The sequence below is a fragment of the uncultured Brachybacterium sp. genome, assembly GCF_947500705.1.
Taxonomy (GTDB): Bacteria; Actinomycetota; Actinomycetes; order Actinomycetales; family Dermabacteraceae; genus Brachybacterium.
In genome coordinates, this window is record NZ_CANMSY010000011.1 from 56,959 (window position 1) to 113,343 (window position 56,385).

The following is a 56,385-nucleotide window of genomic DNA, read 5'->3' on the forward strand; positions in this document are numbered from 1 at the left end:
CTCGTGCGCGGCGCGCTGTGGCCAGCTCGGCTCGCGCAGCGCGGCACGACCCAGGGCGACGAAGTCCGCATCGCCCCGTTCGAGCACGGTCTGGGCCCCGATCGGCTCCGTGATCAGGCCCACGGCCGCCACCGGCATCGACACCGCATCGCGCAGGGTGCGGGCGAAGCCCACCTGATATTCCGGACCGACCGCGATGTCGGCGATCACCGCGCCGCCGGTGGAGACGTGCAGGGCGTCGACCCCCACGCCCTCGAGCTCACGGGCGAGCTCGAGGGACTGCTCGATGTCCCAGCCGCCGTCGATCCAGTCGGTCGCGCTGAGGCGCACGATCAGAGGTCGCCCGGCGGGCCACTGCTCGCGCACCGCGGAGGCGATCTCGAGGGCGAGCCGGCGCCGTCCCGGGCCGTCACCGCCGTACTCGTCATCGCGGGTGTTCACGAGCGGGGAGAGGAACTCATGGACCAGATATCCATGGGCGAAATGCAGCTCGACAGCGTCGAAGCCGGCCTGCTCCGCACGTCGGGTCGCGGCGACGAAGTCCTCGACCACCCCGGCGATGTCCTCGCGGCTCAGCGCATCCGGGGCGTCGAGCCCGGGAAAGGGATCCGAGGTGGGGCCGACGGCGCGCCAGCCGGAGGCGAACTCCGGCACCGTGCCGCGCCGCCTGCGGAAACGAGGCAGCGCCGGCCAGGTGGAGGCCTTGCGGCCGGCATGGGCGAGCTGGACCGCGATCTTCGCCCCCTGCCCCTGGCAGAAGCTGGTGATCCGCCGCCAGGCCGCGACCTGCTCGTCGTTCCACAGGCCGGTGTCCTGGGGGCTGATGCGCCCTTCGGGGCTGATCGCGGTGGCCTCGGTGATCAGCAGGCCGAAGCCGCCGCTCGCACGCGCTCCCAGATGCACCAGGTGCCAGTCCGTCGGGATGCCGTCCTCCGCCTCGACCATGTACTGGCACATGGGCGCCAGCCAGACGCGATTGCGGATCTCCAGGGAGCGCAGGCGGGCCGGGGCGAGGAGCGCCGGAGCTGCGGCGTCAGGATCGGGGACCATGGTCCCCTACGGTAGTCGCCTCGGCGGGGGCTCGGAGCCGAGCTCATCGCGGGCCGTCAGGTCTCGTGGTCCTTCGGCGTGCGGCGGGCGCATCCTGCTCGAGGAGCGTGGCCGGCGCGCGTGACGTGGGTCTCCTGCGATACGGTGTCCGCGTCCATCCGCCCCGGTGACCCGGGGCCCGTGTAGCAGGAGCGCTGATGTCCGACGACGCCACCACCGGGATCGAGAACCTCTCCCAGGAGACTCGCACCTTCTCCCCGCCCACCGAGTTCGTCCAGAATGCGGTCGCCCGACCCTCGCTCTACAAAGAGGCCGAGCGTGACAACCTGGCGTTCTGGCGCTCGCGAGCCAGCCTGCTGAGCTGGGAGACCCCCTTCACCGAGACCCTCGACTGGTCCAATCCGCCGTTCGCCCGCTGGTTCGCCGACGGCACGCTGAACGTCGCCTACAACTGCGTGGACCGCCACGTCGAGTCCGGGCACGGCTCCCAGGTCGCGCTGCTGGCCGAGTACGAGGACGGCTCCGACGCCTCCTTCACCTATGCGGACGTCAAGGACGAGATCTCCAGGATGGCCAACGTCCTGGCCGATCTCGGGGTGAAGACGGGCGACCGGGTCGCGATCTACCTGCCGATGATCCCGGAGGCGGTGTTCGCGATGCTCGCCTGTGCCCGCATCGGTGCACCCCATTCCGTGGTCTTCGGCGGCTTCAGCGCCGACGCCCTGCGCTCCCGCATCGAAGACGCCGAGGCCCGCGTGGTCATCACCGCCGACGGCCAGAACCGTCGCGGCAAGCAGCTTCCGCTCAAGCCCGCCGTCGACGCGGCGCTCGCCGGAGGCGGCGCCAGCGTCGAGCACGTCCTGGTGGTGCGCCGCACCGGTGGCGACGTCGAGTGGACCGAGGGGCGCGACGTGTGGTGGCACGAGGCGCGCGAGAGCGCCTCGACCGAGCATGCGCCGGTCGCGGTGGAGGCGGAGCACCCGCTGTTCATCCTCTACACCTCCGGCACGACGGGGAAGCCCAAGGGCATCATCCACACCACCGGCGGCTATCTCACCCAGGCCGCGTACACCCATCGCAACGTCTTCGACATCAAGCCGTCCTCGGACGTCTACTGGTGCACCGCCGACGTCGGCTGGGTCACCGGCCACACCTATGTGGTCTACGGGCCGATGGCCAATCGCACCACGCAGGTCATCTACGAGGGCACCCCGGACACTCCGCACCAGGGCCGCTGGTGGGAGATCATCGAGAAGTACAAGGTCACCCAGTTCTACTCCTCGCCCACCGCGATCCGCACGGCCATGAAGTGGGGTGAGGACATCCCGGGCAAGTTCGACCTGTCCTCGCTGCGACTGCTGGGCAGCGTCGGCGAGGCCATCAACCCCGAGGCATGGATGTGGTATCGCCGGGTCATCGGCGGCGACCGCTGCCCGATCGTGGACACCTGGTGGCAGACCGAGACCGGCGGCATCATGATCTCGCCGCTGCCGGGCGTGACCGCGACCAAGCCGGGCTCCGCACAGCAGCCCCTGCCCGGCATCAGCGCCGACGTGCGCAACGACGCCGGAGAGCCCGTCGCGAACGGGGAGAGCGGCTATCTGGTCCTGGACCAGCCCTGGCCGGGCATGCTGCGAGGCATCTGGGGCGATCCCGAGCGCTTCAAGGAGACGTACTGGTCCCGCTTCGAGGGCCTCTACTTCGCCGGTGACGGTGCCAAGCGTGACGAGGACGGCGATATCTGGCTGCTGGGTCGGGTGGACGACGTCATGAACGTCTCGGGACACCGCCTGTCCACCATGGAGATCGAGTCCGCTCTGGTCAGCCATGAATGGGTGGCTGAGGCCGCGGTGGTCGGCGCGACCGACGAGACCACCGGGCAGGTGCCCGTCGCCTTCGTGATCCTGCGCTCGGGCAACGATGAGGCCATCGCCGCGGCCGGCGGCGAGGACGCCGTGCCGGAGATGCTGCGCGCCCACGTGGGCAAGGAGATCGGCCCGATCGCGAAGCCGAAGAAGGTGCTGCTCGTCTCCGAGCTGCCCAAGACCCGCTCCGGCAAGATCATGCGGCGCCTGCTGCGGGATGTCGCCGAGAACCGCCAGGTGGGGGACACCCAGACCCTCGCCGATGCGTCGGTGATGGACCTCATCCAGCAGGGTCTGAGCAGCAAGGGCTGAGCCTGCGGCCCGGCATCCGCCGAGCCCAGGACGATGAAGGACGGGCTCCTGGTCATGGACCGGGAGCCCGTCCTTCATCGTCCGATGGTGATCTCGCCGACGTCAGAGGTCACGGCGAGGGTGCCGGCCCCGGTGTCAGATCCGGCGGCCACCCCCGGATCCACCTGGACGCTTCCGAGGTCCGAGACGGCGTCGATCTGCCAGCGGGTGGTGCCGGGGGCCGTGACGATCACATCGCCCAGCTCCGTGGTGATGCTGATGCTGCCGCCGGAATCGGTGGGCAGCTGCAGATCGACGTATCCCACCACTGCGGTGATCTCGGTCTCGGCGGGAGCCGGGGACTCGAGCGCGATGTCCACATCGCCCACCTCGGAGGACACTGACAGCGAGTCGCTGACGCCGAGGGGCCCCAGCACGACATCGCCCACATCGGTGCGCACGTCCAACGCGCTGAACTCGCCGTCGACCAGGACGTCGCCGACACCAGCATCGATCACGAGGGACAGTTCGAGGCCGAAGGGCACCAGCAGCAGCACGTCCCGGGTGCGGTCCGTCCACGGCCACCCCAGATGACTCTGCGGCTGATGCACGCTCACCGTGGCACCCGCCGCGTCGGTCTCGTGGGTGAGGCGAGCAGGAGTGGTGTCCTGCGGCGAGGGGAGACCCGTGGTGCCCGGTTCCACCAGGGCGAGGGTGACCTCGTCGACATCATCCGAGGGGAGCACCTGGAGGGTGCCCAGCGCACTGGCCAGGCTCAGCGAGGCAGGGGTCCCGAGTCCGGTGGTCGCGGCGATCTCGGTATAGCCGCGGCCCGCAGCCCAGTTCGCGGCGGAGGCCACGGCGAGGCCGCCCACCATCAGCAGCACCACCGAGGCGCCCAGCAGCACCGTCAGCACCCGCCAGGGGCGGTCCCGGGTCGGGGAGGGGGTCAGCCGCTCCCCAGGGAGCAGGAGGTGTTCCTGAGGTGGCGCCGGCGGCCGTTGCAGGGCGGACGAGAGCGGCGTGGCGGGGCCGGGTTGGGTCTGTGAGCTGGACGGCGCAGCCGGGCGAGGCGGGAGTGACGGGTCGGTGGTGGGCATCAGCGTTCCTCGGATTCCAGAAAGCGCAGGACCGCCATGACGCGGCGGTTCTCGCCGTCGACAGGCGGGAGGTCGAGCTTGCCCAGCAGTGAGGAGATGTGCTTCTCGACGCTCCCGGTGGAGACGAACAGGGCGTCGGCGATCGCCTGGTTGGAGCGGCCCTGGGCCATCAGCGAGAGCACCTCGCGCTCACGCGGGGTCATGCCCTCGAGGGTGCGCCGCCGCCGGGAGCGGATGAAGATCTGCTGCACCACCTCGGGGTCGAGCCAGGTCCCGCCGGAGCCGACGTCCGCGACCACGCCCAGGAAGTCCTCGACATCCGCGACCCGGTCCTTGAGCACATAGCCCAGTCCGTGCGGGGAGTCGGCGATCAGCTCGGAGGCATAGCGCTCCTCGACGTACTGCGAGAGCACCAGCAGCGACACCTCCGGATCCTGGCGCCGGATCAGCACGGCGGCCCGGACCCCTTCATCGGTGAAGGTGGGAGGCATCCGCACATCGATCACCGCGAGGTCGGGACGATGCTGGGAGATGGCGCTGAGCAGCGCGTTGCCGTCGCCGACCGCGGCGACCACCTCATGTCCGGCCTCGGTGAGCAGGCGCTCGAGCCCCGCGCGCAGCAGCACGGCGTCATCGGCGATCACGATCCTCATCGGAGGTCCTCCTGGGTGGTGGGGTGGGAGAGCTCAGGCACGGGGGCGGCGCGGCCTGCGAGCGGGATCACGGCGATCAGCGTCGTCCCTCCGCCGGGTGGGCTCGCGATCTCGAGCAGGCCGCCGGTGGCACGGACTCGGTCCGTGAGCCCGGCCAAGCCGGTGGAGAGGCCGTCTCGGCGCACCTGCGCGCCGCCTCGGCCATCGTCCTGGATGCGCACCCGCAGTGCGGAGCCGTTCCGGTTCACCGTGATCTCCGCCGCTGTCGCCTCGGCGTGTTTGGCGATGTTCGTCAGTGCCTCGGCGACCACGAAGTAGGCCACGGCCTCGAGCTCCCGGTCCAGGGCGGGCTCGGTGTCGGCGCCGAGTTCGACCTGCAGCGTGACCGGGACCAGGGAGCGGGCCGCGAGTGCAGACAGGGCGGCGTCCAGCCCGCGGTCGGTGAGCACGGCCGGGTGGATGCCGCGCGCGAGCTGGCGCAGGTCGGTCATCACGGCTTTGGCTTCTGCATGCGCCTCACCGACCAGCTGCTCGGCCCGATCGGGGTCGGTGCGGACCGTGCGCTTCGCGATGCCCAGGGTCAGGGCGAGGTTCACGAGGCGCGGCTGCACCCCGTCATGGAGATCACGCTCGATGCGCAGGCGCTCCTGCGCCGCGGCGTCGACCGCTCCCTGTCGGCGTTCGGCCAGTTCCGCGACCTGCTCGCGCAGGTCGTCCTCGGAGCCGGAGATCAGGCCCCGGGCGAGCCCCCGGTCGGCGAGGGCACCGAGTCCCAGCATGACCAGCGCCAGCGCGACCCCTGCGGTGCCGATTCCTCCGAGTGACCAGCGGGAGAGCTCGAACCCGCCCAGCTCCACGCTGCCGAGGGCGAGGGCTGCCTCCCATCCCGTCCAGCCGAGCCAGAGGAAGGCCGCGAAAGCGGTGAAGAAGGCGCCGGCGACCAGGATCGCGAGGTGGTGGTGGAGCACTCCCCGCCAGAACGCCCAGGTGCCGAGCTCGAACCAGCGGTTGCTGAGCCAGCCGGCGGTGCCGGCGCGGCGGGAGCGCCGGCGCGGGGGAAGGATCACGGGAATGCCGTGGATGGCGACCGCGCGGCGACGTTCGACCCGCACCGCCAGCTGCATCACCAGCAGCCAGGGGATCAGCAGCAGCAGGCCGGTGCCGAGGGCGGGCAAGGAGGCGAGCCCGCCGATCAGCAGGGTGAGGCTCACCCAGAACCAGCTGTAGAACAGCAGCCCGCCCACGACCACGGAGGCGAGGGGGGAGGGGGCGAGCCGGGAGCGCGAGTGCACTGCGCCTCTGGCAGAGGAGTCATCCATGCCCTGACACTATGCGCGGCGAGGGGGCGCGGCCCACGGTGCTCACCCGCCGTCCCACCGGGGGAAAACCCCCGGTCCGACAGGCCCGTGCGGCCCCTGTCGCGCGGACTGTCCCGGATCGTGCCCCCGAATGCGGTTCAATGGGTCCATGAGCAGTGACGCCACTTCCTCCGACGAGACCATCGACCCCGCTTCCGACGCCGGGTCACCCGCTACCGATGACGGCTCCACCGGGCAGGTGATCGAGAACGTCGAGCGGACCGCCGCCGAGCTCGAGGCCGACGACCAGGACCGCGGCACCCTCCACGACGTCGCGAACTCGCTGGGCATCTCCAGTGCGGTCGCGCTGCGCGCGCTGCGCGAGTCCGATGAGATCAAGCCGCAGCTGATCCGCCGGGTCCGCGAGGCGGCCGAACGGCTGAACTTCCCGCTCGCGGAGCTCAGCGAGGAGACCGAGCATCGTGGTGTGGTCGCGGTGCTCGTGAACACCATGCGCAACACCTGGATCTCCGATCTGGTGCGGGCGATCCGCATCGAACTGGCCGCGACCGGGCGCACGGCCGTGGTGGTTCCCACCCGTCGCCGGATGCCCGAGTACCCGGTCGCCGCGGATACCGATGCGATCGAGAACCTGGTCCATCTCGGCGTCGACGGCTTCCTGATGATCTCCGACCTGGCGGACATGGACAGCGTGCTCGAGGCCACCGGCAACCGACCGTTCGTCGGGATCGGCTGCTCGCAGGAGTTCGTCGGCCGCTTCGACACCGTCCGCATCGACGACGAGGTCGGGCAGGGGCTGCTGGTGGACCATCTGGTCGGGCTGGGGCACCGCGAGATCGCGCACGTCGGAGGTGTCGGTGCGGCGGTGGCCCGCGAACGGGCGGATGCCTTCCGCAAGGCGATGGACCGTCACGGTCTGGGCGATGTCGCGCGGGTCGAGCCCGGTGACTTCACCGAGCAGGTCGGTCAGACCGCCGGATCGATGCTGCTGCGAGGAAGCAGCGTCCCCACGGCGGTCACCTGCGCCAACGACGTCACCGCAGTCGGTGTGCTCTCCGCGGCACGGGACGCCGGCTTCGCGGTGCCCGAGGGGCTGGCGGTGGCCGGATATGGCAACACCTCCCTCGCGTCCTCCGGGGTGTCGCAGCTGACCAGCGTGGATCCCAACTCGGATCGACTCGGCGCACTCGCCGCCCAGTTCCTCGTCGAGCGGGTCTCCGGCCATGAGGGTCCGGCCCGTGACGTGGCAGTCGCGCCGTCGATCGTGGTGCGGCGCACGACCTCCGCGGGTCCGCGGGTAGAGACCACCAAGCGCAAGCGGATCTCGGTGGACTGATCCTCGGATCCCCGTCCTGCCGACTTCGAACGACCTGCCCCCTGCGATAGGCTCAGACCATGATCAACACCACGAACGACCCGAGCACGCCGCCCACCCAGCGGTCCATCGGCGAGCTCGTCCAGTCCATCCGTGACGAGCTCCTCGGTGTCGTGCACCATGAGATCGACATCGCGAAGAAGGAGTTTACCGCCCTCGCGATCAAGGTCGGCATCATCGCCGCCTGCGCGGCGGTGCTGCTCTTCCTGTTGCTCTCCGCCTGGGTGATGCTGCTGTTCGCAGCGGTCACCGGGCTCCAGAACACAGGACTTCCCGACTGGGCGTCCTTCCTGATCGTCGCCGGCGTGTTCATCGTGATCGGTGCAGTCCTGGGTCTGGTCGCCTACCTGGTCTACAGGAAGCTCGAGGCCCCTGAGACCACCATCGAGACCGCTCAGGGTGTCGTGGGCGCCGTGCAGGGCAAGCGTCGCCAGAACGCGGTGTCCTATGACGACACCTTCGACGAGCTCTACGGCAAGCAGGTCAGCGCTCGCACGGACTGACCCGCACGAATTGACCCGCACCAACCGACCCGTCGGCCAGGGCGCCCGACCTTCGCGCGAGCCGCAGGCCGTGGGTCGCTCCTGAGGGCAGTACCCTTGGGGTCGTGAGCCTCCACCTGCATGACACCGCCACCCGTACCACCGCACCCTTCCTCCCGGTGCGAGCGGGGGCGGTGTCGTTGTATGTCTGCGGGCCGACGACGCAAGGTGCGCCGCACCTCGGTCATCTGCGCACCTTCGTCGCCTTCGACGTGCTGGTGCGCTGGCTCGAGCGCAGCGGCCTCGCCGTGACCCACATCCGCAATGTCACCGACATCGACGACAAGATCCTCGTGAAGTCCGCCGAGGCCGGCGCCGAGTGGTGGGCCTGGTCCCTGCGCTTCGAGCGCGAGTTCCAAGACGTGCTGGATGAGATCGGCAACCGTCGGCCCAGCTATGAGCCGCGCGCCACCGGGCATGTGCCCGAGATGATCGAGCTGATGCAGCTGCTCGTCGAGCGTGGCCATGCCTACGCCGATGGGAACGGCTCGGTCTACTTCGATGTGGCCTCCCACCCCTCCTACGGATCGCTGACCCGCCAGTCCCTCGAGGACATGCAGGATGCGGGGGAGGAGATGGAGCCCGGCAAGCGGGACCGTCGCGACTTCGCGCTGTGGAAGGCTGCGAAGCCCACCGAGCCGGGCACCGCAGCCTGGGACACGCCCTTCGGTCGGGGCCGCCCGGGCTGGCACCTCGAGTGCTCCGCCATGAGCCGCAAGTATCTGGGCGAGACCTTCGACATCCATGCCGGAGGCCTCGACCTGCGCTTCCCGCACCACGAGAACGAGCAGGCGCAGTCCCATGCCGCCGGCTACGGCTTCGCCCGCCGCTGGATGCATTCCGGCGTGCTCACCGTGGACGGTCTGAAGATGGGCAAGAGCCTCGACAACTTCGTCACCGCCGCCCGGGCGCTGGCGGAACACCCGACGCCGTCCGTGCGGCTCGCCCTGGTGAGCGGACATTACCGCGCCACCGTCGAGTACAACGCGACGGCGATGCGGGAGGCGGAGACCGTCTGGGAGCGTTTCAGCGCGACCGCGCGCCGAGCCGCCCAGCTGCTCGGGGACCATCCGCTGGCAGCACCCGAGGCGGAGCTGAACGCGCTCGAGCTGCCGGCGGACTTCGTGGCGGCGATGGACGACGACCTCGCGGTCCCCGAGGCGCTCGCCGTGATCCACCGTGAGCAGTCCGCCGTGAACTCCCTGCTCGCCGCCGGCGCCGCAGAGGCAGAGATCGCCTCCGGCCTGGGCCGGCTGCGCGCCATGCTGGACGTGCTGGGCCTGGATCCCCTCTCTGCCCGGTGGGGGAGCGGCACAGGGGCCGAGGGCGTCGAGCACGCGGCGCTGGATTCGCTGATCGGTGCCCAGCTCGCTGCCCGGGAGGCGGCACGCGCCGAGAAGGACTGGGCCCGCGCAGATGCGCTGCGCGACGCCCTGGTCGAGGCAGGCATTCGTATCGAGGACGGGCCCGAGGGTGCCCGTTGGACCCTCGACACCAAGAACTGAAGGACTGAGGAGATATCTGATGGCAGGGAACAGCACGCGACGCGGTGCGATGCGCAAGGGCAAGAAGGGCGCGACCGTCGGTTCAGGCGGCGTGCGCCGCCGGGCGCTCGAGGGCAAGGGGCCGACGCCCAAGGCGGAGGACCGCACCTATCACAAGGCCTACAAGGGCGGCTCTGCAGCGCCCGGGGGAGCGGGTGGGCGCCGCGGACCCGCGGGCAAGGGAGCGCGGAAGCTGCCGGGCAGCGACCAGGTCGCAGGTCGCAACGCCGTGCTCGAGGCGCTGCAGGAGAACGTCCCCGCCACGCAGCTGACCGTCATGGTCCGGATGGACAGCGACGAGCGGGTGGGCGAGATCATGCGTCTGGCCACCGCCCGCGGGCTGCCGATCGCGGAGGCTCCGCGCACCGATCTCGACCGGATCACGGACCATGCCGTGCACCAGGGCGTCGCGCTGACCATCCCGCCTTATCAGTACGCCGAGGTCGATGACCTGCTGAGCATCGCCGCGGACCGCTTCGAGCCGCCGCTGCTGGTCGCGCTCGACGGGATCACCGATCCGCGCAACCTGGGCGCGATCCTGCGCTCTGCTGATGCCTTCGGCGCGCACGGCGTGATCCTTCCCGAGCGTCGCAGCGTATCGATGACCGCGAGCGTCTGGAAGGTCGCGGCCGGTGCTGCGGGCCGGGTCCGCGTCGCCCAGGTCACGAACCTCAACCGCACCCTGACCGCGCTCAAGGAGGAGGGCGTCTTCGTGCTCGGTCTCGACGCGGACGGGGATGTGACCTCCCGCGAGCTCGAGCTCGGCACCCAGCCGACGGCACTGGTGGTCGGCGCGGAGGGCAAGGGGCTCTCACGCCTGACGCGCGAGCTCAGCGACCAGGTGGTGTCGATCCCGATGGGCGGGCGCGCGGAGTCGCTGAATGCCTCGGTGGCCGCTGCGATCGCGCTGTACGAGCTCTCCGGGGTGCGTACGCGTCAGGGACTGGGCTGATCAGGGACTGGGCTGAGGCGCCCGACTCTGCTGATCTGAGTCGGACCGCTCGCGGTCCGTCCGGACCCGCAGCGTCACGGACGGAAGAGTGAGCTGGATGATCGGGCCCAACCCGATCGCATAGACCACGGTGCCCGCCCCGAGCGGTCCTCCCAGCGCCCACCCGGTCGCCAGCACCAGGATCTCGAGCGCGATGCGCACCGGGCCGACGGGACGACGCAGCACGCGGCCGAGTCCCGTCATCAGCCCATCGCGCGGGCCCGCGCCGAGCTGGGCGCCGATGTAGACGGCGCCGCTGATCCCGTTGATGACCACGCCGGCGATCATCATCGCCACGGCGATCGGCAGCGTGCCCGCCTCCGGAAGCACCAGCATGCCCAGGTCGATGCTCACCCCGACCCAGATCGAGTTCGCCACGGTGCCGATCCCGATCCGTTCGCGCAGCGGGATCCACAGCAGCAGCACCACGAAGCTCACGGCGATGCTCACCGAACCGACGCTCAGCCCGATGCGGTCCGCGACGGCGGCGTGCAGCACGTCCCACGGAGCGCCGCCCAACCCGGACTCGAGCAGCATCGCCAGCGAGACGCCGAATCCCGTCAGGCCCACCATCATCTGGAGCAGACGCAGCGGAAGCCGGTCGACCTTCAGCTGCTCGCGCAGGGTCAGGTTGTCCAGGCGCGCCGGACCTCGGCGTTGATCACGACGCATGGGGCGACGTGGTCCTCTCCTCATTCGAAGATCGGCAACGCCGAAGTCTCGGTGGTCACCAGTGACTTCTCGTCAGGTCGGTGGATCAGGACGTTGAGGATGTAGTGCCGCACCGTGTCGTCCAGGCTCACATCCTGCCCGCCCTGCTCGGAGAGGAACCACTTGTGCTCGAGGATCTCGTGGAAGAACTCGGGGGGCTCGAGCTTGGCGCGCATCGACCGGGGGACCGCGCGGACCACCGGCTCGTACTGCTTCTTCAGCCACTCGTGAGCCACGAACTCCTCGTCCTCGAGCTGCTGCTCGGTATCGGCGCGGAACTGGTCGAGGTCGTTGAGCAGCCGCCGGGCCTGGTTCTCCTGGGCATCGATCCCGGTGAGCCTCATCAGACGGCGCGAGTGGTGGCCGGCGTCCACCACCTTGGGCATGATCGACAGCGTGGTGCCGTCGAGGTCGGTGGTGATCTCGAGCTCACCCACGTCGAATCCCAGGGCGTTGAGCTTCTCGATCCGGGCGGAGACCCGCCAGCGTTCGTCCGCGGAGAACCGTTCCCGGGAGGTCAGGGTCTCCCACAGGTCCTCATAGCGGGAGACCAGATCATCGCCCACCGCGACGGGGTCTGCGTCGGGGTCGAACATGTCCCCGGCCTGGAGGTCCATCAGCTCACCGATGATGTTGGTGCGGGCGAGGTCGAGGTCGTACTGGCGCTGTCCCACGGTGAGTCGCTCGTGGAGGGCGCCGGTCTCGACATCGACGAGATAGGCGGCGAAAGCCCCGGCGTCCCGCCGGAAGAGGGTGTTGGACAGGGAGACATCTCCCCAGTAGAAGCCCTCGAGGTGGAGGTGGACGAGCAGCACGGCCAGTGCGTCGAGCAGGCGGTGCGCCGTGTCCGGGCGGGACACCTGGCTGAACACTGCCCGGTAGGGCAGGGAGAACTGGAGATGGCGGGTGATCAGCATCGCGTCGAGCGGCTCGCCCGTCGGGGTGGTGCGACCGGAGATCACGGCGAAGGGCTCCACGCAGGGGATCCCGAGACGTCCCAGGATCCGCAGCATGTCGTACTCACGCTGGGCGAGGTCCTTGGAGATCTCCTTGAGAGCGAGGACCCGTCCCGAGACGCGCACGAAGCGCACGACGTGACGGGAGATGCCTCGCGGGAGGGCGGCGAGGATGTCCTCGGGCCATTGCTCCAGCGGGTGCTCCCATGGCAGGTCCAGCAGTGCAGGATCTGCACGGGACGCGGTGATCTCCAGAGGTGCCATTGCTCCATTCTCTCCCGAGCGGGGATGCTTCGACCACTCCCGGCATGATGTCACGTCATGTTGACGCGCAGCACCTTGTGAGGACATGCCGGGACAACGGCGACGGGCGCCCGGCAGCAGCCGGGCGCCCGTCGCTCACGACAGCTGGCGAGGTCAGTCGCCCAGGCGCTGTCCGCTCTTCGCATCGAAGAGGTGGATGTGACTCTCGCTGGGACGGAAGTAGACCGTCTCACCCTTGCTCGGAGGGCGACGGGCGTCGACGCGCGCGATGAACGGCTTGTCCGTCTCCTCGCTGCCTACACGGCGGCCGTAGATGAAGGCATCCGCGCCGAGCTCCTCGACGAGGTCGACCTCGACGGCGATGCCCTGGTTGTCCGGGGCGAGCTCGAGGTCCTCGGGGCGCACGCCCACGGTGACGTGGGACTCATCGGTGCCGGAAAGCGTGGAGCGGTCCACGGGGATCACGACGCCGCCGAACTCGACACCCTGATCCGTGAGCCTCGTGTCGAACAGGTTCATGGCGGGGGAACCGATGAAGCCGGCCACGAAGACGTTGTTCGGGTGGTCGTACATGCGGCGCGGGGTGTCCAGCTGCTGCAGGACGCCGAAGTTCAGCACGGCGACGCGGTCGCCCATGGTCATGGCCTCGGTCTGGTCGTGGGTGACGTAGACCGTGGTCACGCCGAGACGGCGCTGCAGCGACGCGATCTGGGTACGGGTCGCCACACGGAGCTTCGCATCGAGGTTCGACAGGGGCTCATCCATGAGGAACACCTGGGGCGAACGGACGATCGCGCGGCCCATGGCCACACGCTGGCGCTGACCACCGGAGAGCGCCTTCGGCTTGCGGTCGAGGTACTCGGTGAGGTCCAGGATCTCGGCGGCGTCCTCGACGCGCTTGCGGATCTCAGCCTTCGGGTTGCCGGCGATCTTCAGGGCGAAGCCCATGTTGTCAGCGACCGTCATGTGCGGGTACAGCGCGTAGTTCTGGAACACCATCGCGATGTCGCGGTCCTTCGGCGGGACGTCGGTGACGTCACGATCGCCGATCAGGATGCGGCCGGCGTCGATCTCCTCGAGGCCCGCGAGCATGCGCAGCGCGGTCGACTTGCCGGAGCCGGAAGGTCCGACCAGCACGAGGAACTCGCCATCTCCTACTTCGATGTTGAGGTTGTCGACCGCAGGGCGCTCCTGACCCGGGTAGACGCGCGAGGAATTGTCGAACGTGACTGTTGCCATGGTGGTTCTCCTTCACCGGCAGGTACGTGCCGGACGGTCCGTTGTGAAGTGATACGTGGCCGGGTGGCTGTCGCTCCCACGAGGGGTGCTCCATTGCACTGGCTCCGCAAAGTGTAGCCCAGCTCTCATCTGGTCGTGTGCATCGAGCGAGGCATGTCTCACGTCTCGGGACTGCGCTCTCCCCGTTCCCTCCCCCCAGGCCGCCCGTTCCCTCGCCGCGTGCCCCCGTTCTCTCCCCGCGAACCTGCCGGGTTGCACGTGGGGGAGCTGTCCGGGTTGCCCGCAGCGAGCGCTGCGGGATACTGGCGATGTGGACATCACTGAGCTGACTCGGAAGATCCTGGACCGCCGCGCGAACGAGAGCGACCCTCTGCGGATCGTGCAGGCAGGCCATCCCGCGCTGCGGAGGAAGGCCGTGAACGCCGCCGGGCGGATCGACGTCGGGCTGCTGAGCGAGCTCGCCGAGGCGATGACGATCACGATGCACAAGGCACCGGGCGTGGGGCTGGCCGCTCCTCAGATCGGCCTGCCGCTGCGGTTCTACGTGGTCGAGGACTCCTTCGCGGCGGAGGAGGGGGAGGACCCCGACGATGATCTGCTGGAGCGGCGACCGCTTCCGCTGCGGGCCCTGCTGGACCCTGTCGTCGAACCGCTCGGTGAGCAGCGGGTCTACGCCTTCGAGGGATGTCTCTCGGTGGACGGCTGGCAGTCGATCGTGCCGCGCTCCCGGCGGGTGCGGCTGCGGGCGACCGAGCTGCTGCAGGACGGCCGCCTGCGAGAGATCGATGAGGAGCATGTGGGGTGGACGGCACGCATCTTCCAGCACGAGACCGACCACCTGTCCGGGACTCTCTGTCATGACGTCTCCGTGCCCCGATCGTTCATCGAGGCCGGCTACACCGCGCACTACGCCGACCTCGGTGAGGCGGTGCGCCGGCTCGGACTGACCGGGGAGATCGCCGAGCTCGGCGACGGCGAGGTCATGACCGGCTGAACGGGCGCAGTCCGCAGAGCCTGCAGTCGGCAGAGCCTGCAGTCCGCAGCGTCGCAGAGTCACGTGCAGTCCACCGAGTCCTCAGACTGGTACTGCACGAGGCGGTACCTTGTCCCTGTTCATGACCCCACAGAACGGAGCTGACGGTGGCCCAGAGCGACCCGAACATCTCGCGCGAGGACCAGACCGGTCCGGCTGCGCTGCCCGCAGACGGCGAGCTCACCGAGCAGATCGATGAGCGCTGGCTGGCGGTGATCGATGCTGCGCTGAAGGTGCAGGCCCCGCTCGCGCACAGCTATGTGCACAAGCTTCGCCAGAAGCACCCGGAGGCGACCGATCGGCAGCTGCTCGAGCACGTCACCAGGCGCTTCACCACGCTGACCACCGCTGCCGGAGCGGGAATCGGCGGGGTCGCGGCACTTCCCGGGCTCGGCACCGCGGCGGCACTCGGCCTGACCGTCGGCGAGGGGGTCACCTTCGCGGAGGCATGTGCCTTCCTCACCCTCGCCGCGGCGGAGATCCATGGCGTCGACATGACCGACAAGAACACCCGCCGCCTGGTGCTGATGGGAGTGCTCGGCGGAGAACGCGGCACCGAGATCATCGCCAAGGCGATGGGCAAGCAGGGCCTGCAGTGGCACTCCGTGCTCAACGGCGGAGGGGGCTTCCTGCCGGGTCTGATCAGCAAGCAGGTCTCGCGCTACGTGCGCCGTCGGGTGGTGGCCAGGACCGGCAAGCTCTGGCTGGTGCGGCTGCTGCCCTTCGGCCTAGGAGCCGTCATCGGAGGGCTCGGCGCCCGTGCGGTGTCGAAGTCCGTCGTCGAGGCGATGCTCGAGATCTTCTCCCAGGAGCTGACCCTGCAGGGCGAGCTCGCTGGAGAGCCAGGTGCGCTGGACGCCTGAGCATCCCGGCGGCCCGCGCTCGTGAGCGTGCTCGGGCACGGAAAGCTGGTCCGCTGCCCACGAGCCCACGAGCCCACTGGGCGAGCAGCGGGACGGTGAAAGGAACGAGGGCCGATCCCGGTGGGGTCGGCCCTCGTCTCGATGGTGGTCCCGGGGGTGAGTCATCGCCCCCGGACGCTCACATCTCCTGCGTGAAGTCGTTCGCGTGCTCGGTGCCGACGGCGCGCCGGTAGGAGCGACGGATCTCCGCCTCCGCATCGCTGCGGCCCTCCCAGTGCGCACCCTCGACGCTCTTGCCCGGCTCGAGGTCCTTGTAGACCTCGAAGAAGTGCTGGATCTCCAGTCGGTGGAACTCACTGACGTCGGTCAGCTCCTGGCGGCGCACCTGACGCTGGTCGCCGACCGGCACCGCGATGATCTTGTCGTCGCCGCCGGCTTCATCGCGCATACGAAACATGCCGAGCGCCCGGCAGCGGATCAGGCAGCCGGGAAAGGTGGGCTCCTCGAGCAGCACCAGGCAGTCCAGCGGATCGTTGTCCTCGCCGAGGGTCCCCTCGATGAAGCCGTAGTCGTCCGGATAGCGAGTGGCGGTGAACAGCATCCGATCGAGCCTGATCCGGCCGTTGTGGTGGTCCACCTCGTACTTGTTGCGATTCCCGCGAGGGATCTCGATGGTCACGTCAAATTCCACGACAGCCGCTCCATTGCTCCGGCCCCGTGGGCCTCTGGTAATGACCCAGACACCATATCGTGGGGTCATGGCCCTGAGAGCATCGGAACGCATCTGGCGCACCACCGCGATCGTGATGTGCGCGGCAGTGCCCACGAGCTTCTATGTGCTCGGCGACCTCACCGACGCCTTCCCCGGTGTGCTCACCGTCGCCACCGTCGAGGAGGGGCCGGCATCCGGCCCGGGAGCGGTGGCGGAGGACTGGGAACGACTGACAGCTGGTGATCAGCTCCCGCCGATCGACCGGCCCGGTCCGCCGGTGGACCCAGCTGACCTCCAAGAACGCATGGCTGCCGGGGCGCAGCTGCCCGTGGTCGACGGGAGATTGGCTTTCAGCGTGGTCGACGCCGGGACCGGTGAGGTGCTCGCAGAGCGTGAGGCCGATGCCGCGCTCGTCCCCGCCTCGACGCTCAAGCTGCTCACCGCGGCTGCGGTGCTGCGCCAGTACGCCGGTGACGAGGTGCTCACCACCCGGGCCGCGGTGCAGGACGGTGTGGTGACCCTGATCGGGGGCGGTGACATGACTCTCAGCGAGGAGGAGCTCCGGAGCCTCGCGACCCGGACGGCCGAGCTGGCCACGAGCCAGGGCGCAGTCCAGGGCGCGGTGCAGGTCTCGGTGGTCCTCGATGACAGCTACCTGGTGGGCGGCACCAATGAGGCCTGGGGGAACAACGGCACCGCCGGCGGGTGGGTGACGCCCACCGCGAGCCTGGCGCTGGACGGAGGCTGGCTCGACGGGGAGCAGTACGGGCCGAAGTCCACAGATCCCGCCGGGGACGCCGCAAGGCGCTTCGCCGAGCTGCTGACCGGTGCCGGCCTCGCTGTGACCGGGGAGATCTCCGAGGGGAAGGCTCCCGAAGGTGCCCCGTCGGTCGAGATCCACTCCGAGCCGCTCGCCGAGATCGTGCGCCACACCCTGCTGATCTCCGACAACACGACCGCTGAGCTGCTGGCTCACCTGGTCGCGCTCTCCCGCGGGGAGGAGACCACGCCGGCCGGGGCCGCCGCCGCGGTCGAGGCCGAGATCCGGGAACTGGCGGCGGAGATCGGGGTGCCGGAGACCGACCTCGCCGCACTGGAGCTGCACGACGGCTCGGGGCTCTCGCGGCAGAACCGGGTGCCGCCCTCCCTGTTCTCCGCCGTGCTCGCCGAGGTCGCCTCCGGTGAGGTGCCGAGGCTCGAGCAGATCCTCTTCGATGTCCCGATCGCGGGCCTCTCCGGCACCCTCGCCGAGCGCTTCTCCGCCGTCGGCACCGAGGATGCGAGCGGCCTGGTGCGCGGCAAGACCGGCTATCTCGGCGGCGCCGCCACCCTGGCCGGGGTGGCCGTCCTGCCCGATGGCCGCACCGTCGGCTATTCGATCGTGGTGCACGGATTCGACGGGGCGGACGCCGACGCGGCTCGCGCCGCGGTGGACCACGTCGCCGCCGAGATGGTGCAGGTCGACTGATGGCCGGTCCTCCTGCCGTGATCGCCCGGGCTCGCACCGCCGTGCGCGCCTCGCTCACCGCACGCATCGAGCAACTCGCCGATGACACCGCCGTCGGTCATCTCGCCCCCCGTCTCCTGGTCGGGCTCAGCGGGGGAGCGGATTCCCTCGCCCTGCTGGCGACCACCGTCTGGGTGGGCTCTCGGATGGGGCTGGAGACTGAGGCGGTGATCGTGGACCACGGCGTGCAGGAGGGATCGGCGCAGGTCGCCGAACGAGCCCTGGTCCAGGCGCAGCAGCTCGGTGCCGAGGGACAGGTGCTGCGTGTGGAGGTCGATCTCGAGGCGCCCGGCGGGCTCGAGAATGCGGCGCGGATCGCCCGCCACTACGCACTGGAGTCTGCACGAGAGGAGCGCGGTGCGCTCGCCCTGCTGATGGCGCACACCCTCGACGACCAGGCCGAGCAGGTGCTGATGGGGCTCGCCCGGGGAGCCGGCCCCCGCGCGGTGGCGGGGATCCCGCGCACCCGGGGGGCTCTGCTGCGTCCCTTCCTGGGCACCGGACGTGACGAGCGCACGGCACTGCGCCGCGTCGACACCGAGGAGATCTGCCGCCTGCACGATCTCCAGTGGTGGGAGGACCCGATGAACACGGATCTCACGCTGCTGCGCTCGCGGGTGCGGCATCGAGCCCTCCCGCTGCTGCGGGAGATCCTCGGTGGGCAGATCGACGAGAACCTCGCCCGCACCGCGGACCTGGTGCGCCCCGATGTGGACCACCTCGACCGGGAGGCGCAGGCCCTGCTGCCCTCCCTGCGACGCGAGGGGGGAGAGCTGCGCGAGGACGGTGATCTGCTGCTGCTGGATGTGCACGCCCTGGCCGCCGCTCCCGCACCCCTGCGCACCCGGATCCTGCGGGACGCCTCACGTTCCGCTGACCGCGCAACACCCCAGGGCACTCCTGCGGGGTCGTCGAAGTCGCTGCTCCGGCGTCACGTGCTCGCGATCGACGCGCTGGTGGTCTCATGGCACGGTCAGGCAGCGGTGCCCGTTCCAGGTAGGATCGAGGTCGCTCGCCGCGACGGCCTGTTGGTGTGGCGCCGCCTCGATCCGTGATCGGCGGCGGACGCACCCCACCACGTTTCCTGGAGGAGATCCGCGTGCCCCAGACGCACCCCCACCCCGATGTCGACCGCGTGCTGCTGGACGAGCAGCAGATCCGCGAACGTCTCGCCGAGCTCGGTCAGCAGATCGCCGAGGACTACGCGGAGGAGCCGCCGGTCCTGGTGGGCGTCCTGCGCGGTGCGGTGATGGTGATGGCGGATCTCGCCCGCCAGATCGACCTCCAGGTCGAGATGGACTGGATGGCCGTCTCCTCCTACGGCTCAGGCACCAAGTCCTCCGGGGTGGTGCGCATCCTCAAGGACCTCTCCGGGGACATCACCGGGCGCAACGTCCTCATCGTCGAGGACATCATCGATTCCGGGCTCACCCTGAAGTGGCTGCTGTCCAATCTGCGCTCGCGAGGACCCAAGAGCGTCGAGATCGCGACGCTGCTGCGCAAGCCCGAGGCGGCTCGGGTGGAGATCGATGTGAAGTACGTCGGCTTCGACATCCCCAACGAGTTCGTCATCGGCTACGGGCTCGACTATGCCGAGAACTACCGCAACCTCCCCTACGTGGGCGTCCTCGCGCGCTCGGTCTACGAGGACTGATCCCATGGCAGATTCCCCCAAGTCCAAGAGCTCCGGCGGCAAGAAACGTCGCCCGTTCACGAGCGTGGCCCTGTGGATCATCGTCGCCCTGCTGCTGGGCATGGCGATGTTCTCCCTGTTCGGCCGGGACGGCTATCAGCAGATCGACACCCAGCAGGGGCTCGAGCTGCTGGCCGGCGGCACGGTCGAGCAGGCCAAGATCATCGACGGCAACCAGCAGCGGGTCGATCTGGTCCTCACCGAGGACTTCGTGGACGGCGAGGAGAACAAGGGCACCGAGGTGCGCTTCTCCTATGTCGAGCCGCGCGGCGAGGCCGTGGTGCAGGCCGTCGAGGACGCGGCACCGGCCAAGGGCTACACCGACGAGATCGCCAGCAGCTCCTGGTGGTCCACGCTCCTGCTCTCCTTCCTCCCGCTGCTGATCTTCATCGGCCTATTCTGGTTCCTGATCATGAACGCCCAGGGCGGTGGCAAGGCCATGCAGTTCGGCAAGTCCAAGGCCAAGCTGTTCAACAAGGAGGCCCCCAAGGTCACCTTCGCGGATGTCGCAGGTGCCGAGGAGGCCGTCGAGGAGCTCGACGAGATCAAGCAGTTCCTGGTCGATCCGGGTCGGTACCAGGCCGTCGGAGCGAAGATCCCCAAGGGCGTGCTGCTGTACGGCCCGCCCGGCACCGGCAAGACCCTGCTGGCCAAGGCCGTGGCCGGCGAGGCGAACGTGCCGTTCTACTCGATCTCCGGCTCGGACTTCGTGGAGATGTTCGTGGGCGTCGGCGCCAGCCGGGTGCGCGACCTGTTCACCACCGCCAAGGAGAACTCCCCGGCGATCATCTTCATCGACGAGATCGATGCCGTCGGCCGCCACCGCGGCGCCGGCATGGGCGGTGGCCATGACGAGCGCGAGCAGACCCTGAACCAGATGCTGGTGGAGATGGACGGGTTCGACGAGAACCAGAACGTCATCCTCATCGCCGCCACCAACCGGGTGGACATCCTGGACCCCGCACTGCTGCGCCCGGGCCGTTTCGACCGCCAGATCGCGGTCGAGGCCCCGGACCTCAAGGGCCGCCTGCACATCCTCGGCGTGCACTCCAAGGGCAAGCCGCTCGCCCACGACGTCGACCTCGAGCACGTCGCCAAGCGCACCATCGGCATGTCCGGTGCGGACCTCGCGAACGTCCTCAACGAGGCAGCGCTGCTCACCGCCCGCTCGGGCAACCAGATCATCGACAACCGCGCCCTGGATGAGGCGATCGACCGCGTCTCCATGGGGCCGCAGCGCTACTCGAAGGTGATGAGCGAGCGCGAACGGCAGATGACCGCGTATCACGAGGGCGGACACGCCCTGGTCGCGGCGGCGATGAACAACTCCGCACCCGTCACCAAGGTGACGATCCTGCCGCGTGGCCGCGCCGGCGGCTACACGATGGTGGTCCCCACCCAGGACCGTAACTACCAGTCCCGCAACGAGCTGCTCGACCGACTGGCCTACGCCCTCGGCGGCTACGCCGTGGAGGAGAGCATCTTCCACGACGTCACCACCGGCCCCAGCTCGGACCTCCAGAACGCGACCAAGATCGCCCGCACCATGGTGATGCAGCTGGGGATGAGCGATGCGGTGGGTCAGGTCGCCCTGGCCGGCGAGCAGGACGAGGTGTTCGTGGGGATGCAGCAGGGGCAGGCCCCCCGCTTCAGCGCCGAGACGGCGAGCCTCATCGACCAGGAGGTCCGGGCCCTGCTCGACACCGCTCTGGACGAAGCCTGGGCCGTGATCGTCGAGAACCGTCACGTGCTGGATCGCCTGGTGGAGGAGCTGCTCGAGCGCGAGACGCTCAACGAGCACGAGCTCGCCGAGATCTTCAAGGACGTGAAGAAGCAGCCGGCCCGTGAGGTCTGGGTCTCCAGCGCCGAGCGTCCCGCACTGGCCGCGCCGTCCGTGGGGGCGACGACCACCGCGACCGGGACCGAGGCCCACGACGCCGGGGAGCCCCTGCAGCCGGGTGCCCCTGAGCTGCCCCACCCCGGCGGCGACGGTCCGCAGATCCCGGGCGCCCCGCAGGGCGGTGCTCCCGGTGCCCCCGGCGATGGCGGAACCGGGTACGGCTATGGCAGCACCGACCATGGCGGCGCCGAGGGGACGGAGCGCTGAGATGACTGTGGATCAGCCCCGCATCGAGGCCGCGGTGCGGGAGATCCTCACCGCGATCGGTGAGGATCCGGACCGCGACGGACTGCTCGACACCCCGGGCCGCGTGGCGCGCATGTACGCAGAGGTCTTCGCGGGACTCGCGCAGGACGCCCGCGAGCCCCTCTCCACCACTTTCGACATCGAGCACCAGGAGCTCGTGCTGGTGCGTGACATCGCCTTCTACTCGATGTGCGAGCACCATCTGCTGCCCTTCCACGGCGCCGCCCACGTGGGATACATCCCCGGCGCCGGTGCGGTCACCGGCCTCAGCAAGCTCGCGCGGCTGGTGGACGTCTACGCCCGCCGGCCGCAGGTGCAGGAGCGGCTCACCTCTCAGGTCGCCGACGCGCTGATGGAGGAGCTCGGCGCCGACGGCGCGATCGTGGTCGTCGAGGCCGAGCACATGTGCATGTCGATGCGCGGAGTACGCGCGGCCGGCGCCCGCACCGTCACCAGTGCAGTGCGAGGAATGCTGCGCGACAGCCCCAGCACCCGTGGCGAGGCCATGGCCCTGATCAACAGGGCATGAGCGCGATGAGCAGCTCGCCCCGCCGTCCCGCCGGTCTGCCGGAGCGGCTCGACACCGACGACACCCTCGTGATGGGAGTCCTCAACGTCACCCCGGACTCCTTCTCCGACGGGGGCGCGCACGATGACGCCCCCGCCGCGATCTCCCACGGTCTCCGACTGGTCGGCCAGGGCGCGTCGATCGTCGATGTCGGTGGAGAGTCCACCCGTCCCGGCGCGCCGCGCGTGGACGAGGACGAAGAGCTGCGCCGGGTGCTCCCGGTGGTCACCGCGCTGGCGGCGAAGGACATCGTGGTCAGCGTCGATACCATGCGGGCCTCTGTCGCGGCGGCCAGCATCGAGGCGGGGGCATTGATCGTCAACGACGTCTCCGCCGGCCGGGCCGACGTGGACATGGGACCTGAGGTGGCCCGGCTCCGCACGCGCCTCGGCACCCCGCCGGTCTTCATCGCGATGCACTGGCGCGGACACAGCGATGTGATGAACGAGCTCGCCGTCTACCGCGATGTGGCCCGCGACAGCGCCGCCGAGCTCGCCGAGCGCCTCTCCGCCCTGCGCGAGGCGGGAGTGGAGGACCGCTTCCTGGTCGCCGACCCGGGCCTCGGATTCTCCAAGACGGGAGAGCAGAACTGGGAGGTGCTGGCCGACTGGCCGACGCTGAGCTCGCATGGGCTGCCGCTGCTGATCGGTGCCTCCCGGAAACGATTCGTGAGCGCCCTCGGGGTGGACCGTGACCTGGCGACCGCCGCCATCAGCGCCTACAGCGCAGAGCACGGCGCCTGGGCGGTCCGCGTGCATGACGTCGGCTCCTCGGTCGCCGCCGTGAGGGTGGGCGACCGCCTGCGTCGGAGCGTCCGACGATGACGGCCCAGCCCGTCCCGCCGCGCCCCGGCCCGGCGCGACTGGACCGCATCGAGGTGGCCGGGATCAAGGCCTGGGCCCACCACGGCGTGCTCGAGGAGGAGAAGCGACTGGGCCAGCAGTTCGAGGTCGATGTGACGCTCCACCTCGACACCGCGCCTGCGGGCGCCACCGATGCGCTCTCCCGCACCGTGAACTATGCCGAGGCCGCCGCAGCGGTGCACGAGGAGATGACCGGCGGCCCCTACGACCTGGTCGAGACGCTCGCCGGTCGCATCGCGCAGCGGATCCTCACTGACACCGGACACCCGCTGGTGCGGCGCGTCGGGATCCGGGTCCACAAACCTGCCGCGCCCGTCGGCCTCCCCGTCGGCTCCGTCACCGTGAGCATCGAGCGGGAGGCGCCGGCGATCTCGGCGGTGCTCGCCCTCGGCACCAACCTGGGGGAGCGGGAGCAGCACCTGCAGGATGCGCTCGCCCACCTCGCCGCGACCGACGGCATCGACGTGGCCTGGACCGGTCCGGTGCTCGAGACCGACGCTGTCGGCGGTCCCGCAGACCAGGGCAGCTTCCTGAACTCGGTGATCGGTGTGCGCACGACGCTGGGCCCCTTCGCGCTGCTCGAGGCCGCGCACCGGGCGGAGCACGCTGCGCATCGGGAACGCCTCGTGCGCTGGGGACCGCGGACCCTCGACGTGGACGTCATTACCTACGGCGACTGGGCGAGCGACGATCCGGAGCTGACGGTGCCGCACCCGCGGGCCCATGAGCGAGCCTTCGTGCTCGCCCCCTGGCACGCGGCCCGCCCGCAGGCGCAGCTGCCGGGACACGGCCCGCTCGAGGCCCTGCTGGCCCGCGCCACGGACCGAGGGGGACTGCGACCGGGGCCGGTCGTCGATGGGTTCGGACTCTCGTGAAGCCGCTCAACGTGCCGGTCCTGGTCCTGATCCTCGTGATCGGTGCGGGCTTCGGGGCGCAGATGCTCGAGGCCTTCGCCTCCCGCGGCCATTCCCTGCCGATCGCCGGCTGGCTGACCACCCTGGTCCTGCTGGCGCTCGCTGCGGTGCTGCTGGTGCACGGCCTGCCGCTGCGGCGCTACATGCTCGAGAGCCAGGAGCGCACGGAGCACCCCAGCTTCGCCCCTCGCCGCCACCAGATCGATCTTCCCACCGCCTACCGCACCGTGCTGCTCGCGCGGGCCTGCGCATACACCGGCACGGTGGTCGGCGGGATCTTCGCCGGGCAGGCGCTGTTCCTGCTCCTGACCGGAACCGGCGACCCCTTGCAGGGGATCCTGCCCACCGCCGCCGCGGCGATCGCAGGTATCGTGCTCGGGGTGCTGGGCGTGATCGTCGAGCACTGGGGCCAGCTGCCACCCGAGGACGGCGAGAGGTCGGCAGAGGGCGCCGGTGCCGGAGGCTGAGCTCTTGGTCTGCACACTTCGGCTGAGCTCTCCGGCTGAGCTCTTGGTCTGAACACTTCGGCTGAGCTCTCCGGCTGAGCTCTTCGTGCACGATCGAGGGTGGCTGCGCATGGGGCCCTCGACCTTCGACGGATCTTCTTCCCACCTCGGGAGGAGCGGGCCGGGGCTGCGGGATGACACGATGGTTCCCATGACCTCAGCGCCCGATCCCCACGAGCTCCCCGTCGTCCCTGCCGCACCGGCCGACGAGGCCCCGACGGCCGCTCCTGCCGACCCCGCGGTGCCCACCGGCACCCTCTCGGATGACCCCGCCGGCCTGCTCGGGGCGGCGATGCTGCGCCCCGTCTCCCCGAAGCTCATCCCTGCCCGCTATGTGGGCGGCATCGCGGGGAACATCTTCTGGCTGCTGCTGATCATCGCCGCGATCGTGGGCACCGTCCTGACGGGCTGGTGGTGGATCGCCGCCTGCGGCCTGCTGCCCCTGCTGATCATGCTCCAGAGCCTGCTGTTCACACCGCGCCGAGTGCGGGCGATCGGCTACCTGGACGGCGACGAGGAGCTCACGATCGCCAGCGGCATCATGTTCCGCTCCGTCCATACGATCCCGTATGGCCGCGTCCAGTCCGTGAAGATCGGCGAAGGCCCCGTCGAGCGGCGTTACGGTCTCGCGACCCTCACCGTCACCACCGCCGCCGGCGGCGGCACGGAGGCCCTGCCGGGGCTGCCGAAAGCCGAGGCGGAGCGCCTGCGGACCCTGCTCACCGACCGCGGCATCGAACTCATGGCGGCACTGTGAACGACTCAGCGTTCAGTCCTTCCAGCCCGACGGGCCCGACCCCTCCTGCGGGCCCAACCAGTCCTGCCGGTCCGACCAGTACTGCCGGTCCCACCAGCTCTGCGTTCGAGGGGAGCGCGTCGACGAGCGAGAACGCTCCGCTGGAGGCGACCGCGCCGGATCCCTCCACCCCGCGCCACCGCACCCACCCGATCACGCCGCTGGTGACAGGATGGAAGCTCGTGGTGGGCGTGATCGCGGTGATCGCTGCGCAGAACGTCGCACAGCTGCTCAACGAGTTCACGCTGCAGCGCTTCCTCATCGGGGCGGGGGTGCTGCTGGCAGCGACCCTCATCGCGATCGCCTTCTCGACCCTGAGCTGGTGGTTCACCACCTACGCGGTGGACGAGGAAGGTGTCTCCCTGCACACCGGCATGATCAGCCGCTCCCGTGAGTACGCGCCCCGAGCCCGGATCGAATCCGTCTCGGTCGAACGTCCGCTGCTGGCTCGGCTGCTGGGACTGGCGAAGGTGCGCGTCGAGGTCGCCGGCGGCGGCGAGTCCTATCTCGACATCGAATACATCAAGTCCGCTGCGGCGGAGCAGCTCCGCCGCGGGATCCTCGGCATCGCCGGCAGCTCCTCGCCGGAGACGACTGGCGAACGCGCCCTGGCGGGCGCCGAACGGTCCGAGGAGACCGGAACTGCTGGCAGCGCCGAGGTGCACCCGCAGAACGACGGCGGCACCGCAGCACCCGGGCGGTTCGAGCAGCTGCTCACCGACGGAGTGACCGACGGCGAACTGATCGCAGAGGTGCCCACCGAGCGGCTCGTCCGCTCCCTGCTGCGGGACATCGGCTTCCTCATCGGAGTGGTGATGAGCATCGTCGGCGCCGCCGTCGCGGTGGCGCTGGGGATCTGGCAGGACGGGCTCAACATCGCGATGTTCATCGCCCTGGCGCCTGCCGCGATCGCCGTCCCGAAGTACATCTTCGGCCGCATCGAATCCGGCTGGGGCTTCGTCTCCCGGATCACCGACCGCGGCCTGCGGATGCGGCGGGGCCTGGCCAACACTCGCACCGACAACATCGTCTCCGGGCGCATCCAGCGCATCGAGCTGCGCCGTCCGCTGCTCTGGCGGGGCCCCGGCTGGACCGCCGCCACCGCCACCGTCGCCGGCATCGATGACGACAGCGAGAACGGTGCCGAGAACGTGCTTCCCGTCGGCACCCGGGACGAGCTCCGTGCGACGCTCGGCCACCTCGCAGTGCCGCTCGGCACCGCGGATGATCTGGCTTTCATCGAGCACCTGCTCACCGTCCCGGCCCGCGAGATCGACGGGTTCCGCACGCGGGTGCGGATGTATTGGATCGCCCGCCGCACCGAGGTGACCGTGCTGCTGCCCGGCGCGCTGGTGAAGCGTGGGGGAGTGCTGACCCGGCACCTCGAGATCGTTCCCCGCGAGCGCGTCCAGCAGGTCTCCGTCGACGACGGCCCCCTGAACCGGAAGCTCGGAGTCCTCGACCTGCAGGTGGGGATCGCCGGAGAGACGGTCACGGTGAGCAACCTGGCCCGCGCGGAGGTGCTCGGTCTCCACAGCGTGCTCTCGCGCGATGCAGCCACGCTCCGCCGCTACCGGGACCGGCAGCACTGGCCGCAGCCCGCGCTGAGCCTTGCTGCGCCGGTCGGGTCTCCGCCTGTCGGGTCCGCGCCGGACGGGTCCGCGCCTTCCGGATCCGCGCCTTCTGGGCCCTCTTCGGCAGGGCAGCAGCCTCGCCCGGCCGAGCTCGAGGAGGAGCTGTGACACCGCCCCGCCTCGGCATCGGCGTGATCGGAGCCGGCCGGGTGGGCGCTGTGCTCGGTGCCGCGCTGCGGGCCGAAGGCCATGCGATCACCGGCGCCTACGCCGTCTCCGACGCCTCCCGCGAGAGAGCCGGCCAGCTCCTGCCCGGAGTTCCGCTGCTGGATGTCCCGGCGCTGGTCGAACGCAGCGAGATGCTGCTGCTGGCTGTTCCGGACGACCAGCTGGGACCGCTCGCCGCAGGTATCGCTGAGACCGGGATGATGCCGGGCGGCCAGCTCGTCATGCACACCTCGGGCCGCTACGGCACCGACGTGCTCGGCCCACTGGCAGAAGCCGGCAGCGCCACCCTCGCACTCCATCCGGCGATGACGTTCACCGGCACCCAGGCCGATCTCGCACGACTGATCGGCTGCCCGATGGGCATCACCGCCACCGCCGAGCTGCTGCCGGTCGCGGCCGCGCTGGCAGTCGAGCTCGGCGGCGAGGCGGTCGTGGTGGCAGAGGGGGATCGTCCGCTCTACCACGCAGCCCTCGCCCACGCCGGGAACCATCTGGTGGTGCTGGTCGACCAGGCGCGTGACGCGCTGTCCCGACTGGGGATCGAGGATCCTGGGGCATACCTGCGACCCCTGCTCGAGGCGGCGCTGGATGAATCCCTCCGTCACGGTGCCAAAGCACTGACCGGACCCGTGTTGCGTGGGGACGCGGGAACTGTCTCCGCTCACCTCGGGGCGCTGCGTGACCTCGATGCCACCGGAGCCCCAGGCGATCCCATGGACACCTCCGCCACCTATCGCGCCCTCGCCCTCGCGGCCCTGAGCCGTGCCAGACTCCCTGAGGACACCCGGACGCTGATCCGGGGACTGCTCGAGGACGATCCACAGCTGGAGGACGACTGATGACCCTGGACCCCGGCGCTCACGAGCCGCAGCACGTCGCCACTCCGTCCGACGACGCCTCACGGCTCAGCACCACACGGCTCAGCACCACACGGCTCAGCACCACACTGCTGAGCACCAAGGCGGAGCTGCGCACGCATCGCGCGGCGATGACGGGGACCGTCGCAGCAGTCTTCACGATGGGCTCCCTGCACGCCGGGCACCTGGCGCTGGTCGAGCGCGCTCGTGAGCTCGCCGATCATGTCATCCTCACCGACTTCGTCAACCCCCTCCAATTCGGCCCGGGCGAGGACTTCGAGGCCTATCCGCGCGACCTCGACGCGGACCTCGCCCTGGTCGACGGCTTGGTCGATGTGGTCTTCGCCCCGACGGTCCAGGAGATGTTCCCGGTGCTGCCGCCGACCGTCTCCGTGACGGCTGGACGAGCGGGCACGATCCTCGAGGGCGCAGCGCGTCCCGGGCACTTCGACGGCGTGGTGACGGTGGTGGCCAAGCTGCTGCAGCTCACCGCACCCGATCTGAGCGTGTTCGGTCGCAAGGACGCCCAGCAGCTCGCGATCATCCAGGCGCTGGTCGCCGACCTGGACCTGCCGGTGCGGATCGAGCCGGTCGAGATCCAGCGCGAGCCGACAGGGCTGGCCCGCTCCAGCCGCAACGCCTACCTCAGCGAGGCCGGTCGGACACAGGCGCTCGCGCTTTCGCGCACTCTCACGGCGGCGCTCGATGCTGCGCCATCGGTCGCCGGGATCCGGTCAGCTCTCGCGGAGGCCGTGGGTCGCGCCGAGATCGCGTGGGACTACGCGCTCGCGCTCGACCCCGGCACCCTCGAACCGATCGCTGAGGAGCACCGCGGCGAGGTGCTGGTGGCCCTCGCCGGGCGCGTCGAGGGCACCCGACTGCTCGATGCAGCTGTGGCAGAGGCGACAGCCCCCTGATCCAGCGGGCATTCCCAGCGGCGGTGATGAGACAATCGCCGTCATGAGCGAGAATTCCCCTGCCCTCGAGACGACGGATACCTCCGACCAGGTCGCGGTCCGTAAGTCCAAGCGGGAGCGCCTGCTGGCGCGCGGGGAGGAGCCCTATCCCGTCTCGGTGCCGGTGACCACCACCATCGCTGAGGTGCGCGCGCAGTACGGCCACCTCGAGGCCGGTGAGGAGACCCAGGACGTGGCCGGCGTCGCCGGGCGCGTCGTCTTCCAGCGCAACACCGGCAAGCTGGCCTTCATCACCCTCCAGGACGGTGCCGGAGCGCGACTGCAGATCATGGCCTCGCAGGCCGTCATCGGCGAGCAGCGGCTCGCGGACCTCAAGGCCGATGTCGACCTCGGCGACCACGTGTTCTTCGCGGGCCGGGTGGGAGCTTCCCGCCGCGGCGAGCTGAGCATCTTCGCCGAGTCGTGGCAGATGGCGGCCAAGGCCGTGCGCCCGCTCCCGGTGCTCCACTCCGGACTGTCCGAGGAATCCCGGGTGCGTCACCGGTATGTCGATCTGATCGTGCGCCAGGAGGCGCGTGACACGGTGCGTCAGCGCGCCGAGGTCATGCACTCCCTGCGCACCTCCTTCCGCGATCGCGACTACGTCGAGATCGAGACCCCGATGCTGCAGGTGATCCCTTCGGGCGCGGCGGCACGGCCATTCGTCACCCATATGAACGCCTTCGATCTCGATCTGTATCTGCGGATCGCCCCCGAGCTCTACCTCAAGCGCGCCGCCGTGGGCGGTCTCGAACGGGTTTTCGAGATCAACCGTAATTTCCGCAACGAGGGTGCAGATTCCACGCATTCTCCGGAGTTCGCGATGCTCGAGGCCTATCAGGCCTATGGAGATTACGACACCATCGGCGACCTCACCAGGACGCTCGTCCAGGAAGCCGCGGAGCGTGCGACCGGTTCACAGACCGTGACCCTCATCGACGGGTCGGAATACGACTTCTCCGGGGAATGGGCGCAGATCACGGTCTACGGTTCTCTCTCGGAATCCCTCGGGGAGGAGATCACCCCGGAGACCAGCACGCGGCGCCTGCGAGAGATCGCCCGTACCCTGGACCTGGATCTGGATCATCCGAAGTACGGCCACGGAAAGCTGGTCGAGGAGCTCTTCGAGCATCAGGTGGGCGACCACCTCTACGCGCCGACCTTCGTGCGCGATTTCCCGGTCGAGACCAGCCCGCTGGTGCGTGCGCACCGCTCGCAGCCGGGCGTGGTCGAGAAGTGGGATCTCTACGTGCGCGGGTTCGAGCTGGGCACCGGCTATTCGGAGCTGGTGGATCCCGTCATCCAGCGCGAGCGCTTCGCTCAGCAGGCCGAACTGGCAGCCCAGGGCGACGACGAGGCGATGCGCCTGGACGAGGACTTCCTCGAAGCCATGGAATACGCGCTGCCACCGACCGGTGGGATGGGCATGGGCATGGATCGATTGCTGATGGCCCTGACCGGCCTCGGGATCCGAGAGACCATCCTGTTCCCCCTCGTGAAGCCGGAGGCCTGAGATGGGCTCGGGATTCTGGTTCGAGGCCGGGGCGCTGCTCCCGTCGATAGGCGTGGGTTTACTGTTCTGGTTCACGATTCGGGCGATTATGCGGGCAGATCGCAGTGAGCGTGAGATCGAACGTCAGGTGGAACGAGAATACCGCGAACGTCGCGATCGGGATGAACAGAATCACTCCGCCTGATTGAAAGTCGGAATGACATTGATATCTGGCTCCTCGCGTCGGATACTTGGTGCTCACGACGAGCTCACCAGAGTTTGCTCGGAAGCATGAAGTCACCTCAACGAGGGAGAACCCCTATGGCACGGAAGACCTACGTGGAGCTCATCGACGATCTCACCGGCGACAAGGCCGCCGAGACGGTGAGCTTCGCCCTGGATGGCGTCGCTTACGAGATCGACCTCTCCGAGGACAACGCGAAGAAGTTCCGCGACGAAGTCGGCGGCTGGACGGAGAAGGCACGCCGCGTCGGCGGCCGTCGCGCGCGCGGCACCTCCTCCTCCGTGCGCAGCAGTGCGAACGACTCCGCGCGGATCCGCGAGTGGGCCCGTGAGGCCGGCTATGAGGTCCCCGACCGCGGCCGCATCTCCGGCACCATCCGCACGGCGTACGAAGAGGCGCACGGGGAGTGATCCCTGCTTCTCCGCGGTCGCGATGAGCGACCTCGGAACCCCTCAGCAGCATGCGGGCCCGTCACCTGTCGGTGACGGGCCCGCATGCTGCTGCTCAGGTGGAGGGTGCCTGCTGCAGGACCTCGAAGGAGCTCACCAGCCCCGCAGGGTCCAGGCCGCCGCGTGCTCGGCGCCGGGGTTGAGGCGCACCACGTCCGTGCCGCTGCGGAAGGCATCCGGGGGACAGGTCATCGGTTCGACCGCGAGCCCGCGCCGATCATTCTCGGGCTCCGGCCGGTCGCCGGTGTGCACCTGCAGCCAGGGGAGCTCAGGGCCCGCCGACAGCTCGACCCCGGTACCGCCCGGGGCGGTGACGGTGACAGTGAGCCGCCCCTGCGGATCCCGGCCGAGATCGGTGAAGGCATGGTCGATGAACAGCGGGCCGATCACCGTCGCACTGCGGAAGTCGAACTCCGACCCGGGAGTGATCGCCGCGGTGCCGGTGGGCAGCAGCCGATCCTCGGTGACGGTGAGCACGGTGCCGGCGTCGAACTGCAGGGACCACTCGTCGAGCGGTTCCGGACCGGCGACCAGGTAGGGGTGCGGGCAGACCCCGTACGGTGCGTCCTGTGCGCCGAGGTTGCGGGCGGTCACCGTGGTGGTCAGGCCTTCCTGAGGGTCCAGCGCATAGTGCACCGTCAGCAGCAGGTGGAAGGGATAACCGGAAGAGGGGAAGAGCTCGGTGCGCATCACCAGCTCGTCCTCGGAGACCGTCACCGGGATGAACGCCTGGAAGGACACCAGCCCATGGAGGGCGTTTCCCCGCTCGGGCTCGGTCAGAGCCGTCTGGATCTCCTGTCCGTCCCAGGTATAGAGGCCGTCACCGATCCGGTTGGGCCAGGGGGCCACGATCGCGCCGCGATAGAACTGCATCGGCCCGGTCTCAGGATTGCGGACCAGCAGATCGCGGCCACCGGTGGAGAGCGACTCGAGGGTCGCCCCGACCGCGGAGACCTCGGCGCGGTACGCCCCGGCCGCGATGGTGAACAGCTCGCCACGGTCTCGACGGTCTCCGCCGACGTTCAGCTCGAGGCCCTCGGTGGGGGTGGAATCGTTCATCGGGTCTTCTCCTGGTCCGTCACGGGCTGACCCGTGGGCTGGCTCTCGGGCTGGGTGCCGAGAGGGGTCTCGGGTGCGCTCTCGGTCGTGCTCTCGGTCGTGCTCTCCGGTGCCGAGTCCGGGGCGGGCTCGATGAGCACCACGTCGAGTCGTCGCGGACCGTGCACGCCCTCGACCCGTTCCAGCTCGATGTCGCTGGTGGCGCTCGGTCCCGAGATCATGGTCCAGGCCGCCCGGGCATCCTCGCCCATGCGTTGGATCGCCTTCGGGACGCCGAGCACCACCTGGGCGGCGTCCACCACGATCACGTGATGATCCGGCACCAGCGAGATCGCACGGCGGCCGCCCCGCTCATCACCGCGCAGCACGATCATGCCGGTGAGCGCGATCGCCGTGTGGCAGCCGGTCAGCACGGCGTCGACCGCGTCCAACTGGTGCGGATCGGCGCTGCCGTCGTCGACGATCAGCTCCGCGTGCACCGCCGAGGACCAGGCCACGGGCAGACCGGAAGGCACGACCACGGAGCGGGCGGTGCCGAGTGCTGCGGCGACAGCCGCAGGGACCTCGGCCGGGGTGGTCCGGTGGACGACTGCGGTGTAGTCCTCCAGCCGCTGGACCAGCATCGCGCGCACCTTCTCGGGCGCGGTGCGCAGCTCCTGCTTGTCGTCGGCCCGCTGATAGCTGCGCGGTACATCCTGGGCCTCGGTGACCTCATCGCGGCGCGGCGCGTCCAGTGCGGTGCGCAGCCGGGTGAGGATCTCGTCCTTCGCACTCATCCCCGCGGTGCGCTGGGGACGGGCGTCGGTCCACTCGGTCATGCCTGCTCCTCGCCGTCCGGCGCAGCATCGGGCTCGGTGGTGCCGTCGGCCGATGAGCGCTCCTTCTCGTGCTGGTCCCACCAGGAGCGGAAGGAGGCGCCGGGCTTGGGCAGGTCACGGTGATCGGTCCAGCCGGGGATCAGCGGGAGCACCCCGGGGAGCTTCCCGATGTTCTTCCCGCCCAGCACCGAGGTCAGGGGGCCCGCGGAGCGCACCGCGAGATCGTAGGCACGCGGGGAGGACATGAGCTTGCCCGCTCCCTTCAGCGCCATATCCCAGGTGCCGTGGAAGTCTCCGCGGGTCTCCCGGCGGCGGTCGACGTCCTTCGTCCGCAGGTGCACGAGGATCTCCGGGATGTTGATCTTCACCGGGCACACGTCGTAGCAGGCGCCGCACAGGCTCGAGGCGTACGGGAGCGTCGAGTTGGGATCGTCGCTCCCGCTCATCCCCGTCATCTGAGGGGAGAGGATCGCGCCGATCGGCCCCGGATAGGTCGAGCCGTAGGCATGGCCGCCGGTCCGGACGTAGACAGGGCACACGTTCAGGCAGGCCGAGCAGCGGATGCAGTGCAGGGCACTGCGCCCCTCGGGATCCTCGAGCACCGCGGAGCGGCCGTTGTCCAGCAGCACCAGGTGGAACTCCTCGGGCCCATCCCCCTCATGGACCCCGGTGAACATCGTGGTGTAGGGATTCATCCGCTCCCCCGTGGAGGAGCGGGGCAGCAGCTGGAGGAAGACCTCGAGGTCCTCGAAGGTCGGCACGATCTTCTCGATCCCCACCACGGAGATCAGCGTCTTCGGAAGGGTGAGGCACATGCGGCCGTTGCCTTCGGACTCGACCACCACCATCGTCCCGGTCTCCGCGACGGCGAAGTTCGCCCCGGAGATCGCCACCGAGCCGGGCATGTCCAGGAACTTCTCCCGCAGGAAGCGACGTGCCGCTTCGGCGAGCTCTGACGGCTCATCGGTGATCGACTCGTCGAGATCCGGCATCGAGGCCAGGAAGATCTCCCGGATCTCCTCGCGGTTGCGGTGGATCGCCGGCACCAGGATGTGGCTGGGCGTGTCATCGGCCAGCTGGACGATCAGCTCGGCGAGATCGGATTCGATCACCCGGATGCCGGCGTGGGCGAGCACCTCGTTCAGCCCGATCTCCTGGGTCGCCATCGACTTGACCTTCAGCACCTCGCGCGCGCCGCGCTCGAGAGCCAGGGCAGTGACGATCTCGCCGGCCTCCTCGGCATCACGGGCCCAGTGGACCACGCCGCCCGCAGCCGTCACGGAGGACTCGAGCTGCTCGAGAAGCTCGGGGAGATGGTCTGTGACCTGCCATTTCAGGGCGCTGCCAGCATTGCGGAGCTTCTGCCAGTCCCGCACCTCACGCACGGCTGAGGCACGCTTGGTCTGGATCGTGGAGGTGGCCCGGCGCAGGTTCTCGCGGAGTGTGGGATCGGCGAGTGCGTCCCGTGCCGCTTCCGGGAAGCCGCGCTCGCCCCGCAGGGTCGAGCTGGGGGAGGCGTGCTGGGGGCGGACCTGGGGGATGCCGAGGTGGACTGTGCTCACTCCGCCATCCCCTTCCGCTCGTTCCTCGCAGAGCGCCGACCGGCGATGGTGCTCATGGCGCTCATGCGGATCTCCCGAGGATGGTCTCCGAGGGCACGAAGGGGTCCTCCTTCGTCGAGGCGAGGATCTGCGCCAGGTGGATGGACTTCGGCGCGGCGCCGGTGCGGCGCAGCTTGCCGCCGATGTTCATCAGGCACGAGACGTCGCCGGCGACCACGAAGTCGGCACCACTGCGCACCACGTTGGCGGCCTTGTCGGTCACCATCGCATCGCTGGTCGCATCGTTCTTCACGGAGAAGGTGCCGCCGAAGCCGCAGCAGGTGTCGGACTCGGGGAGGTTCTTCACCTCGATGCCGTCCACAGCCCGCAGCAGCTTGAGCGGGCGGGGTCCCACCTTCAGGAACCGCATCGAGTGGCAGGTGGGGTGGTAGGTCACCGAGTGCGGGAAGTACGCGCCGACATCGGTCACCTTGAGCACATCCACCAGCAGCTCGGAGAGCTCGTAGGTCTTCGCCGAGACTGCTGCGGCACGCTCCTCCAGTTCGCTGTCGCCCTCATGGCGTGCCACCAGCTGATGCTGGTCGCGCACGCACCCGGCACAGGAGCCCGAGGGCATCACGATCGCATCGACCGTGTCGAGCGCAGGCTCGAAGGTGTCCACGAAGGAGCGCACCACCGGAGCCGCCTCCGTGTAGTAGCCGGAGTTGGTGTGCATCTGGCCGCAGCAGGTCTGGCGCTTGTCGAACACCACCTGGTGCCCGAGCCGCTCCAGCAGGATGACGGTCGCCCGGGCGACGTCCGGGGCCATCACATCCACCAGGCAGGTGGTCATCAGCGAGATGCGCATCCGTGGTCCTTCTTCCTCGGTCTTGCTCAGTCGTGCGCTCGGGGGCGGGGACGCGGCACGCAGGGGGGCCGGTCGCACCGGCGAGAGATCAGGCGTGGCGCAGCCCCAGAGCCTCGGCGGTGCGCGAGAGCGTGCGGTGCGCCTCCTCAGCGTCCGCGGAGAGCGATCGGCCCCAGCTGGGGACCATCTGGGTGAGCGTGGGGCGCCAGGCCTCGATGCGCTGCGGGAACATCTTCTCGAGCATGCCCAGCATGATGCTGGTGGCCGTCGACGCGCCGGGCGAGGCACCGAGCATGCCGCCGATCGAACCATCCGCCGCGGTGATGAGCTGGGTTCCGAACTGCAGCACCCCGTGCTTGGCCTTGTCGGGGGCGATCACCTGGACGCGCTGCCCGGCGGTGATCTCCTCCCAGTCGCCTTCCTGGGCGGCGGGCATGTACTCACGCAGAGCCTCGAAGCGCTGATGGTGGGTGGCGGCGAGCTGCGAGCCGAGGTAGACCATGAGATCGAGGTTCGGGGGAGCGACGGCCATCATCTGGGTGATGTTCGAGGGCTTCATCGACTCGAAGAGGTCCGTGTAGCTGCCGGTCTTGAGGAACTTCGGGGACCAGCCGGCGTACGGGCCGAACATCAGCGAACGCTGACCGTCCACGTAGCGGGTGTCGAGATGCGGGACGCTCATCGGTGGTGCACCCACCGCCGCCTTCCCGTAGACCTTCGCATCATGACGGGCGATGACCTCGGGATCGGTGCAGCGCAGCCACTGGCCGGAGATCGGGAAGCCGCCGAAGCCGCGGATCTCGTCGATCCCCGACTTCTGCAGCAGCGGCAGTGAATAGCCGCCCGCGCCGACGAACACGAACGGTGCGCGCACCACCCGGAGGGAGTCGTCCTCGGTGGAGCGCACCATGACGCCCCAGTCCTCACCCATGCGACGCATATCGACCACCTCGGAACCGGTCGAGACCGTGGTGCCGGTCCGAGAGGCGAAGCCGAGCATCTGGCGGGTCAGGGCCCCGAAGTCGACGTCGGTGCCGTCCGCGGAACGAGTGGCAGCGATGGTCTCGGTGACCGGCCGACCCTCGGAGACCAGCGGGGCCCACTCGGCCAGCTGCGCATGTTCAGTCGTGAACTCCATGCGGTCGAACAGAGGGTTCACGGCGAGCGCTTCATGGCGGCGGCGCAGGTAGTCCACGTTCTCCATCCCGTGCACGAAGCTCATGTGCGGGACGGTGTGGATGAACCGGGACGGATCGCCGATGCGGTCGTTCTCCACGAGGTGGGCCCAGAACTGTCGCGAGACCTGGAACTGCTCGTTGATGGAGATCGCCTTGGCGGGGCTGACCGAGCCGTCGACGTCCTGCGGGGTGTAGTTCAGCTCGCAGAGCGCGCTGTGGCCGGTGCCCGCGTTGTTCCAGGCGTCGCTCGACTCCGCACCCAGGGTGTGGAGCCGTTCGAGGACCACGATGTTCCAGCTCGGCTCGAGCTCGGTGAGCATCGCGGCGAGCGTCGCGCTGGCGATCCCTCCGCCGATCAGCACCGCATCGGCACGGGTCACGTCCAGGTCAGCCATTTCTCTCCGTTCGCAGTGCACGTCACACGCCTCGAGGCCGGTCGGCATGTCGCGTCGTGCAGCCCGGGGCGGTCGTGGCGTCCAGCGTATCCCGTGTCCGGACCGCTCTGCCGCCGCCTCAGCGCATGACGACAGGACGGCTTGACGAGCGGCGAGGCTCAGACCGTGGGCGGGGGATCCCGACGCTCGGAGGCCGTGTGACCCGGTGAGCTCTGGGTGTTCACCACGGTCTTGCGCGAGCGCAGCGACAGCAGCAGGCCCACGATGAACAGCACCGCGCCCGCCACCATCAGGATGGTGCCGAGCATCGTGGAGTCCACTCCGGGCAGATCGAACTCCAGGGCGAAGCGGGAGATGGCCCCCAGCACGAACAGGATGATGCCGCCGACGATGGCGCCCATGGTTGCTCCTTCAGACAGAGGGTGTGAGGTGCCTCATCGTACGTGGCGAGCGGTCATCGCCCGGATAGCTCGACCGTCAGGTCAGGCCTGCGTGTCGCGCCCCGGGATCCGGCGGTGGGATCGGACGGCGCGGCCTCGACGGTGTCCAGGAGCGACCACCTATCACGCCAGCGGCGAACAGGCGAGGAATCATCCTCGGATCCGCGTAGTCTCGATCCATCACACCACCGGACGGGGGAGACCATGTTCGAACGCTTCACCGATCGCGCCCGTCGCGTCGTTGTCCTGGCGCAGGACGAGGCACGGCTGCTCAATCACAACTACATCGGCACCGAGCACATCCTGCTGGGCCTCATTCATGAGAACGAGGGCGTCGGGGCCAAGGCCCTCGAAGCTCTCGGCGTGACCCTCGATGCCGTGCGCGAGCAGGTCCGCGACATCATCGGCGAGGGCAATCAGACGCCCTCCGGCCACATCCCCTTCACGCCGCGGGCGAAGAAGGTCCTCGAGCTGAGCCTGCGCGAAGCGCTGCAGCTGGGGCACAACTACATCGGCACCGAGCACATCCTGCTCGGTCTGCTGCGCGAGGGTGAAGGCACCGCTGTCAAGGTGCTCTCCCGTCTCAAGGCCGAGCCGTCGGCCGTGCGCCAGGAAGTCATCGAGCGGCTCTCCGGTTATCAGGGCAAGGAGCCGGCCAACGCCGGCGGTCCCGCCGAGGGGCAGCCCGCCGGCTCGCTGGTGCTGGACCAGTTCGGTCGCAACCTCACCCAGGCCGCCCGCGAGGGCAAGCTCGACCCGGTCATCGGCCGCGAGCACGAGGCCGAGCGGGTCATGCAGGTGCTCTCCCGCCGGACCAAGAACAACCCGGTGCTGATCGGTGAGCCGGGTGTCGGCAAGAGCGCCGTGGTCGAGGGGCTCGCGCAGTCCGTCGTCGCTGGCGATGTGCCTGAGACCCTCAAGGACAAGCAGATCTACACCTTGGATCTGGGCTCCCTGGTCGCGGGCTCGCGCTACCGCGGTGACTTCGAGGAACGCCTGAAGAAGGTGCTCAAGGAGATCCGTACCCGCGGCGACATCATCCTGTTCATCGACGAGATCCACACGCTCGTCGGTGCGGGTGCCGCCGAGGGCGCGATCGACGCGGCCAGCATCCTCAAGCCGATGCTCGCGCGCGGCGAGCTGCAGACCATCGGCGCGACCACCCTGGACGAGTACCGCAAGCACATCGAGAAGGACGCGGCGCTCGAACGTCGCTTCCAGCCGATCCAGGTGGAAGAGCCTTCGGTGGCGCACACCGTGGAGATCCTCAAGGGTCTGCGCGATCGCTACGAGGCACACCACAAGGTGACGATCACGGATGCCGCTCTGGTGGCCGCCGCGAATCTCGCGGACCGCTACGTCAACGACCGCTTCCTGCCGGACAAGGCCATCGACCTGATCGACGAGGCCGGGGCCCGTCTGCGCATTCGTCGTCTCACCGCTCCCCCCGAGCTCAAGGAGTTCGACGCGCGCATCGAGGAGACCCGCAAGAAGAAGGAGGAGGCGATCGACGGGCAGGACTTCGAGCTCGCCGCCTCCCTGCGGGATGAGGAGCAGAAGCTCAAGTCGGAGCGCGAGGAGAAGGAGAAGGCCTGGCGCCACGGCGAGTCCGATGCCGTCACCACGGTCAGCGAAGAGGTCATCGCCGAGGTGCTGGCAGCCTCGACGGGCATCCCGATCGTGAAGCTCACCGAGGAGGAGTCCTCGCGGCTGCTCCATATGGAGGACGAGCTGCACAAGCGGGTCATCGGGCAGAACGAGGCCATCAAGGCCATCTCCCGTGCGATCCGTCGCACCCGTGCGGGGCTCAAGGACCCCAAGCGCCCGGGCGGTTCGTTCATCTTCGCCGGGCCCACGGGCGTCGGCAAGACCGAGCTGGCCAAGGCGCTGGCCGAGTTCCTCTTCGGCGACGAGGAGTCGTTGATCCAGCTCGACATGTCCGAGTTCGGTGAGAAGCACACCGCCTCGCGGCTGTTCGGCTCGCCTCCCGGTTATGTCGGCTACGACGAGGGCGGCCAGCTCACCGAGAAGGTGCGGCGCAAGCCGTTCTCCGTGGTGCTCTTCGACGAGGTGGAGAAGGCTCATGTGGACATCTTCAACTCGCTGCTGCAGATCCTCGAGGACGGTCGTCTCACCGACTCCCAGGGTCGGGTCGTGGACTTCAAGAACACGATCATCATCATGACCACCAACCTCGGCACCCGCGACATCGCCAAGGGCGTGTCCCTGGGCTTCACCGCGGGCGGCGACCTCTCCACCGACTACGAGCGGATGAAGTCGAAGGTCCACGAGGAGCTCAAGCAGCATTTCAAGCCTGAGTTCCTCAACCGTGTCGACGATGTCGTGGTCTTCCCGCAGCTCTCGATGCGGGAGATCGTCCAGATCGTCGACCTGGAGATCGCCAAGCTCCAGAAGCGCCTCCAGGACAAGGACATGTCGCTCAGCCTCACGACGGGGGCCAAGGGTCTGCTGGCCGAGAAGGGGTACGACCCCGTGCTCGGTGCGCGGCCGCTGCGTCGTACGATCCAGCGCGATATCGAGGACACGCTCTCCGAGCGGATTTTGTTCGGTCAGATCCAGGTAGGCGACGAGATCGTGGTCGACGCCGAGGGAGAGGGCCTGCTCGGCGAGCTCACCTTCACCCGCCGTGGCGAGAACGGCTCTCTGGAACCGATCTCCGAGGTCGTCGACCTCGAGTCGATGACCCAGGCTCGCGCGGACGTCGTGACCCAGACCGAAGGCTCGGATGTCCCGGGCACGGACAGCGCGGAAGCCAGCGCCTGATCACTGCTGGTGCCGGCCCCACCCCTTCGGGCAGGGGTCGGCACCGCTGAAGCGCACCGTCGACCTCGGCGGCGCGTCCAGAGCTCGGAAGCACACTGAGTGCGGCCGGGACGGACGGCCCGTGAGACCTGCTGCTCCGGAGCGGCTGACCGCGGTGTCCCATGGAGAGGACCGATAGCTCACGTGATCGACTGGATGCTGTCGTTGACCGGCCAGCTGGAATCCTGGATTCTGACGCTTGCCGATGCCTGGTGGGTCTATTTCGTGGTGTACGGATTCGCCGCGTTCGACGGCTTCTTCCCATCGGTGCCCAGCGAATCGACGATCGTCACCCTCTCCTCGCTCTGGTCGAGCTCGGGAAAGCCATCGATCATCCTGATCGGCCTCGCCGCCTGGATCGGAGCATGGACGGGGGACAACCTCGGCTACCTGCTCGGCAACAGGATCGGTTACGAGCGTTTCACGTTCCTGCGCGAGGGCAAGGGGCGCGCTGCCGTCGAAGCCGCTGACCGCGGCCTGCAGAAGCGAGCCCTGGTCTTCCTCATGACCGCCCGCTACATCCCCTTCGGCCGTACAGCCGTCAACCTCGTCGCCGGTGCAGTGCGCTACCCCCACCGGGAATTCTGGCCCCGCTCGCTGCTGTCCACCTTCGTCTGGGCTGTGTACTCCTGTGCGATCGGGGCCCTCGCCGGCGCCTGGTTCGAAGATAACCACCTGCTGGGAATCACGGTGGCGCTGATCGCCGCAGTGGTCATGGCGCTGCTCGTCGAGCGGCTGATCACCGCGGTGCACCGGGTGCTGGACCGCCGAGCGGAACGCCGCGAGGCCGAGGGGATCTCGGAGCAGGACGCCATGCATGAGGAGGGATCCCCCACCCAGGAATCCGCGATCGAGGAGCCTGCTGACCAGCAGAGCGCAGCAACGCTCTCCAGCGGCGAGCACCCTGCAGCCGAGCGCCCCGACGTCGAACACTCCGACGCCGGGCACACCGAAACCGAGCGTTCGAGAGCGGAGCACGACCCGATCCAGCAGCGTGGCGTCCAGGGTCCCGCTGACCCGGATCCCGCGCTCACGCAGCCCCGCCCCGGCCTGCCGCACGGCGAACCGGTGATCGTCAGCGCCGAATCTCCAAGTGCAGCCCGAGGCGAGGAGAGCCCCGCATGAGCATCAGCATCCGCCCCGCCCTGCCCGCCGACGTGCGTGCGATCAACTCCCTGGTCGAACCCATGACCCATACCGGAGTGCTGCTGGGCAAGGACCTCGTCTCCTACTACGAGTCGATCCAGGAGTTCCTGGTCGCGACCGACGAGCAGGGCCGGGTGATCGGATGCGGTGCCCTCCACGTGATGTGGGAGGACCTCGCGGAAGTGCGCACCCTGGCCGTCCATGACGACCAGCGAGGAACCGGTCTCGGCCACCGGCTGCTGGAGGCCCTGCTCGAGCGTGCCCTCCAGCTCGGGTTGCAGAGGGTGTTCTGCCTGACCTTCGAGGTGGAGTTCTTCGCCCGCCACGGCTTCGAGGTGATGAGCGAGAGCGTGGACCCCGAGCTCTACAACCAGCTGCTCCGCTCGCTCGACGAGGGGATCGCGGAGTTCCTCGATCTCGCCCGGGTCAAGCCCAACACCCTCGGGAACACACGGATGATCAAGCTGCTCGACCGAGGCGACTGAGCTCCAGGCGTCCCCGTCCCTCAGGGCAGATGCAGACTCTCGCCCTCGCGGACCGCGAGCCCGTCGGCGATCAGCGACTCGGTGCAGCGCTGGACACGAGCCGAGTCCTCAGGATCCAGGGCGAGCAGCTGCATCTCGTTCGCGATCCCGTCCCCTCGCAGCAGAGCCATGATCAAGCCCCGCATCTGACGATCCGTGCCCTCGAAGGCTTGGCGACGTCGGGTGTCCGCCTCCGGTGCGGGGCGTCCGGCGGCCAGCCATGCGCAGCCCTCCGCAGCCAGCGGGCATTCCTCGCAGCGCGGTGACCGCGCGGTGCAGACCAGTGCCCCCAGCTCCATCACCGCCTGGTTCCAGGCGACGGAGCGCTCCTGCTGGACGGGGAGGCTGCGGGCGGCGAGGCTGCGCTCGGCCGCGCTGTAGGAACGATCCGGCAGCGCCCGGCCCCGACGGGAGCGGGTCAGCACGCGCCGGATGTTGGTGTCCACCACCACCGCCCGACGGTGATGCGCGAAGGCGGTGACTGCAGCGGCGGTGTACTCGCCGACCCCCGGCAGGGTACGCAGCGTCTCCTCCCCTTCAGGCACCTCCCCGCCGTGCTCGCGCACGATCGCGCGAGCGCACTCCTGCAACCGCAGCGCCCGCCGGGGATAGCCCAGCCGATCCCAGCGGCGCAGCACCTCGGCGGTCGGGGCATCGGCGAGGTCTGCCGGTGTGGGCCAGCAGCTCATCCACTCCTGCCATCGTGGCAGCACCCGGACCACCGGGGTCTGCTGGAGCATCACCTCGGAGACCAGGATCGCCCAGGCAGAGACCCCCTGATGACGCCAGGGGAGATCACGGCCGCTGCGTGCGAACCAGGCGATGACTGCCTCGATCGAGGCATCATCGACGGGCGAGGAGAGGGCATCCGGCGACGGCGCGGCGGGGGAGGCGCCACGAACGGCGCGGGCCGGGACCTGGTGGTCCTGACCCGCGCCGATGGTCGAAGGTGCCGAGGCACCGCTCATAGGAATCAGACCTGCGGCGTGGTGCCGCCGGGCTGGACCGGGCCACCGCGCTGCGCGGTGAGCGCATCACGGATCTCGGTGAGCAGGACGATGTCCTCGGACACCGCAGTCTCCTCCTCCTCAGGCAGGCCACGACGCTTGCGATCGAGCCTGCGTGCGCTGGAGATCGGCAGCACGAAGACGAAGTAGACGACCGCCGCCGTGATCAGGAAGGCGATGACCGCGGAGAGGACAGCACCGATGTCCACCCGGGTGGCCTCATTGGCGCTGATGATCTTGAACGAGAGTCCGTTGACGTTGGTGCCGCCGAAGACGTTGATCACCGGCTGGATCAGGTTGGCGACGAAAGCGCCGATCAGAGCGGTGAAGGCGCTGCCGATGACGACACCGACCGCCAGGTCGATGACGTTGCCCTGCATGACGAAGTTCTTGAAACCCTTCATGGGGTCATCCTTATCGGTTCGGGGGTAGGGAGGAGCCGCCGTAGCGGTTCCGCACGGACTCTAGCCGATCACCGAGACCATGACGGCGCCCGCGCCGAGAGCGTGAGCCAGTTCTCCTGAACGGGAACGGTCCACGGCCACCAGGATCTGGGTCGAGCCGGTGCCCGCACTGCCCAGCGCGGCGGTGGAGGTGGCCGTCGTGGCTGCTTCGAGCACCTGTGCGGAGATGCCCTGGGAAGAGCCCAGGGCGGGGTCGATGGGAAGCAGCTCGATCGTGGTCCCCGGGCTCAGATGCGGTGCCAGCAGGTCGGGGACGGGCACCACCATCAGCACCGCCCCGTCAGGAAGGGCAGGCTGCCCGTCCCCCGCGAGGAAGGGGTCCAGGAGCGGGGTGCCGGCGGGAACAGGATGGGTGATGGCGCGGCCGACCACCTGCTCGGCCGAGGTCGGTGCCTCGGCGGGCACCAGTTCCACTGCGGTGCGCACCGTGCGCAGATGCTCGGGTCCCAGCACCGTCCCGACCGGCAGGTCCTCGTCCGCGACGATCACTTGGACTCCTTGGATCGAGGGAGGCAGGAAAGAGGGCAGCACCGCCGTGACCGCCACCGCGAGCGCCAGCAGCGCCAGGAGGCGTCGCCGGCGGCGGAGTGCACGGCGCCAATGCGGCAGGTGATGGCGGAGTCGGGAGAGCATGCCTGGACGCTAGGCCGTTGACCGTCGTCGCGGAGTGCGGGAGGTCTCGCGGTGGATGACCTCCCGGTGGGGAGGAACGGTCGCAGGCGAGGTGCGCTGAGCACCTCTGCCCGGACCCGCGCTCGGTGATGGAGCGCGCGCTCAGGAGGCGGCGGCGACCGGCTGGGGACTGGTGCTCGACGGCGCGGTCGGTGCGGAGGGGGTGCTCGGCTCAGCGGCGGCAGGCGCGGAGGAGTCCGAGGAGGTGCCCTCGGAGGAGCCCGAGGAGTTCGAGGAGCCCGTGGAGGCGGTGGAGGCGCCCGCGGTCTGGGAGTCGGTCGAATAGAAGCCCGATCCCTTGAAGACGATGCCGACCGAGTCGAAGACCTTGCGCAGCGCATCCTGGGCGCACTCGGGACAGGTCACCAGGGAATCTTCGCTGAAGCTCTGGTACTGCTCGAAACGGTGCGCGCAGCTCTTGCAGGCATAGACGTACGTGGGCACGCGGGATCCTCCGGGATGATCGATGGGGACGGGTCGGCGCACGGGGCCGGCCGCCGACCATCTTACGACTGCAGAGCCCTCAGGCGCTCTCGGACGTGATCAGCGAGACCAGCCCGTCGGCGGTGAGCACGCGCGAGATCGGCACATCATGCTCTCCGCGCACCAGCGCTCCCTCCTCGAGCAGCTCGTTCGGGTGGATCACCGCCACCACCTGTGCACCCTCCGGGATCGTGGTCAGTGCGCGGTCGTAGTAACCCGCCCCGTGACCGATCCGCGTCGCCGAGCGGTCCACCGCCACGGCAGGGGCGAGCACCAGCATCACCTCGTGGAGCGCGCCGGTGCCCAGGCGCTCACCACGCGGCTCCTTGCCGAAGCCGCGTCCGGGCGAGTCCTGGAAGTCGGAGACTCCGTCCCAGGCGATCCATTCGAGCTCGGTGCCCGCCTCGGCGGCGGGGAAGACCAGGCGGGCCCCTGCCTGCGCGAGCCGGTGGGCGAGCAGCATCACATCGGCTTCGGTGGGGGTGGGGTGATAGGCGGCGACCAGCGGCATGGCCGTCCCTGCTGCGCGCGCGGCGGCCACGGCCGCCTCGACGGAGGCGATCAGGGGGGAGGCGTGCTCGAGCAGCTGCTGAGCCTCGCGGGCTCGTCGGGACGCACCGTGCTCGCCCGCATAGGTCGCGGCCCGCTGGGCCCGCAGCTGCCGACGCAGCTCCCGCTTCTTCGACGCCATCGTCTCTGGATCCATGTGGACAGGCTCCCATATGCCTCTCCCGGGATGCATACGCCTCTCCCGGGGATGGAGCTTTGGTGTGGTGCCGCCGACTACGATGGCGCGATGGTTCACGTGTGGCCGCTGGCCCTGCACGACGGGGAGCTGACCCTGCGACCCCTGCGGCGGAGCGACCGCACCGACTTCGACCGGCTGCGGGAGCGCAATGCCGGCTGGCTGCGGCCCTGGGATGCGAGCGATCCTGAACGCGGCAGGGCCTCGATCGACTTCCGCACCCTGCGGCGCTGGAATGAAGAGCAGGCACGGCTGGGGACCCATCTGCCGCTCGCGATCACGCTCCGGGGCGGCGCCGTGATCGGGCAGATCACCGCCGGCCCGATCCAGTACGGTGCCGTGCGCTCTGCAGTGCTCGGGTACTGGATCGACCGCGAGGCGGCGGGGCGCGGCCTGGTGCCGCGGGCGGTGGCTCTGGTCATCGACCACCTCTTCGCCGAGCTCGGCCTGCATCGCGTCGAGGTCACGGTGCGACCGGAGAACACGGCGAGCCTGCGGGTGGTCGAGAAGCTGCACCTGCGGCCGGAGGGGATGCGGCGCGCGGCGATCCACGTCGACGGCACGTGGCGAGATCACCTCGTCTTCGCCCTCACCGCGGAGGAAGTGGCCACGGGCGATGACGGCCACGGGGTGCTGAGACGACTTCGACGAGAGTTTCCTTACGACACGCCCGCCACGTGACCAGGGGAATCACAGTCCTGTCATTACTGTGTGGGTGTGGAGTCCATCAATCTCGGAGCCGTCCTCTTCGGCATCCTGCTGCTGCTGTGGCTGGCCTATGCCCTGCCCCGCACCGCGAGCCGTCGTGAGGTGATGGGCCGTGCCCATGCCGCGGACGAGGCTGAGATGACCTCCCAGGCGCGGGACCTCTCCGCGGCCGTCCACGCCCGCCGCACGCCTACCGAGGTGAACCCGCCCATGTCCCAGGACCGCCTGCTCCTGCGCCCCGCTGATCCCACGCGCCGTCCCCGCTTCGATACCGATCCGGGCACCCGCATCGACGCCGTCCAGGAGCGTGCCCGCTCCCGCCGTCTGCTGCGAGTGCTGCTGGGTGGGATGCTCCTGGCCACCGCGGTGCTGGTCGGCCTCGCCGTCACCCAGACCGTCACCTGGTGGCTGCCGGTGGTCGCACTGATCGGCACCGCGATCTATCTGCTGGGGCTGCGGCGCAGCGAGCTGGAGCGGAGGTCTCGACAGACCCTTGCCGCGACCCGAGCCCGCCGGCAGCGGGCCGAGCAGGAGACCGCCCGGCGCCGTGCGACCGCAGTGGACAGCTCGACCAACCCGGCAGCGGTGGCCGACGCCGTCGAGCCCGCGGAGGCTGCGGCACCGACCGAGAGCACCCCGCTCGAAGATGCCGCCGAGCGGGCTCTCCGGCAGACCACCCGGCCGGGGGAGTGGACCCCACGACCCGTGCCCCGCCCGACCTACGCGCTGCGCGGCGAGGTGGACGACCTCGCCACCCGCCATGCTGCCCACCGACAGAGCATCCTGGCCACCACGGTGCCGTTCGAGGGGGCACAGGTCGAGGAGCTCGAAGCTGTCGAGGAGAACTTCGCACCCGCTCAGGACCTGCACCTCGACGAGATCCTCGCCCGCCGACGGGCCTGATGATTCGGCGGGCCGCCGCTTCGAGGACTTCCGGGCCGTGCGTCGCGTCGCCGACCCGGACAGGCTGCTGACGACGCGCTCTCTGCGGCTTGTGCTCACGGAGCGACCCGGAATCTGACCAGGTCGACCCCAGGAATGTCCGCACCGCAGGCGAAAGCCCCAGGGCCGACGGTCCGGGCTAGCCTGGCGCTGATGAACACCACCGCGTCCCGCACTCCGTCCGACTCCGTCCCCTCTCCCTCGCATCTGCTGGATATCGCGACCGCCGCGGCCTTCGCTGCCGCCGAGTACATCCGCGGACTGGACCGCGACGGTCTCGCCCGCGAGTACAAGACCTCCAGCCACGACATCGTCACCGAGCACGATCGGGCCAGCGAGGAGATCATCGTCTCCGAGCTGCGACGGCTGCTGCCCACCGCCCGGATCGTCGGCGAGGAGGGCGGGGAGCGCCCCGCCGAGCAGCCCGCCGCGGGTGCCGAGGGTGCGGAGCCGGTGGTCAGCTTCTACGTCGACCCCATCGACGGCACCAGCAACTTCGCCGCCGGCCTGCCGCTGTTCTGCATCTCGATCGGCGTGACCATCGGTGACGAGCTGGTCGCCGGTGTGATCGACGCCCCGGTGCTCGGCCAGGTGTTCGCCGCGGCCGACGGCGACGCCACCCTGAACGGTCGCGTGCTGCGCCCGCGCGCCACCCGGCCCGCGCCCGATGCCCTGGTGCTCGCAGGGTTCCCCGGCCAGCGGGTCGGCGCCCGGTTCCCCGACTATGCAGCACGCGCCCTCCGCTCCCTCGAGGATGAGGTCTCCGCGGTGCGGCACCTCGGCTCGGCGGCGCTCGAGCTCGCCTACGTCGCCGCCGGATGGGCGGATGCGACGGCCCTGACCGCGATCAACTCCTGGGACGTGGCGGCCGGCTTCCACATCCTGCGCCGCGCCGGAGGCTCGCTGCGCACCTGGCCCGGCGAGGGCGGGGTGGTGCGTCCCGACCACTTGCAGCCCGCCTATGTGGCCTGCACCGGGCAGGAGCGCCTCACGGTGCTCGACACCGTGCAGGAGGAGCTCCAGGAGCTGCGCGACGCCCTGCGGTGAGCTCGGCGGAGCGCGCCGGGCGGACGCTGCGAACATCGCTGAGATCTCTGCTGTGACCTTCGTCAAGGCGTCGAACACGATGCGACAGCACCGCGGAGGCGATGCTAATCTGTCGTAGTCGCTCAGCGACAGGGGGCTATGGCGCAGTTGGTAGCGCGTCTCGTTCGCAATGAGAAGGTCGGGGGTTCGAATCCCCCTAGCTCCACCACAGGTCAGAGACCACAACCGCCCTTCCGGCAAGAGCCGGAAGGGCGGTTCTGTGTTCGCGCCGAGGTTCGCGCTGAGGTCGTTCGGAATCAGGGAACCGTGTACCCGGCCGCGCGGAACAGCTCGTACCACTCCGAGCGCTCCAGCGGGACCTCGGAACCGAGCGCGGCGTCGGCCACCCGCTGCGGGGTGGTGGTGCCGAGGACGACCTGCATCTGGGCGGGATGACGCGTGATCCAGGCGACGGCGATCGCGATCGCGGGGACGTCGTACTTCGCCGCCAGCCGATCGATGACCTGGTTCAGCTCCGGATAGTCCGGGGAGCCGAGGAACGGTCCGTTGAAGAATCCGGCCTGGAACGGCGACCACGCCTGCAGCGTGATGTCGTGGAGGCGGCAGTAGTCGATCAGGCCGTCGTCGCGGGTGATCGACTGATCGAGCCCCTGCATGTTGGCCGCCACTCCCTGGGCGATCAGCGGTGAGTGCGTGATCGACAGCTGCACCTGATTGGCCACGATCGGCTGACGCACATGCTTGCGCAGCAGATCGATCTGGCGAGGCGTGTGGTTGGAGACCCCGAAGGCACGGACCTTGCCCGCGGCCTCGAGCTCGTCGAAGGCCCGGGCGACCTCCTCCGGCTCCACCAGCGCATCCGGCCGGTGCAGGAGCAGGATGTCGATGTAGTCGGTCCCCAGCGCCTTCAGCGATCCTTCGACGGATTCGATGATGTGCTCGTAGGAGAAGTCGAAGTAGGGCCCTGAGGGCACGATCCCGGCCTTGGTCTGGATCACCCAGTCGGCGCGCTCGCTCGCGGAGAGCTGCAGGGCCTCGGCGAAGCGACGTTCGCAACCGTGCACCTCGGAGCCGTAGACGTCCGCATGATCGAGGAAGCTGATGCCGGCCTCTCGCGCGGTGCGGATCAGGGTCCGCACCTCGTCATCGGTCTTGTCCTGGATGCGCATCAGCCCCAGGGTCACGTTGGGCGCGGTGATATCCGTGCCCGGCATGGTGAAGGTCTTCATGGTGGAGATCCTGTCGATTCTTCTGGTGGTCGAGGTCGAGGTCGAGGTCGAGGTCGAGATCGTGGTCGTGGACGGTGGCGCGGGCGGTCAGTTGACCTCGAGCGGGTGGCCGCCGACGCGCCCGGAGCCGTCACGAGGATCGAGTGCGTCGATCTTCGCGACCTCGTCGGCGGTGAGCTCGAAGCCGAACACGTCGAGGTTCTGGGACATGCGTTCACGGTGCACGGACTTCGGGAAGACGATGATGCCGCGCTGAAGGTGCCAGCGGAGCACCACCTGTGCGGGCGATACCTCATGAGATGCCGCCGCCGCAGCGACGGCTGGTGCCTCGAACAGAGGGTACTTGCCCTGCCCCAGCGGGCCCCAGGACTCGATGTGCATGCCGTGCTCTGCCGCCCACGTGAGGATCTCGCTCTGCTGATGGGCCGGGTGCAGCTCGATCTGGTCGACCGCGGGGACGACTCCCGTGTCCTTGACGATGCGGTCCAGATGCTCGGGCAGATGGTTCGAGACGCCGATGGAGCGGGACAGCCCTGCATCACGGATCTCGATGAGCTTCTCCCAGGCGTTCGAGAAGGTGTCCTTCTCGGGGGTCGGCCAGTGCGTGAGATACAGGTCCACGTGCTCCAGGCCCAGCTTCTCCAGGCTGGTGCGGATCGCGTCGTGCGGGGCCTCGCCCGCCTGCTGGTCGTTCCACAGCTTGGTGGTCACGAACAGCTCGTCCCGTGGGATGCCGCTGCGGGCGATCGCCGCGCCGACGCCTTCCTCATTGCCGTAGATCGCGGCGGTGTCGATGTGCCGGTAGCCGAGCTCCAGCGCGGTGCTCACCGCGCCCTCGGCCTCCGCCGGCGGGACCTTGAAGACCCCGTAGCCGAGCTGGGGGATGTGGTGGCCGGAGTTCAGGGTGAGGGTGGGAACTGATGTCATTCAGGACAGACTAGAAGCGCGTAATCTACACGTCCAACAGCTCGCGTCGATGGCATTGAGAAGCAGGAGTGGTCAATGGAGCTTCGCCAGATGGAATATGTGGTCGCCCTCGCCGAGGAGCGGCACTTCACGCGCGCCGCAGACCTCGCGGGCATCTCCCAATCGGGCCTGTCCTCAGCGATCCGCAGCCTCGAGGCGGAGCTCGGCACGCCGCTCTTCGATCGCACCACCCGCCGGGTCGAGCCCACTCCCGCGGGCTCTGCACTGGTCCCGCACGCCCGGGCGATCCTCGATGAGGCGGCCCGGGCCCGTGACGCCGTGGTCCGGGTCAGCCGCACCGTCACCGGCTCCCTGCGGATCGGTGCCGAGCAGTGCCTCGGCCTCGTGGACGTCTCCGCTCTCCTCGAGCGCTTCCACCGCCGCTACCCCCTGGTGGAGACCGAGTTCGTCCAGTCCGGCTCCCACGAACTGGTCGACGCCGTGCGCACCGGGCACCTCGATGTCGCCTTCGTCGCGACCAGTCGGCATCTGGGGGCGGTGCGACATCTGCCGCTGGGTCACGAGCCGCTCGTGGTGCTCCTGCCTCCTGGCCATCCGCTGGCCACCCATGCAGAGCTCAGCTGGGAGCTGCTGGACGGTCAGGCGTTCGTGGACTTCGGGGCCTCCTGGGGCGTGCGCACCCTGAACGACGAGTCGCTGGCCGCGCACGGGGTCTCCCGCCGGGTGCGCTGCAGCGTCAACGACGTCCACACGCTGCTCGACCTGGTCGGGCGTGGCCTCGGCATCGCCATCGTCCCGCGGCATGTCGCGGCGAAGCCGCAGGCCGAGGAGCTGGTCCAGGCGTCCCTGCCCGGGGCGACGTCCATGGAGTGGACCGTCAGCGCGATCAGCCCGATGCACGAGCGGACGGACATCCCCGCGGGGATGCTGCTCGAGCTGCTCGGCGAGACCTGTTCCGGGACCGACGGCGCGGACCTGTGCGATCAGGCAGATGCCCTTGCCCGCGAGCTGGACGACGAGGCGCGGGCTCCGCAGCCCGCCGACGGATAGGGAGGAAGCAGCGTCAGCAGGAGGGCTCAGGATGGCGTCAGGGATTCATCGCAGCCGCTGCATCGTGGGGATGGGTCGGAACCGGCCGCCGATGCCCCGGGTGAGCACCACGGCGCTGCCCGGGGCCACGCGTGCGGCGGTGTCTTCGAGGTGCTCGATGACGACGGCGAGGGCGTGGCGCGCTGCGGCATCCTCGGTGCTGCGAACTGTGGCGTCCACTGCGAAGCGCAGTGCCACCCGCCCGACCCGTCGGCCGCTCACCAGCGGTGCCTCCACCTCTTTCTGCTCGACCACGTGCAGGGTGCCGAGTGCGAGCACCGCCTGCTCCATGACATCGGCGGGGGAGCATCCGGGGTGGAGCGTCCCGATGGGAACGTGCATGCGAAAGCTGGGCATGGGCGAAGGCTATCGGTGCCGATCTGACCGGATGACCCGGGATCTTGATCTCCGCCACGTCGGCCGCCACGCCGGCCGCTACGCTGAGGTCTGGGAGGATCCAGCGGCAGGGCAGGTCGGGGCAGGGCTGAGCGGGGGAGAGGTCGTCCATGACGCAGAGCATCGTGCTGATCCATGCCATCCGCTCCTCACGGACGATGTGGAAGGGGCAGGTGCGTCGGCTGCGTGAGCGCGGCTATGAGGTGATCGCCCCGGATCTGCCCGGGCATGGGCGTCGGCGCGACGAGAGGTTCACCCTCGAGGGCGCGCTGGCGACGATCGAGGAGGCCGTCACTGCGTGTGCGCAGCCTCCGCTGCTGGTCGGGCTGTCCCTCGGCGGCTACCTGACCCTGCACTGGGCCGGCACCCATCCGGGCCGGCTGGCCGGGGTGGTCGCGGCGGACTGCACGATCGTGCCCGGACCTGCGACCGCCCGCCTCTACGGGCTGTGGATCTCGATGAAGGACTGGTTGCCCGGGGATTCCGACGCTCGGGTCGCCCGCTCTTTCGCCCGCCGCCACACCCGCAAGGCGTCCAGGCGGTATTACGGCGGTGGTCGCGCCCACGGGGTGGTCCGCGCCGTGGTGCGGCTCATCGGCGGTCTTGATCTGCTCGCCGATATCGCGGAGATCGACGTGCCGATCACCTTCATCAACGGCGAGCACGATCCGTTCCGACGCCACGAAGCCCTCTTCGTCGAGACCGCCCGGGATGCCGAGCTGGTGATCCTCTCGGACGCCGGCCATATCGCGAACCTCTCCCGCCCGAAGCGGTTCGCGAAGCTGCTGGACCGCTCCGCGCGGGCGAGCGTGATGGCGTGAACCGTGATGGGGTGAACTCAGACGACGAGGGCGTGCTGGATGACGCCGTGCTGGATGGCGCTGTTGGTGGGGCGCTGCTGACCGCTCCCTGGCCGGTGGTCCTTGTCCACGGCACCCGCACGTCGCGCAGCCAGTGGGATCTCCAGCTGCCCTCCCTGCGCGCTGCGGGGCATCAGGTGGACACCCCGGACCTGCCCGGGCACGGCACTCGCCGCGGTGAGCCGTTCACGCTCGGATACGCGATGGCAGCGATCCAGGAGGCGGTCCTCCACAGCCATGAGCATTCCGGTGAGCGCGTGCACCTGGTGGGCAGCTCCCTCGGCGGCATGCTCGCGATCCACGCGGCCGCGAACCTCTCCGCCGTCCCCGGAGCGCTCGGCTCGCTCACCGCGTGCGGGGCGGCGCTCCAGCCGGGCCCGCGCGGAGCCCGCCTGTACGGGGCCCTGATCCGGGGCACGGATCTCGTGCCGGGAATGCGCACCGGCCTGCACGGTCACCCCTTCACCTGGATACTCGGGCAGGACGGGACTCGCGCCTACCTGCGCGGGGGCCGTGCAGACGGCTCCGTGGTCGCCCCCGCCTTCGCCGCTGTCGCCTCCTTGGATCTGCATGAGGATCTGCGCCGGATCGATGCTCCGGTCACCTTCCTGCACGGTCGGGGCGATCACCTGCGCGCGCATGAGCGGAGCCTCGCCGCCGCCGCCCCGCAGGGTCGCCTGGAGGTGCTTCCCTACGGCGATCACATGGTGAACCTCAAGATGCCCGGCCGCTTCACCGCTGATCTGCTGCGAGTCCTCGCCCGCGCCCAGCGGGAGCAGAGAGTACCGGCCGACGGGTCGTAGGCTGGGGGGATGCACACCACCCCCCTGCGCGTCGGCTTCGTGCCCGGCGTCGAACCCGATCGTTTCCTGCGCCGCTGGAAGTCCGGCCACCGGGACGCCTGGCTCGAGCTGATCCCCGTCCCGCTCTCGCGCCAGCACGCGGCGCTCACGGCAGGGGAGGTCGACATGTGCTTCGTGCGCCTGCCGCTGGTGGCCGAGGAGCTGCACCTGGTGTCGCTGTGGGAGGAGCGGGCCGCGATCATGGTGAGCAGCGACAATGAGCTCAGCCTGCTGGACGAGGTCGGCGAGGAGGACCTGGTGGGGGAGACCGAGATTCGTTCCACCCACCTCGACGACGCGGCAGACCGGATCGCGGTCGTCGCCGCCGGTGTCGGCTTCACCCGCGTCCCCCTCTCGCTCGCCCGCCTCCACCACCGCAAGGATGCCGTCTCCCGGCCGCTGCGGGATGCCGAACCCTCACGCATCGCCCTGGCCTGGCCGCGCGCGGCGGATGATCCGGTGCGCCAGGAGTTCGTCGGCGTGGTCCGCGGCCGCACCTCACGCTCCAGTCGCTGAGCGCGCGAGCCCGCCCCACGGACCTGCACGACGATCGATCCCTGAAATCAATTCCGGCGATCGAACCCTGTGATCGATTCCCACGATCGAGCTCGATGAACGAACCCTCCGAACCAGACTCACCAAGGAGCATCACCGATGACCGAGCAGCCCCGCATGAACGTCGAGAGCTTCAATCTCGACCACCGCACCGTCGCCGCGCCCTACCTCCGCATCGCGGACCGCAAGGAGCTGCCCGGCGGTGACGTGCTGACGAAGCTCGACGTGCGCTTCACCCAGCCCAATGTCGCCCACCTCGAGTCCGAGACGGTCCATTCGCTCGAGCACATGATGGCCGAGCACATGCGCAACCACTCCGCCGACGTCCTGGACGTCTCCCCGATGGGCTGCCGCACCGGCTTCTACGTGCTGCTGGTGGGCGATCACTCGACCGAGGGCTTCGCCCCGGTCCTCGAGGCCACGCTGCAGGACCTGCTCACGGCGAGCGAGGTGCCCGCCGCCAATGAGGTCCAGTGCGGCTGGGGCGCCCACCACGACCTCGAGGGTGCGCAGGCCGCGGCCCGCGCGTTCCTCGACCAGCGGGCCGAGTGGGCTCAGATCACGGCGAGCTGATGCCCTCGCGCACCGCCGCCAGCAGGCGCGCGGTGCGCTCGTCGGTCGCGATGTCGTCGATCGACACCGGGGCGCCGCCCGCGTCCGCCAGCGGGATCCGCCAGTTCGGGTACTCCTCGTCGGTGCCCGGCTGGTTCTGGATCCGTCGCTCGCCCACGCAGTCCACGAGCGAGACTCCCAGCAGCATGGAGGGGGTCCGCGCCAGATGTCGGTGCAGGGCCAGCACGGTCTGCTCGATATCCGCGCCCTCTTCGAGCAGTCCTTCGCCGCGGAGCACGTCGAGTACCTGTTCGCGACCTGTGGCGTCGGCCTCGAGCTCCTCGGGCAGATCCCGCTCGAGCAGTCCCAGCTCATGGCGCAGCGCGACGTGGTCGCCCGCCAGATAGCCGGCCGTGGGCGGCAGGTCGTGGGTGTTCACCGAAGCCATGCACAGGGTCCGGTAGTCCTCGGCGCGCAGCGGGCGGCCCTCGCCGTCGTACTCGAACCAGAGGATCGAGGTGCCCAGGATCCCGCGGTCCACGAGGTAGTCCCGCACCCACGGTTCGAAGGTGCCGAGGTCCTCGCCGACCACGAGGGTGCCCGAGCGCTGCGCCTCCAGGATGAGGATCCCGATCATCGCCTCATGGTCGTAGGAGACATAGGCGCCGTCGGCCGCCTCATGGCCCTCGGGGATCCACCACAGCCGGAACAGCCCGAGCACATGGTCGATCCGCAGCGCTCCGGCGTGGCGCATCAGGGTGCGCAGCATGTCCCGCCACGGCCGATAGGCGGCGTCCCGCAGCCGCTCGGGATGCCAGGGCGGCTGATGCCAGTTCTGACCCTGCTGGTTGTACTGATCGGCTGGGGCGCCCACGCCGACGCCGCCGGCGAGCACCTCGCGCAGGCGCCAGGAGTCCGCGCCGATCTGCTCGACCCCGACGGCGAGGTCGTGCATGATCCCGATCCGCATCCCGGCGTCGCGAGCCGCGCCCTGCGCGGCGCTCATCTGCTCGTCCAGCAGCCATTGCGTCCAGATATGGAAGTCGATCCTCTCGGACAGCTCGAACCGGGCCTGCTCGAGGGTGGCCTCATCGAGGTTCTGCAGGCGGGCCTCGTCGGCCGTGCCGCGCACCGACTCCGCGATCGCGGACCACAGCGCGAAATCCTCCAGCCCCTGCCCCTCACGGGCGCGGTAGGCGTCCAGGAGCGCCTGGCGCCCCGCGGTCAGCGGTACCGCGAACAGCTCCTCGAGAGCCTGCAGCTTCGCCGCCAGCACGTCGTTGCGTTCGAGGCGGTCCACGCGGTCGTTCCAGCTGGACACCTCCTCGCGCAGGAGGCGCACCCGCTGACGGGCGAAGTCGGAGAGCTCCCGGTGCTCGGGAACGTCCTCGATGCGCAGGTACAGCGCACTGGTGAAGCGCCGGCTGACCGGCAGATAGGGGGAGGGCTCGACCGGCGGGGTCGGGTAGGAGGCGTGGAGCGGATTGATCAGCAGGAAGTCCGCGCCATGGCGGGCGCCGCTGATCGCGGCGAGATCTCGCATATCCGCGAGATCGCCGATGCCCCAGGATCGCTCCGAGCGCACCGAGTACAGCTGGGCCTGGATCCCGAAGGCGCGCCGGGAGGCGAATTCCGCGTGGACGGTCAGCCGAGCGGGCGTGATCACGAGGTCCGCCTCGACCGGACCCTGGGCCGTCTCGGCGACCAGGCGATGCCAGCCCAGCGGGAGCCCGAGCGGGACGTGGAAGCGCGCGCGACCCCGCAGCGTCCCGTC

At 69.6% G+C, this 56,385-nt stretch carries 55 protein-coding genes and 1 tRNA gene (2 of these 56 cut by a window edge); 33 read left to right on the forward strand and 23 right to left on the reverse strand.

Annotation, left to right across the window (positions count from 1 at the left end; translation table 11 throughout):
* Positions 1–1,050, reverse strand: partial view of an NADH:flavin oxidoreductase/NADH oxidase gene (locus tag Q0937_RS15665; RefSeq protein WP_299305606.1) — the 5' portion only. The gene continues 57 nt to the left of window position 1, outside the view; 1,050 of the gene's 1,107 nt are visible here — the first part of the coding sequence; its start codon is at positions 1,048–1,050; its stop codon lies beyond the left edge, outside the window.
* 197 nt (positions 1,051–1,247) lie between these two features.
* On the opposite strand from Q0937_RS15665, the gene acs reads away from it, so the two are divergent.
* Positions 1,248–3,227 carry an acetate--CoA ligase gene (acs, locus tag Q0937_RS15670; RefSeq protein ID WP_299305609.1) on the forward strand — a complete coding sequence of 660 codons (1,980 nt, stop codon included), beginning with the start codon at positions 1,248–1,250 and terminating at the stop codon, positions 3,225–3,227.
* A gap of 74 nt (positions 3,228–3,301) precedes the next feature.
* On the opposite strand, the gene Q0937_RS15675 is transcribed toward acs, so the two are convergent.
* From Q0937_RS15675 to Q0937_RS15685, 3 genes are read right to left on the reverse strand one after another with little or no spacing between them, the layout of a single operon-like run.
* Positions 3,302–4,306 carry a hypothetical protein gene (locus tag Q0937_RS15675; protein ID WP_299305611.1) on the reverse strand — a complete coding sequence of 335 codons (1,005 nt, stop codon included), beginning with the start codon at positions 4,304–4,306 and terminating at the stop codon, positions 3,302–3,304.
* Entirely contained in the window at positions 4,306–4,959 is a 654-nt protein-coding gene (locus Q0937_RS15680) for a response regulator transcription factor (RefSeq protein ID WP_299305614.1), read from the reverse strand. Before Q0937_RS15680 ends, Q0937_RS15675 begins: the two co-directional genes overlap by 1 nt.
* Positions 4,956–6,278, reverse strand: coding sequence for a sensor histidine kinase (locus tag Q0937_RS15685; RefSeq protein WP_299305617.1), 1,323 nt, complete (start codon positions 6,276–6,278; stop codon positions 4,956–4,958). The genes Q0937_RS15680 and Q0937_RS15685 overlap by 4 nt, the downstream gene beginning before the upstream one ends.
* 148 nt (positions 6,279–6,426) lie before the next feature.
* Between Q0937_RS15685 and Q0937_RS15690 the strand changes: the two genes are divergently transcribed.
* The 4 genes from Q0937_RS15690 to rlmB all read left to right on the forward strand — a co-directional run bounded on the left by Q0937_RS15690 (position 6,427) and on the right by rlmB (position 10,691).
* Positions 6,427–7,614: a LacI family DNA-binding transcriptional regulator gene (locus Q0937_RS15690; protein ID WP_299305619.1), complete on the forward strand. Its 1,188-nt coding sequence runs from the start codon at positions 6,427–6,429 to the stop codon at positions 7,612–7,614.
* 59 nt (positions 7,615–7,673) lie between these two features.
* A complete protein-coding gene (locus Q0937_RS15695) occupies positions 7,674–8,156 on the forward strand; it encodes a phage holin family protein (protein ID WP_299305621.1) in 483 nt (160 codons plus the stop codon).
* Between the two features lie 104 nt (positions 8,157–8,260).
* Complete coding sequence (gene cysS / locus Q0937_RS15700) at positions 8,261–9,700, forward strand: cysteine--tRNA ligase (protein ID WP_299305623.1); 1,440 nt, start codon at positions 8,261–8,263, stop codon at positions 9,698–9,700.
* Positions 9,701–9,719: 19 nt separating this feature from the next.
* Positions 9,720–10,691 (forward strand): 23S rRNA (guanosine(2251)-2'-O)-methyltransferase RlmB, encoded by a 972-nt coding sequence (rlmB, locus tag Q0937_RS15705; protein ID WP_299305625.1) that lies wholly within the window; start codon positions 9,720–9,722, stop codon positions 10,689–10,691.
* Here rlmB and Q0937_RS15710 read toward each other — a convergent pair whose 3' ends face one another.
* The 3 genes from Q0937_RS15710 to ugpC all read right to left on the reverse strand — a co-directional run bounded on the left by Q0937_RS15710 (position 10,692) and on the right by ugpC (position 13,900).
* A complete protein-coding gene (locus Q0937_RS15710) occupies positions 10,692–11,402 on the reverse strand; it encodes a YitT family protein (protein WP_299305627.1) in 711 nt (236 codons plus the stop codon).
* A 20-nt stretch (positions 11,403–11,422) separates the two neighbouring features.
* Positions 11,423–12,661: a DUF4032 domain-containing protein gene (locus tag Q0937_RS15715; RefSeq protein ID WP_299305628.1), complete on the reverse strand. Its 1,239-nt coding sequence runs from the start codon at positions 12,659–12,661 to the stop codon at positions 11,423–11,425.
* Positions 12,662–12,814: 153 nt separating this feature from the next.
* Positions 12,815–13,900, reverse strand: coding sequence for an ABC transporter ATP-binding protein (gene ugpC, locus Q0937_RS15720; RefSeq protein ID WP_299305630.1), 1,086 nt, complete (start codon positions 13,898–13,900; stop codon positions 12,815–12,817).
* A 310-nt stretch (positions 13,901–14,210) separates the two neighbouring features.
* Between ugpC and Q0937_RS15725 the strand changes: the two genes are divergently transcribed.
* Positions 14,211–14,894 (forward strand): peptide deformylase, encoded by a 684-nt coding sequence (locus Q0937_RS15725; protein WP_299305632.1) that lies wholly within the window; start codon positions 14,211–14,213, stop codon positions 14,892–14,894.
* A gap of 146 nt (positions 14,895–15,040) precedes the next feature.
* A complete protein-coding gene (locus Q0937_RS15730; protein WP_299305634.1) occupies positions 15,041–15,796 on the forward strand; it encodes a hypothetical protein in 756 nt (251 codons plus the stop codon).
* Between the two features lie 178 nt (positions 15,797–15,974).
* Here the strand turns inward: Q0937_RS15730 and Q0937_RS15735 are convergent, their stop codons facing one another.
* Positions 15,975–16,487, reverse strand: coding sequence for an inorganic diphosphatase (locus tag Q0937_RS15735; protein ID WP_299305635.1), 513 nt, complete (start codon positions 16,485–16,487; stop codon positions 15,975–15,977).
* A gap of 67 nt (positions 16,488–16,554) precedes the next feature.
* On the opposite strand from Q0937_RS15735, the gene Q0937_RS15740 reads away from it, so the two are divergent.
* The 14 genes from Q0937_RS15740 (at position 16,555) to Q0937_RS15810 (ending at position 31,262) form a co-directional block, all read left to right on the forward strand.
* Positions 16,555–17,976, forward strand: coding sequence for a D-alanyl-D-alanine carboxypeptidase/D-alanyl-D-alanine-endopeptidase (locus tag Q0937_RS15740; RefSeq protein ID WP_299305637.1), 1,422 nt, complete (start codon positions 16,555–16,557; stop codon positions 17,974–17,976).
* Positions 17,976–19,070, forward strand: a complete 1,095-nt coding sequence (gene tilS, locus Q0937_RS15745; RefSeq protein WP_299305639.1) for a tRNA lysidine(34) synthetase TilS — start codon at positions 17,976–17,978, stop codon at positions 19,068–19,070. The genes Q0937_RS15740 and tilS overlap by 1 nt, the downstream gene beginning before the upstream one ends.
* Before the next feature lie 44 nt (positions 19,071–19,114).
* Complete coding sequence (gene hpt / locus Q0937_RS15750) at positions 19,115–19,669, forward strand: hypoxanthine phosphoribosyltransferase (protein ID WP_299305641.1); 555 nt, start codon at positions 19,115–19,117, stop codon at positions 19,667–19,669.
* Positions 19,670–19,673: 4 nt separating this feature from the next.
* Entirely contained in the window at positions 19,674–21,815 is a 2,142-nt protein-coding gene (ftsH, locus tag Q0937_RS15755; protein ID WP_299305643.1) for an ATP-dependent zinc metalloprotease FtsH, read from the forward strand.
* A 1-nt stretch (position 21,816) separates the two neighbouring features.
* Positions 21,817–22,383 carry a GTP cyclohydrolase I FolE gene (gene folE / locus Q0937_RS15760; RefSeq protein WP_299305645.1) on the forward strand — a complete coding sequence of 189 codons (567 nt, stop codon included), beginning with the start codon at positions 21,817–21,819 and terminating at the stop codon, positions 22,381–22,383.
* A 5-nt stretch (positions 22,384–22,388) separates the two neighbouring features.
* A complete protein-coding gene (gene folP / locus Q0937_RS15765; RefSeq protein ID WP_299305647.1) occupies positions 22,389–23,246 on the forward strand; it encodes a dihydropteroate synthase in 858 nt (285 codons plus the stop codon).
* Positions 23,243–24,160, forward strand: a complete 918-nt coding sequence (folK, locus tag Q0937_RS15770; RefSeq protein ID WP_299305649.1) for a 2-amino-4-hydroxy-6-hydroxymethyldihydropteridine diphosphokinase — start codon at positions 23,243–23,245, stop codon at positions 24,158–24,160. The genes folP and folK overlap by 4 nt, the downstream gene beginning before the upstream one ends.
* Complete coding sequence (locus Q0937_RS15775) at positions 24,157–24,666, forward strand: DUF3180 domain-containing protein (protein ID WP_299305651.1); 510 nt, start codon at positions 24,157–24,159, stop codon at positions 24,664–24,666. The genes folK and Q0937_RS15775 overlap by 4 nt, the downstream gene beginning before the upstream one ends.
* A gap of 190 nt (positions 24,667–24,856) precedes the next feature.
* Positions 24,857–25,462, forward strand: a complete 606-nt coding sequence (locus tag Q0937_RS15780; RefSeq protein WP_299305652.1) for a PH domain-containing protein — start codon at positions 24,857–24,859, stop codon at positions 25,460–25,462.
* A 203-nt stretch (positions 25,463–25,665) separates the two neighbouring features.
* The gene (locus Q0937_RS15785) at positions 25,666–27,243 is read left to right on the forward strand and encodes a PH domain-containing protein (RefSeq protein ID WP_299305654.1); all 1,578 of its coding nucleotides are present in this window, start codon (positions 25,666–25,668) and stop codon (positions 27,241–27,243) included.
* Positions 27,240–28,142, forward strand: coding sequence for a Rossmann-like and DUF2520 domain-containing protein (locus Q0937_RS15790; protein WP_299305656.1), 903 nt, complete (start codon positions 27,240–27,242; stop codon positions 28,140–28,142). Before Q0937_RS15785 ends, Q0937_RS15790 begins: the two co-directional genes overlap by 4 nt.
* A complete protein-coding gene (gene panC, locus Q0937_RS15795; protein ID WP_299305658.1) occupies positions 28,142–29,077 on the forward strand; it encodes a pantoate--beta-alanine ligase in 936 nt (311 codons plus the stop codon). Before Q0937_RS15790 ends, panC begins: the two co-directional genes overlap by 1 nt.
* A 43-nt stretch (positions 29,078–29,120) precedes the next feature.
* Positions 29,121–30,629, forward strand: a complete 1,509-nt coding sequence (gene lysS / locus Q0937_RS15800; RefSeq protein ID WP_299305660.1) for a lysine--tRNA ligase — start codon at positions 29,121–29,123, stop codon at positions 30,627–30,629.
* A 300-nt stretch (positions 30,630–30,929) separates the two neighbouring features.
* A complete protein-coding gene (locus Q0937_RS15810) occupies positions 30,930–31,262 on the forward strand; it encodes an Lsr2 family protein (protein WP_299305663.1) in 333 nt (110 codons plus the stop codon).
* Positions 31,263–31,394: 132 nt separating this feature from the next.
* On the opposite strand, the gene Q0937_RS15815 is transcribed toward Q0937_RS15810, so the two are convergent.
* The 6 genes from Q0937_RS15815 to Q0937_RS15840 all read right to left on the reverse strand — a co-directional run bounded on the left by Q0937_RS15815 (position 31,395) and on the right by Q0937_RS15840 (position 37,561).
* Complete coding sequence (locus Q0937_RS15815) at positions 31,395–32,360, reverse strand: aldose 1-epimerase family protein (protein ID WP_299305665.1); 966 nt, start codon at positions 32,358–32,360, stop codon at positions 31,395–31,397.
* On the reverse strand, positions 32,357–33,178 hold the full coding sequence (locus tag Q0937_RS15820; RefSeq protein WP_299305666.1) for an LUD domain-containing protein: 822 nt from the start codon (positions 33,176–33,178) through the stop codon (positions 32,357–32,359). Before Q0937_RS15820 ends, Q0937_RS15815 begins: the two co-directional genes overlap by 4 nt.
* Positions 33,175–34,740, reverse strand: a complete 1,566-nt coding sequence (locus Q0937_RS15825; protein ID WP_299305667.1) for a LutB/LldF family L-lactate oxidation iron-sulfur protein — start codon at positions 34,738–34,740, stop codon at positions 33,175–33,177. Before Q0937_RS15825 ends, Q0937_RS15820 begins: the two co-directional genes overlap by 4 nt.
* Positions 34,741–34,801: 61 nt before the next feature.
* On the reverse strand, positions 34,802–35,587 hold the full coding sequence (locus Q0937_RS15830) for a (Fe-S)-binding protein (RefSeq protein WP_299305668.1): 786 nt from the start codon (positions 35,585–35,587) through the stop codon (positions 34,802–34,804).
* A gap of 88 nt (positions 35,588–35,675) precedes the next feature.
* On the reverse strand, positions 35,676–37,160 hold the full coding sequence (locus Q0937_RS15835; RefSeq protein ID WP_299305670.1) for a malate:quinone oxidoreductase: 1,485 nt from the start codon (positions 37,158–37,160) through the stop codon (positions 35,676–35,678).
* Between the two features lie 158 nt (positions 37,161–37,318).
* Complete coding sequence (locus Q0937_RS15840; protein ID WP_299305672.1) at positions 37,319–37,561, reverse strand: DUF6458 family protein; 243 nt, start codon at positions 37,559–37,561, stop codon at positions 37,319–37,321.
* 243 nt (positions 37,562–37,804) lie between these two features.
* Between Q0937_RS15840 and Q0937_RS15845 the strand changes: the two genes are divergently transcribed.
* From Q0937_RS15845 to Q0937_RS15855, 3 genes are all read left to right on the forward strand, one after another.
* Positions 37,805–40,384: an ATP-dependent Clp protease ATP-binding subunit gene (locus Q0937_RS15845; RefSeq protein ID WP_299305674.1), complete on the forward strand. Its 2,580-nt coding sequence runs from the start codon at positions 37,805–37,807 to the stop codon at positions 40,382–40,384.
* A 183-nt stretch (positions 40,385–40,567) separates the two neighbouring features.
* Positions 40,568–41,548 (forward strand): DedA family protein, encoded by a 981-nt coding sequence (locus tag Q0937_RS15850; RefSeq protein ID WP_299305676.1) that lies wholly within the window; start codon positions 40,568–40,570, stop codon positions 41,546–41,548.
* Entirely contained in the window at positions 41,545–42,054 is a 510-nt protein-coding gene (locus Q0937_RS15855; RefSeq protein ID WP_299305678.1) for an amino-acid N-acetyltransferase, read from the forward strand. The genes Q0937_RS15850 and Q0937_RS15855 overlap by 4 nt, the downstream gene beginning before the upstream one ends.
* 20 nt (positions 42,055–42,074) lie before the next feature.
* Here the strand turns inward: Q0937_RS15855 and Q0937_RS15860 are convergent, their stop codons facing one another.
* The 5 genes from Q0937_RS15860 to Q0937_RS15880 all read right to left on the reverse strand — a co-directional run bounded on the left by Q0937_RS15860 (position 42,075) and on the right by Q0937_RS15880 (position 45,425).
* Entirely contained in the window at positions 42,075–43,061 is a 987-nt protein-coding gene (locus Q0937_RS15860) for an A/G-specific adenine glycosylase (RefSeq protein ID WP_299305679.1), read from the reverse strand.
* Positions 43,062–43,066: 5 nt separating this feature from the next.
* Complete coding sequence (gene mscL, locus Q0937_RS15865) at positions 43,067–43,504, reverse strand: large conductance mechanosensitive channel protein MscL (RefSeq protein ID WP_299305681.1); 438 nt, start codon at positions 43,502–43,504, stop codon at positions 43,067–43,069.
* Between the two features lie 60 nt (positions 43,505–43,564).
* Positions 43,565–44,197, reverse strand: coding sequence for an SAF domain-containing protein (locus tag Q0937_RS15870; RefSeq protein WP_299305683.1), 633 nt, complete (start codon positions 44,195–44,197; stop codon positions 43,565–43,567).
* 141 nt (positions 44,198–44,338) lie between these two features.
* Positions 44,339–44,680 (reverse strand): FmdB family zinc ribbon protein, encoded by a 342-nt coding sequence (locus Q0937_RS15875; protein ID WP_299305684.1) that lies wholly within the window; start codon positions 44,678–44,680, stop codon positions 44,339–44,341.
* A 79-nt stretch (positions 44,681–44,759) separates the two neighbouring features.
* Positions 44,760–45,425 carry a 5-formyltetrahydrofolate cyclo-ligase gene (locus Q0937_RS15880; protein ID WP_299305686.1) on the reverse strand — a complete coding sequence of 222 codons (666 nt, stop codon included), beginning with the start codon at positions 45,423–45,425 and terminating at the stop codon, positions 44,760–44,762.
* Between the two features lie 90 nt (positions 45,426–45,515).
* On the opposite strand from Q0937_RS15880, the gene Q0937_RS15885 reads away from it, so the two are divergent.
* The 4 genes from Q0937_RS15885 (at position 45,516) to Q0937_RS15900 (ending at position 48,369) form a co-directional block, all read left to right on the forward strand.
* Positions 45,516–46,145, forward strand: coding sequence for a GNAT family N-acetyltransferase (locus Q0937_RS15885; RefSeq protein WP_299305688.1), 630 nt, complete (start codon positions 45,516–45,518; stop codon positions 46,143–46,145).
* 36 nt (positions 46,146–46,181) lie between these two features.
* Positions 46,182–47,075, forward strand: a complete 894-nt coding sequence (locus Q0937_RS15890) for a hypothetical protein (protein ID WP_299305690.1) — start codon at positions 46,182–46,184, stop codon at positions 47,073–47,075.
* A gap of 192 nt (positions 47,076–47,267) precedes the next feature.
* Complete coding sequence (locus Q0937_RS15895; protein ID WP_299305692.1) at positions 47,268–48,161, forward strand: inositol monophosphatase family protein; 894 nt, start codon at positions 47,268–47,270, stop codon at positions 48,159–48,161.
* 132 nt (positions 48,162–48,293) lie between these two features.
* A tRNA-Ala gene (locus tag Q0937_RS15900) sits at positions 48,294–48,369 on the forward strand.
* Between the two features lie 88 nt (positions 48,370–48,457).
* Here Q0937_RS15900 and Q0937_RS15905 read toward each other — a convergent pair.
* Entirely contained in the window at positions 48,458–49,390 is a 933-nt protein-coding gene (locus tag Q0937_RS15905; protein ID WP_299305694.1) for an aldo/keto reductase family oxidoreductase, read from the reverse strand.
* 87 nt (positions 49,391–49,477) lie between these two features.
* Positions 49,478–50,317: an aldo/keto reductase gene (locus tag Q0937_RS15910; protein ID WP_299305696.1), complete on the reverse strand. Its 840-nt coding sequence runs from the start codon at positions 50,315–50,317 to the stop codon at positions 49,478–49,480.
* A gap of 75 nt (positions 50,318–50,392) precedes the next feature.
* On the opposite strand from Q0937_RS15910, the gene Q0937_RS15915 reads away from it, so the two are divergent.
* A complete protein-coding gene (locus Q0937_RS15915; RefSeq protein ID WP_299305698.1) occupies positions 50,393–51,367 on the forward strand; it encodes a LysR family transcriptional regulator in 975 nt (324 codons plus the stop codon).
* A gap of 45 nt (positions 51,368–51,412) precedes the next feature.
* Here Q0937_RS15915 and Q0937_RS15920 read toward each other — a convergent pair whose 3' ends face one another.
* Positions 51,413–51,763, reverse strand: coding sequence for a hypothetical protein (locus Q0937_RS15920; RefSeq protein ID WP_299305700.1), 351 nt, complete (start codon positions 51,761–51,763; stop codon positions 51,413–51,415).
* A 149-nt stretch (positions 51,764–51,912) separates the two neighbouring features.
* Here Q0937_RS15920 and Q0937_RS15925 point away from each other — a divergent pair, with 149 nt between their 5' ends.
* The 4 genes from Q0937_RS15925 to Q0937_RS15940 all read left to right on the forward strand — a co-directional run bounded on the left by Q0937_RS15925 (position 51,913) and on the right by Q0937_RS15940 (position 54,632).
* Complete coding sequence (locus tag Q0937_RS15925) at positions 51,913–52,623, forward strand: alpha/beta fold hydrolase (RefSeq protein ID WP_299305701.1); 711 nt, start codon at positions 51,913–51,915, stop codon at positions 52,621–52,623.
* Between the two features lie 11 nt (positions 52,624–52,634).
* A complete protein-coding gene (locus Q0937_RS15930; RefSeq protein ID WP_299305703.1) occupies positions 52,635–53,465 on the forward strand; it encodes an alpha/beta fold hydrolase in 831 nt (276 codons plus the stop codon).
* A 9-nt stretch (positions 53,466–53,474) separates the two neighbouring features.
* A complete protein-coding gene (locus Q0937_RS15935; protein ID WP_299305704.1) occupies positions 53,475–54,020 on the forward strand; it encodes a LysR substrate-binding domain-containing protein in 546 nt (181 codons plus the stop codon).
* Between the two features lie 138 nt (positions 54,021–54,158).
* Positions 54,159–54,632 carry an S-ribosylhomocysteine lyase gene (locus Q0937_RS15940; protein ID WP_299305706.1) on the forward strand — a complete coding sequence of 158 codons (474 nt, stop codon included), beginning with the start codon at positions 54,159–54,161 and terminating at the stop codon, positions 54,630–54,632.
* On the opposite strand, the gene malQ is transcribed toward Q0937_RS15940, so the two are convergent.
* A protein-coding gene (malQ, locus tag Q0937_RS15945; RefSeq protein WP_299305708.1) for a 4-alpha-glucanotransferase crosses the window boundary here: on the reverse strand, positions 54,619–56,385 show its 3' portion. It continues 357 nt past the right edge of the window; only the last 1,767 of its 2,124 coding nucleotides appear in the window; its start codon lies beyond the right edge, outside the window — the gene reads right to left on this strand; its stop codon occupies positions 54,619–54,621. The genes Q0937_RS15940 and malQ overlap by 14 nt on opposite strands.

Coding starts and splice junctions, on each gene's coding strand:
- Q0937_RS15685 (WP_299305617.1), bottom strand. CDS start 6,278: ATGGATGACTCCTCTGCCAGAGGCGCAGTGCACTCGCGCTCCCGGCTC.
- Q0937_RS15840 (WP_299305672.1), bottom strand. CDS start 37,561: ATGGGCGCCATCGTCGGCGGCATCATCCTGTTCGTGCTGGGGGCCATC.
- ugpC (WP_299305630.1), bottom strand. CDS start 13,900: ATGGCAACAGTCACGTTCGACAATTCCTCGCGCGTCTACCCGGGTCAG.
- Q0937_RS15940 (WP_299305706.1), top strand. CDS start 54,159: ATGACCGAGCAGCCCCGCATGAACGTCGAGAGCTTCAATCTCGACCAC.
- Q0937_RS15855 (WP_299305678.1), top strand. CDS start 41,545: ATGAGCATCAGCATCCGCCCCGCCCTGCCCGCCGACGTGCGTGCGATC.
- Q0937_RS15715 (WP_299305628.1), bottom strand. CDS start 12,661: ATGGCACCTCTGGAGATCACCGCGTCCCGTGCAGATCCTGCACTGCTG.
- Q0937_RS15810 (WP_299305663.1), top strand. CDS start 30,930: ATGGCACGGAAGACCTACGTGGAGCTCATCGACGATCTCACCGGCGAC.
- Q0937_RS15845 (WP_299305674.1), top strand. CDS start 37,805: ATGTTCGAACGCTTCACCGATCGCGCCCGTCGCGTCGTTGTCCTGGCG.
- Q0937_RS15830 (WP_299305668.1), bottom strand. CDS start 35,587: ATGCGCATCTCGCTGATGACCACCTGCCTGGTGGATGTGATGGCCCCG.
- Q0937_RS15780 (WP_299305652.1), top strand. CDS start 24,857: ATGACCTCAGCGCCCGATCCCCACGAGCTCCCCGTCGTCCCTGCCGCA.
- mscL (WP_299305681.1), bottom strand. CDS start 43,504: ATGAAGGGTTTCAAGAACTTCGTCATGCAGGGCAACGTCATCGACCTG.
- rlmB (WP_299305625.1), top strand. CDS start 9,720: ATGGCAGGGAACAGCACGCGACGCGGTGCGATGCGCAAGGGCAAGAAG.
- panC (WP_299305658.1), top strand. CDS start 28,142: ATGACCCTGGACCCCGGCGCTCACGAGCCGCAGCACGTCGCCACTCCG.
- Q0937_RS15905 (WP_299305694.1), bottom strand. CDS start 49,390: ATGAAGACCTTCACCATGCCGGGCACGGATATCACCGCGCCCAACGTG.
- Q0937_RS15820 (WP_299305666.1), bottom strand. CDS start 33,178: ATGACCGAGTGGACCGACGCCCGTCCCCAGCGCACCGCGGGGATGAGT.
- ftsH (WP_299305643.1), top strand. CDS start 19,674: ATGGCAGATTCCCCCAAGTCCAAGAGCTCCGGCGGCAAGAAACGTCGC.
- Q0937_RS15870 (WP_299305683.1), bottom strand. CDS start 44,197: ATGCTCTCCCGACTCCGCCATCACCTGCCGCATTGGCGCCGTGCACTC.
- Q0937_RS15880 (WP_299305686.1), bottom strand. CDS start 45,425: ATGGATCCAGAGACGATGGCGTCGAAGAAGCGGGAGCTGCGTCGGCAG.
- Q0937_RS15915 (WP_299305698.1), top strand. CDS start 50,393: ATGGAGCTTCGCCAGATGGAATATGTGGTCGCCCTCGCCGAGGAGCGG.
- Q0937_RS15910 (WP_299305696.1), bottom strand. CDS start 50,317: ATGACATCAGTTCCCACCCTCACCCTGAACTCCGGCCACCACATCCCC.
- Q0937_RS15675 (WP_299305611.1), bottom strand. CDS start 4,306: ATGCCCACCACCGACCCGTCACTCCCGCCTCGCCCGGCTGCGCCGTCC.
- acs (WP_299305609.1), top strand. CDS start 1,248: ATGTCCGACGACGCCACCACCGGGATCGAGAACCTCTCCCAGGAGACT.
- Q0937_RS15895 (WP_299305692.1), top strand. CDS start 47,268: ATGAACACCACCGCGTCCCGCACTCCGTCCGACTCCGTCCCCTCTCCC.
- folP (WP_299305647.1), top strand. CDS start 22,389: ATGAGCAGCTCGCCCCGCCGTCCCGCCGGTCTGCCGGAGCGGCTCGAC.
- Q0937_RS15860 (WP_299305679.1), bottom strand. CDS start 43,061: ATGAGCGGTGCCTCGGCACCTTCGACCATCGGCGCGGGTCAGGACCAC.
- Q0937_RS15835 (WP_299305670.1), bottom strand. CDS start 37,160: ATGGCTGACCTGGACGTGACCCGTGCCGATGCGGTGCTGATCGGCGGA.
- Q0937_RS15690 (WP_299305619.1), top strand. CDS start 6,427: ATGAGCAGTGACGCCACTTCCTCCGACGAGACCATCGACCCCGCTTCC.
- Q0937_RS15680 (WP_299305614.1), bottom strand. CDS start 4,959: ATGAGGATCGTGATCGCCGATGACGCCGTGCTGCTGCGCGCGGGGCTC.
- Q0937_RS15695 (WP_299305621.1), top strand. CDS start 7,674: ATGATCAACACCACGAACGACCCGAGCACGCCGCCCACCCAGCGGTCC.
- lysS (WP_299305660.1), top strand. CDS start 29,121: ATGAGCGAGAATTCCCCTGCCCTCGAGACGACGGATACCTCCGACCAG.
- Q0937_RS15710 (WP_299305627.1), bottom strand. CDS start 11,402: ATGCGTCGTGATCAACGCCGAGGTCCGGCGCGCCTGGACAACCTGACC.
- folK (WP_299305649.1), top strand. CDS start 23,243: ATGACGGCCCAGCCCGTCCCGCCGCGCCCCGGCCCGGCGCGACTGGAC.
- Q0937_RS15815 (WP_299305665.1), bottom strand. CDS start 32,360: ATGAACGATTCCACCCCCACCGAGGGCCTCGAGCTGAACGTCGGCGGA.
- Q0937_RS15920 (WP_299305700.1), bottom strand. CDS start 51,763: ATGCCCAGCTTTCGCATGCACGTTCCCATCGGGACGCTCCACCCCGGA.
- Q0937_RS15925 (WP_299305701.1), top strand. CDS start 51,913: ATGACGCAGAGCATCGTGCTGATCCATGCCATCCGCTCCTCACGGACG.
- Q0937_RS15885 (WP_299305688.1), top strand. CDS start 45,516: ATGGTTCACGTGTGGCCGCTGGCCCTGCACGACGGGGAGCTGACCCTG.
- folE (WP_299305645.1), top strand. CDS start 21,817: ATGACTGTGGATCAGCCCCGCATCGAGGCCGCGGTGCGGGAGATCCTC.
- tilS (WP_299305639.1), top strand. CDS start 17,976: ATGGCCGGTCCTCCTGCCGTGATCGCCCGGGCTCGCACCGCCGTGCGC.
- Q0937_RS15740 (WP_299305637.1), top strand. CDS start 16,555: ATGGCCCTGAGAGCATCGGAACGCATCTGGCGCACCACCGCGATCGTG.
- Q0937_RS15935 (WP_299305704.1), top strand. CDS start 53,475: ATGCACACCACCCCCCTGCGCGTCGGCTTCGTGCCCGGCGTCGAACCC.